46 protein-coding genes (1 of these 46 only partly in view) are annotated in these 57,671 nt (G+C 66.9%); 22 read left to right on the top strand and 24 right to left on the bottom strand.

Annotated elements, in window-relative coordinates; genetic code table 11:
- From HMPREF3014_RS09785 to opdQ, 3 genes are all read left to right on the top strand, one after another.
- Positions 1–138, top strand: partial view of a pyridoxamine 5'-phosphate oxidase family protein gene (locus tag HMPREF3014_RS09785; RefSeq protein WP_023087165.1) — the end only. 795 nt of this gene lie to the left of the window's left edge; the window shows 138 of its 933 coding nt (coding positions 796–933); its start codon lies beyond the left edge, outside the window; it ends in the stop codon at positions 136–138.
- On the top strand, positions 138–1,004 hold the full coding sequence (locus HMPREF3014_RS09780) for an MBL fold metallo-hydrolase (protein WP_023085398.1): 867 nt from the start codon (positions 138–140) through the stop codon (positions 1,002–1,004). Before HMPREF3014_RS09785 ends, HMPREF3014_RS09780 begins: the two co-directional genes overlap by 1 nt.
- A 168-nt stretch (positions 1,005–1,172) precedes the next feature.
- Positions 1,173–2,438 (top strand): porin OpdQ, encoded by a 1,266-nt coding sequence (gene opdQ, locus HMPREF3014_RS09775; protein WP_003091257.1) that lies wholly within the window; start codon positions 1,173–1,175, stop codon positions 2,436–2,438.
- A gap of 184 nt (positions 2,439–2,622) precedes the next feature.
- On the opposite strand, the gene HMPREF3014_RS09770 is transcribed toward opdQ, so the two are convergent.
- On the bottom strand, positions 2,623–3,831 hold the full coding sequence (locus tag HMPREF3014_RS09770) for an ammonium transporter (protein WP_003091258.1): 1,209 nt from the start codon (positions 3,829–3,831) through the stop codon (positions 2,623–2,625).
- Between the two features lie 468 nt (positions 3,832–4,299).
- Here HMPREF3014_RS09770 and HMPREF3014_RS09765 point away from each other — a divergent pair, with 468 nt between their 5' ends.
- The 4 genes from HMPREF3014_RS09765 (at position 4,300) to HMPREF3014_RS09750 (ending at position 6,798) form a co-directional block, all read left to right on the top strand.
- Positions 4,300–4,629 (top strand): ElaB/YgaM/YqjD family protein, encoded by a 330-nt coding sequence (locus HMPREF3014_RS09765; protein WP_003091262.1) that lies wholly within the window; start codon positions 4,300–4,302, stop codon positions 4,627–4,629.
- Positions 4,630–4,632: 3 nt separating this feature from the next.
- Positions 4,633–5,013 carry a phage holin family protein gene (locus tag HMPREF3014_RS09760; RefSeq protein WP_003091263.1) on the top strand — a complete coding sequence of 127 codons (381 nt, stop codon included), beginning with the start codon at positions 4,633–4,635 and terminating at the stop codon, positions 5,011–5,013.
- A gap of 13 nt (positions 5,014–5,026) precedes the next feature.
- Positions 5,027–5,350, top strand: coding sequence for a hypothetical protein (locus HMPREF3014_RS09755; protein WP_003103249.1), 324 nt, complete (start codon positions 5,027–5,029; stop codon positions 5,348–5,350).
- Between the two features lie 116 nt (positions 5,351–5,466).
- Entirely contained in the window at positions 5,467–6,798 is a 1,332-nt protein-coding gene (locus HMPREF3014_RS09750) for a deoxyguanosinetriphosphate triphosphohydrolase (protein ID WP_003091265.1), read from the top strand.
- Positions 6,799–6,808: 10 nt separating this feature from the next.
- On the opposite strand, the gene HMPREF3014_RS09745 is transcribed toward HMPREF3014_RS09750, so the two are convergent.
- The 3 genes from HMPREF3014_RS09745 to HMPREF3014_RS09735 form a co-directional block, all read right to left on the bottom strand.
- Positions 6,809–9,034, bottom strand: a complete 2,226-nt coding sequence (locus HMPREF3014_RS09745; RefSeq protein ID WP_003162445.1) for an ATP-binding protein — start codon at positions 9,032–9,034, stop codon at positions 6,809–6,811.
- Between the two features lie 13 nt (positions 9,035–9,047).
- The gene (locus tag HMPREF3014_RS09740; protein ID WP_003091268.1) at positions 9,048–9,671 is read right to left on the bottom strand and encodes a response regulator transcription factor; all 624 of its coding nucleotides are present in this window, start codon (positions 9,669–9,671) and stop codon (positions 9,048–9,050) included.
- A 425-nt stretch (positions 9,672–10,096) separates the two neighbouring features.
- Positions 10,097–10,441: a YggL 50S ribosome-binding family protein gene (locus tag HMPREF3014_RS09735; protein ID WP_003091271.1), complete on the bottom strand. Its 345-nt coding sequence runs from the start codon at positions 10,439–10,441 to the stop codon at positions 10,097–10,099.
- Positions 10,442–10,750: 309 nt separating this feature from the next.
- Between HMPREF3014_RS09735 and dacB the strand changes: the two genes are divergently transcribed.
- Complete coding sequence (gene dacB / locus HMPREF3014_RS09730; protein ID WP_003091272.1) at positions 10,751–12,181, top strand: D-alanyl-D-alanine carboxypeptidase/D-alanyl-D-alanine endopeptidase; 1,431 nt, start codon at positions 10,751–10,753, stop codon at positions 12,179–12,181.
- A 69-nt stretch (positions 12,182–12,250) separates the two neighbouring features.
- Here the strand turns inward: dacB and rlmKL are convergent, their stop codons facing one another.
- Positions 12,251–14,428, bottom strand: a complete 2,178-nt coding sequence (gene rlmKL / locus HMPREF3014_RS09725) for a bifunctional 23S rRNA (guanine(2069)-N(7))-methyltransferase RlmK/23S rRNA (guanine(2445)-N(2))-methyltransferase RlmL (protein ID WP_023087164.1) — start codon at positions 14,426–14,428, stop codon at positions 12,251–12,253.
- A 460-nt stretch (positions 14,429–14,888) separates the two neighbouring features.
- Between rlmKL and rmf the strand changes: the two genes are divergently transcribed.
- Positions 14,889–15,101, top strand: coding sequence for a ribosome modulation factor (gene rmf, locus HMPREF3014_RS09720; RefSeq protein ID WP_003103238.1), 213 nt, complete (start codon positions 14,889–14,891; stop codon positions 15,099–15,101).
- Positions 15,102–15,188: 87 nt separating this feature from the next.
- Here the strand turns inward: rmf and HMPREF3014_RS09715 are convergent, their stop codons facing one another.
- Both HMPREF3014_RS09715 and HMPREF3014_RS09710 read right to left on the bottom strand, forming a co-directional pair.
- Positions 15,189–16,217: a quinone-dependent dihydroorotate dehydrogenase gene (locus HMPREF3014_RS09715; RefSeq protein ID WP_034016956.1), complete on the bottom strand. Its 1,029-nt coding sequence runs from the start codon at positions 16,215–16,217 to the stop codon at positions 15,189–15,191.
- A 56-nt stretch (positions 16,218–16,273) separates the two neighbouring features.
- Positions 16,274–16,495, bottom strand: coding sequence for a DUF2835 domain-containing protein (locus HMPREF3014_RS09710; RefSeq protein WP_003103227.1), 222 nt, complete (start codon positions 16,493–16,495; stop codon positions 16,274–16,276).
- Between the two features lie 152 nt (positions 16,496–16,647).
- On the opposite strand from HMPREF3014_RS09710, the gene HMPREF3014_RS09705 reads away from it, so the two are divergent.
- The 3 genes from HMPREF3014_RS09705 (at position 16,648) to HMPREF3014_RS09695 (ending at position 20,674) form a co-directional block, all read left to right on the top strand.
- Positions 16,648–17,529: a DUF6685 family protein gene (locus HMPREF3014_RS09705; protein WP_003113960.1), complete on the top strand. Its 882-nt coding sequence runs from the start codon at positions 16,648–16,650 to the stop codon at positions 17,527–17,529.
- Positions 17,530–17,600: 71 nt separating this feature from the next.
- Positions 17,601–18,602 carry an alpha/beta fold hydrolase gene (locus HMPREF3014_RS09700; protein WP_003103224.1) on the top strand — a complete coding sequence of 334 codons (1,002 nt, stop codon included), beginning with the start codon at positions 17,601–17,603 and terminating at the stop codon, positions 18,600–18,602.
- A 167-nt stretch (positions 18,603–18,769) separates the two neighbouring features.
- Positions 18,770–20,674 carry a M14 family metallopeptidase gene (locus HMPREF3014_RS09695; protein ID WP_023087163.1) on the top strand — a complete coding sequence of 635 codons (1,905 nt, stop codon included), beginning with the start codon at positions 18,770–18,772 and terminating at the stop codon, positions 20,672–20,674.
- A gap of 116 nt (positions 20,675–20,790) precedes the next feature.
- Here the strand turns inward: HMPREF3014_RS09695 and HMPREF3014_RS09690 are convergent, their stop codons facing one another.
- Both HMPREF3014_RS09690 and HMPREF3014_RS09685 read right to left on the bottom strand, forming a co-directional pair.
- Positions 20,791–21,267, bottom strand: a complete 477-nt coding sequence (locus tag HMPREF3014_RS09690; protein WP_003115353.1) for a helix-turn-helix domain-containing protein — start codon at positions 21,265–21,267, stop codon at positions 20,791–20,793.
- 37 nt (positions 21,268–21,304) lie between these two features.
- Entirely contained in the window at positions 21,305–21,781 is a 477-nt protein-coding gene (locus HMPREF3014_RS09685) for a helix-turn-helix domain-containing protein (RefSeq protein WP_003143634.1), read from the bottom strand.
- A gap of 125 nt (positions 21,782–21,906) precedes the next feature.
- On the opposite strand from HMPREF3014_RS09685, the gene HMPREF3014_RS09680 reads away from it, so the two are divergent.
- Complete coding sequence (locus tag HMPREF3014_RS09680; protein ID WP_003091282.1) at positions 21,907–22,137, top strand: hypothetical protein; 231 nt, start codon at positions 21,907–21,909, stop codon at positions 22,135–22,137.
- Between the two features lie 40 nt (positions 22,138–22,177).
- On the opposite strand, the gene pelG is transcribed toward HMPREF3014_RS09680, so the two are convergent.
- From pelG to HMPREF3014_RS09620, 12 genes are all read right to left on the bottom strand, one after another.
- A complete protein-coding gene (gene pelG, locus HMPREF3014_RS09675; protein ID WP_003091283.1) occupies positions 22,178–23,548 on the bottom strand; it encodes an exopolysaccharide Pel transporter PelG in 1,371 nt (456 codons plus the stop codon).
- Position 23,549: 1 nt separating this feature from the next.
- Entirely contained in the window at positions 23,550–25,073 is a 1,524-nt protein-coding gene (gene pelF, locus HMPREF3014_RS09670; protein WP_023087162.1) for a GT4 family glycosyltransferase PelF, read from the bottom strand.
- Positions 25,070–26,059, bottom strand: a complete 990-nt coding sequence (locus tag HMPREF3014_RS09665; protein WP_003143628.1) for a tetratricopeptide repeat protein — start codon at positions 26,057–26,059, stop codon at positions 25,070–25,072. Before HMPREF3014_RS09665 ends, pelF begins: the two co-directional genes overlap by 4 nt.
- Complete coding sequence (locus tag HMPREF3014_RS09660; protein ID WP_003143627.1) at positions 26,037–27,404, bottom strand: pellicle/biofilm biosynthesis GGDEF protein PelD; 1,368 nt, start codon at positions 27,402–27,404, stop codon at positions 26,037–26,039. Before HMPREF3014_RS09660 ends, HMPREF3014_RS09665 begins: the two co-directional genes overlap by 23 nt.
- Before the next feature lie 5 nt (positions 27,405–27,409).
- The gene (locus tag HMPREF3014_RS09655; RefSeq protein ID WP_003091288.1) at positions 27,410–27,928 is read right to left on the bottom strand and encodes a pellicle/biofilm biosynthesis outer membrane protein PelC; all 519 of its coding nucleotides are present in this window, start codon (positions 27,926–27,928) and stop codon (positions 27,410–27,412) included.
- A 39-nt stretch (positions 27,929–27,967) separates the two neighbouring features.
- Positions 27,968–31,549 carry a tetratricopeptide repeat protein gene (locus HMPREF3014_RS09650; protein ID WP_023087161.1) on the bottom strand — a complete coding sequence of 1,194 codons (3,582 nt, stop codon included), beginning with the start codon at positions 31,547–31,549 and terminating at the stop codon, positions 27,968–27,970.
- Positions 31,527–34,373, bottom strand: a complete 2,847-nt coding sequence (locus tag HMPREF3014_RS09645; protein WP_023087160.1) for a bifunctional glycoside hydrolase/polysaccharide deacetylase family protein — start codon at positions 34,371–34,373, stop codon at positions 31,527–31,529. Before HMPREF3014_RS09645 ends, HMPREF3014_RS09650 begins: the two co-directional genes overlap by 23 nt.
- 481 nt (positions 34,374–34,854) lie before the next feature.
- Positions 34,855–35,841 (bottom strand): FUSC family protein, encoded by a 987-nt coding sequence (locus HMPREF3014_RS09640; protein ID WP_003103485.1) that lies wholly within the window; start codon positions 35,839–35,841, stop codon positions 34,855–34,857.
- A gap of 12 nt (positions 35,842–35,853) precedes the next feature.
- Positions 35,854–36,426, bottom strand: coding sequence for a cysteine hydrolase family protein (locus HMPREF3014_RS09635; protein ID WP_023087159.1), 573 nt, complete (start codon positions 36,424–36,426; stop codon positions 35,854–35,856).
- Between the two features lie 42 nt (positions 36,427–36,468).
- Positions 36,469–36,912, bottom strand: coding sequence for a MarR family winged helix-turn-helix transcriptional regulator (locus tag HMPREF3014_RS09630; RefSeq protein WP_003109601.1), 444 nt, complete (start codon positions 36,910–36,912; stop codon positions 36,469–36,471).
- A gap of 147 nt (positions 36,913–37,059) precedes the next feature.
- Positions 37,060–41,922: an NAD-glutamate dehydrogenase GdhB gene (gene gdhB, locus HMPREF3014_RS09625; protein WP_003103491.1), complete on the bottom strand. Its 4,863-nt coding sequence runs from the start codon at positions 41,920–41,922 to the stop codon at positions 37,060–37,062.
- A 272-nt stretch (positions 41,923–42,194) separates the two neighbouring features.
- A complete protein-coding gene (locus HMPREF3014_RS09620; RefSeq protein WP_023087158.1) occupies positions 42,195–42,965 on the bottom strand; it encodes a hypothetical protein in 771 nt (256 codons plus the stop codon).
- 339 nt (positions 42,966–43,304) lie between these two features.
- Here HMPREF3014_RS09620 and HMPREF3014_RS09615 point away from each other — a divergent pair, with 339 nt between their 5' ends.
- From HMPREF3014_RS09615 to cprS, 9 genes are all read left to right on the top strand, one after another.
- A complete protein-coding gene (locus HMPREF3014_RS09615) occupies positions 43,305–44,285 on the top strand; it encodes an AAA family ATPase (protein ID WP_003091294.1) in 981 nt (326 codons plus the stop codon).
- Positions 44,286–44,295: 10 nt separating this feature from the next.
- On the top strand, positions 44,296–45,234 hold the full coding sequence (locus tag HMPREF3014_RS09610) for a DUF58 domain-containing protein (protein WP_003091295.1): 939 nt from the start codon (positions 44,296–44,298) through the stop codon (positions 45,232–45,234).
- Positions 45,231–45,725 carry a DUF4381 domain-containing protein gene (locus HMPREF3014_RS09605; protein WP_003113947.1) on the top strand — a complete coding sequence of 165 codons (495 nt, stop codon included), beginning with the start codon at positions 45,231–45,233 and terminating at the stop codon, positions 45,723–45,725. Before HMPREF3014_RS09610 ends, HMPREF3014_RS09605 begins: the two co-directional genes overlap by 4 nt.
- Positions 45,718–46,740, top strand: coding sequence for a vWA domain-containing protein (locus HMPREF3014_RS09600; RefSeq protein ID WP_009876783.1), 1,023 nt, complete (start codon positions 45,718–45,720; stop codon positions 46,738–46,740). The genes HMPREF3014_RS09605 and HMPREF3014_RS09600 overlap by 8 nt, the downstream gene beginning before the upstream one ends.
- A complete protein-coding gene (locus HMPREF3014_RS09595) occupies positions 46,737–48,497 on the top strand; it encodes a VWA domain-containing protein (protein ID WP_003107432.1) in 1,761 nt (586 codons plus the stop codon). Before HMPREF3014_RS09600 ends, HMPREF3014_RS09595 begins: the two co-directional genes overlap by 4 nt.
- Positions 48,494–50,125 carry a BatD family protein gene (locus tag HMPREF3014_RS09590; protein WP_003113945.1) on the top strand — a complete coding sequence of 544 codons (1,632 nt, stop codon included), beginning with the start codon at positions 48,494–48,496 and terminating at the stop codon, positions 50,123–50,125. Before HMPREF3014_RS09595 ends, HMPREF3014_RS09590 begins: the two co-directional genes overlap by 4 nt.
- Before the next feature lie 53 nt (positions 50,126–50,178).
- A complete protein-coding gene (locus tag HMPREF3014_RS09585; RefSeq protein WP_034068092.1) occupies positions 50,179–51,264 on the top strand; it encodes an alpha/beta hydrolase fold domain-containing protein in 1,086 nt (361 codons plus the stop codon).
- A 61-nt stretch (positions 51,265–51,325) separates the two neighbouring features.
- Positions 51,326–51,997, top strand: a complete 672-nt coding sequence (cprR, locus tag HMPREF3014_RS09580; protein WP_003091311.1) for a cationic peptide response regulator transcription factor CprR — start codon at positions 51,326–51,328, stop codon at positions 51,995–51,997.
- Positions 51,994–53,289: a cationic peptide sensor histidine kinase CprS gene (gene cprS, locus HMPREF3014_RS09575; protein WP_003105000.1), complete on the top strand. Its 1,296-nt coding sequence runs from the start codon at positions 51,994–51,996 to the stop codon at positions 53,287–53,289. The genes cprR and cprS overlap by 4 nt, the downstream gene beginning before the upstream one ends.
- Before the next feature lie 70 nt (positions 53,290–53,359).
- Here cprS and HMPREF3014_RS09570 read toward each other — a convergent pair whose 3' ends face one another.
- The 3 genes from HMPREF3014_RS09570 to HMPREF3014_RS09560 form a co-directional block, all read right to left on the bottom strand.
- Complete coding sequence (locus tag HMPREF3014_RS09570) at positions 53,360–55,741, bottom strand: efflux RND transporter permease subunit (RefSeq protein ID WP_003104998.1); 2,382 nt, start codon at positions 55,739–55,741, stop codon at positions 53,360–53,362.
- A gap of 12 nt (positions 55,742–55,753) precedes the next feature.
- A complete protein-coding gene (locus HMPREF3014_RS09565; protein ID WP_003119767.1) occupies positions 55,754–56,851 on the bottom strand; it encodes a WD40/YVTN/BNR-like repeat-containing protein in 1,098 nt (365 codons plus the stop codon).
- A gap of 180 nt (positions 56,852–57,031) precedes the next feature.
- The coding region (locus HMPREF3014_RS09560) for a DUF1329 domain-containing protein (protein ID WP_139196461.1) at positions 57,032–57,671 on the bottom strand (640 nt) is incomplete at its 5' end.

Genomic DNA, 57,671 nt, shown 5'->3' with positions numbered 1-57,671 from the left:
CCATCCATCCCCTGGCCCGCCGGCGCCGAGCGCCTGCTGGCGTTGCGCCCCGCAGGCTGGCGCTGGCGGCGCGGCCGCCTGCCGCTGGCATTCGGCGAGCCCCAGCCATCCCCTTTTCTTCCTGCCGGTGAATCTTGATGCCTTTCCTGTATCGCCTTGCCTCGTTGTTGCTCGCCCTCCTCGTCCTGCCGGTGCAGGCGGCGGAAATGCGAGTCGCCCTGTTGCGCACCTCGGGAGTGGAAACCCTCGATGCGCTCACCGTCGACGGCGGCTCCTGGGTGCGCCGGGTGCCGCTCAGCCATACCGCGGTGCTGATCGAGCACCACGCCGCCACCCTGCTCTTCGACACTGGCCTGGGGCGCGACATCGACGCCCAGTTCCGCGCCGACATGCCTTGGTGGGCAGCGCCGCTGTTCGCTTACCAGAAAGTCGTCCCGGCGCGCGACCAACTGGACGCAGCCGGTATCCGCGTCGATCGCATCCTGCTGTCCCACGCACACTGGGATCACGCCTCGGGCCTGGTCGACTTCCCCGAAGTACCGGTCTGGGCACCCTACGAGGAGATCGCCTTCAGCCGCATCGCCACCCCGCCGGCCGCCTTCCCCAGCCAATTCCGCCATGGCGTGCGCTGGCGACCTTACAGCTTCGATCCGCGGCCGTTCATGGGCTTCGACGAAAGCCTCGACCTGTTTGGCGACGGCCGCCTGGTGCTGGTCCCCCTGCCCGGCCATACGCCCGGCTCGGTCGGTCTGTTCGTCACCCTCGACAGCGGGCGCCGGCTGTTCTTCAGCGGCGACACCAGTTGGCGACTCGAAGGCGTCGAAGGCCCACGGCAGAAATTCTTCGCCGGCCGCGCCCTGGTCGATCGCGATCCCGCGCGCACCCTCGCGCAACTGGCGAAGATCCGCCTACTGCTCCGCAGCGACCCGCGCCTGAGCGTGATTCCGGCGCACGATGCGCGGGTCCAGGCCGCCCTGGGCTACTTCCCGCACTGGCTGGAATAGCGGGAAAGCCCGTCCTAGACAGGGTTCGTGCCAATTCGCGGCCACCCTCGACTAATGTCTAACAGTGGCCGTCTTCCTGTAGTGCTTAAGTAACCGGGCTGTCACAGGCCGACGTGGCGTCACGCCGCCGCCATCGGCCTGCCCCAAGCGCTCGAGGAGACAATAACAATGAGCATGACCCCGATCGCCCGTGCCGTGGCTTTTGCCGCGCTGGGTTCCAGCATTACCGTCCCAACCCTGGCCCATGCCGAGTTCATCAAGGACAGCAAGGCCAGCATCGAACTCCGCAACTTCTACTTCAACCGTGATTTCCGCCAGGAAGGCGCCAGCCAGTCCAAGGCCGAGGAATGGGCCCAGGGCTTCCTCCTGCGCTACGAGTCCGGCTACACCGAGGGCACCATCGGTTTCGGCGTCGACGCCATCGGCCTGCTCGGGGTGAAGCTCGACTCCAGCCCCGACCGCAGCGGCACCGGCCTGCTCAAGCGCGACCGCGAGACCGGCCGCGCCCAGGACGACTATGGCGAGGCAGGGATCACCGCCAAGCTGCGGGCGTCGAAGAGCACCCTGAAGATCGGCACCCTGACCCCCAAGCTGCCGGTGATCATGCCCAACGACAGCCGCCTGCTGCCACAGACCTTCCAGGGCGGCGCGCTGAACTCCATGGAGATCGACGGCCTGACCCTCGACGCCGGGCGCCTGAAGAAGGTCAACCAGCGCGACTCCTCGGACAACGAGGACATGACCATCACCGGTGGCGGCAAGCGCAACATCGTGGTCCGTTCCGGGCTGACTTCGGACAAGTTCGACTTCGCCGGCGGCAGCTACAAGTGGACCGACAACCTCAGCACCAGCTACCACTACGGCAAGCTCGACAACTTCTACAAGCAGCATTACCTCGGCCTGGTGCACACCCTGCCGATCGCCGACAAGCAGTCGCTGAAATCCGACATCCGCTGGGCGCGCTCCACCGACGACGGTTCCAGCAACGTCGACAACAAGGCGCTCAACGCCATGTTCACCTACAGCCTCGGCTACCACGCCTTCGGCGTCGGCTACCAGAAGATGAGCGGCGACACCGGCTTCGCCTACATCAACGGCGCCGACCCCTACCTGGTGAACTTCATCCAGATCGGCGACTTCGCCAACAAGGACGAGAAATCCTGGCAGGCGCGCTACGACTACAACTTCGCCGGCGTCGGCATTCCCGGCCTGACCTTCATGACCCGCTACGTCAAGGGCGACAACATCGACCTGCTGACCACCTCGGGCGAAGGCAAGGAATGGGAACGCGACATGGACATCGCCTACGTGTTCCAGAGCGGCCCGTTGAAGAACCTCGGGGTGAAGTGGCGCAACGCGACCATGCGCACCAACTACACCAACGACTACGACGAAAATCGCCTGATCGTCAGCTACACGCTGCCGCTCTGGTAACGGCAGGCCCCGCGGATAGCCGCGCTACGGCCATCCGCCCCTCCCCAGAGCCCCGCGGCGGAACGAAGAGGCCACCCTTGGGTGGCCTCTTTCATGGCGGGATGCCTCGCTCGCAGCGTGCAGGACGGATAGCGCCTGGGGCGTTATCCGCCGATACCCCACCGGACCAAGGAAGTCCGCCCCCTCATTCGTGGCTGATCGCGCCGATCTTGTGGATCGACAGGTCCGCGCCGTAGTACTCCTCCTCCTGGCTCAAGCGGATGCCCAGCAGCGCCTTCATCAGCCCATAGACCAACAGGCCGCCGGCGAAAGCCACCGTCACCCCCAGCAGGCTGCCGAGCGCCTGGCTGGCCAGGCTCACCCCGCCGAGCCCACCCAATGCCTGCTGGCCAAAGATGCCGCAGGCAATCCCGCCCCAGACCCCGCAAAGACCGTGCAACGGCCAGACACCGAGGACGTCGTCGATCTTCCAGCGCACCTGGGTCGCGGTGAACGCCCAGACGAACAGGGCCCCCGCCACCAGGCCGGTAGCCAGCGCGCCGATCGGATGCATCAGGTCGGAACCGGCGCACACCGCCACCAACCCGGCCAGCGGACCGTTGTGCAGGAAACCCGGGTCGTTGCGGCCGATCAGCAGCGACGCCATGGTGCCGCCAACCATCGCCAGCAAGGAGTTGACCGCCACCAGCCCGCTGACCCCAGCGAGGGTCTGGGCGCTCATCACGTTGAAGCCGAACCAGCCGATGATCAGGATCCACGACCCCAGTGCCAGGAACGGGATGCTCGACGGCGCCATCGCCACCAGCTTGCCGTCGCGATAGCGGCCGTTGCGGCTGCCCAGCAATAGCACCGCCGCCAATGCCAGCCAGCCGCCCAGCGCATGCACCACCACGGAGCCGGCGAAATCGTGGAAGGGCGCGCCGAACTCCAGCTTCAGCCATTCCTGCAAGCCGAAATTGCCGTTCCACACCAAGCCTTCGAAAAACGGGTACACGAAGGCCACGATCAGCGCCGTGGCGCACAACTGCGGACCGAACCTGGCACGCTCGGCGATGCCGCCGGAGATGATCGCCGGGATTGCCGCGGCGAAGGTCAGCAGGAAGAAGAACTTCACCAGCGCATAGCCACTGTCCACGGTCAGCGCCGCCGCCGGATGGAAGAAAGTCACGCCGTAGGCAATCCAGTAGCCGACGAAGAAATAGGCCAGCGCCGAGATGGCGAAGTCGGACAGAATCTTCGACAGGGCGTTGACCTGGTTCTTCAGGCGCACGGTGCCCACCTCGAGGAAGGCGAAGCCGGCGTGCATCGCCAGCACCATCACCGCTCCGAGCAGGATGAACAGGGTATTGGAGCCGTGGATCAGGACTTGCACCGCACTATTCAGGTTATCCATGGATTGAGGCAGCCTTCGCGCGTAGAGAGAAAGCACCAGAAACGCCCACGCCCGCCCTTCAACGCACCATGACGAAGCAGTAGTCGTCGTGCGAACCGCCGCTTTTCTTCGGCAGACGTTTCGCAAGGTGCCTGAGGCAGCATGGAAAGCTCCCGGACTTTCCTTGATTTTCATTGGGTTGGACGTTCATCCCGAAGTACCCTCCGGGAGCGCCTGGCGCCCTCGCGAGGGGCATTCCGGCCGACGTGCGCACCAGGGAATTGCAAGCGCCATACCAGTTCGCGCCCCGTTGCGAGGCAGCCGGATGGGCGTCATCTCGCCGCAGCCGCGCCGACAGGCACGCTGTGGCAGTCTTTAATGAAAGGAACGCCGGGAGCGACCGGCAACGCGCGGAAATTACCCACCGGTTGAACCTTCCGCCCCGCGCTCGGCTCGAAAAAACACACCCCATGACCAGAGGAGCTCGTCATGCCCCGCAAGACCACTGCAAACGCTGCAAAGGATGAACTGTTGGCTGAATTCCAGGCACTGGTCGCCGATACCGAGAAACTCCTGCAAAGCACCGCCGACGTGGCGGGCGACCAGGCCGAAGAAATCCGCGGCAAGATCCACGACAGCCTCAAGCGCGCTCGCGATACCTTGCGCGACACCAAGGACTCGCTGAAGGACAACGTCCGCGAACGCAGCCAGGCCGCGGTGGACGCCACCGAGGTGTACGTCGGCGAACACCCCTGGCAGAGCATCGGCATCGCCGCCGGCGTCGGCTTCCTGCTTGGCCTGTTGGTCAGCCGGCGCTGAGCCATGAGCGAAGGAAAGGACCCGGCGGACGGCCGCCCCTCCCTGCGGCGCTTCGGCGCCGCCTTCCTCGGCCTGTTGCACGGTCACGTCGAGCTGTTCGGCATCGAGCTGCAGGAACAGAAGGCCAACACCCTGCGCCTGCTGCTGTTCGCCGGGCTGGCCCTGGTATTTGCCCTGCTCCTGCTGGTCGGCCTGTCGCTGCTGGTGCTGATCGTGTTCTGGGACACCAACCGGCTCGCAGCGGCGCTCGGGTTGTGCCTGTTCTACGTGATCGGCTCGCTGTTCTGCGGCTGGCGCCTGTACCAGTCGATCAACGACGAAAGCTCGCCGTTCAGCGCCACCCTGGAAGAACTGGCCAACGACCGCGAGCGACTGCTGCCATGACAAGGAAACGCGCATGAGCCAACTACCGGTGAACGCGACCGGCCTGTCGCGTCGCGAATTGCGCAAGGCGGTGATCCGCCTGCGCCTGGAAATGCAGCGCCAGCAATTGCGCCGCGAAAGCCAACTGCTGGTGCAACCCTTCCGCCAGGCCCAGGGGCTGGGCCACAACCTCAGCCAGCAACTGTTCGGCGGTGGCAATGCGGCGCTCTGGGGCGCCGGCGGAGCCGCACTGCTGGGCGTACTGCTTGGCAAGGGCGGACGCTGGCAGCGTCTGCTGCGCCTGGGCGTCGCCCTGGCCCCGCTGTTGCTCGGCCTGCGCAAGCAGAAAGGCCGTTGAAGGATGCGCCGACCGGCAACGGTCGGCGCCCTCCGTTTCCCCAACGCGACGATTGAGCTTGCCAAGGCAAACCGTTAGCGTGTCCGCATCGCCTCAGCGCATCCCTGGAATTCCCGATGGACTGGCAGACCCTGCTCACCCGCGAACGGCTCGGAAAGCCGGTACACAGCAACGATGAACTGGGCCGCAGCGCCTTCCACAAGGACCATGACCGGATCATCTTCTCCGGCGCGTTTCGCCGCCTCGGACGCAAGACCCAGGTCCATCCGGTCTCCAGCAACGATCACATCCACACCCGTCTGACCCACTCCCTGGAAGTCGCCTGCGTCGGCCGCTCGCTGGGCATGCGGGTCGGCGAGATCCTCCGCGAGGAACTACCCGAGTGGTGCGACCCCAGCGACCTCGGGGTCATCGTCCAGTCGGCCTGCCTGGCCCACGACATCGGCAACCCACCATTCGGGCACTCCGGCGAAGACGCCATCCGCAACTGGTTCCAGCAAGCCGCCGGACGTGGCTGGCTGGACGAGATGAGCGACGCCGAGCGTTCCGACTTTCTCCACTTCGAAGGCAACGCCCAGGGCTTCCGGGTCCTCACCCAACTGGAATACCACCAGTTCGACGGCGGCACGCGGTTGACCTACGCAACCCTGGGTACCTACCTGAAGTACCCCTGGACCTCGCGCCACGCCGAAGCGCTGGGCTACAAGAAGCACAAGTTCGGCTGCTACCAGAGCGAACTGCCGCTGCTCGAGCAGATCACCCATAAGCTCGGCATGCCGCAACTCGACGACGAGCGCTGGGCTCGCCATCCGCTGGTCTACCTGATGGAAGCGGCGGACGACATCTGCTACGGCCTGATCGACCTCGAAGACGGCCTGGAAATGGAGCTGCTCGAATACAGCGAGGTCGAGGCGCTGCTGCTCGGCCTGGTCGGCGACGACCTGCCCGACACCTATCGCCAACTCGGCCCCAGGGACTCACGCCGGCGTAAACTGGCGATCCTCCGCGGCAAGGCCATCGAGCACCTGACCAATGCCGCCGCCCGTGCCTTCGTCGACCAGCAGCAGGCCCTGCTCGCCGGGCAGCTTGCCGGCGACCTGGTGGAACACATGCATGGCCCGGCCAAGCTCTGCGTGCAACGGGCCAAGGCCATCGCGCGGGAAAAGATCTTCCAGGACAAGCGCAAGACCCTCCACGAGATCGGCGCCTACACCACTCTGGAGATCCTCCTCAACGCCTTCTGTGGCGCCGCGCTGGAGCAATATGGCGGGCATACGCCGTCGTTCAAGAACCGGCGCATCCTCGACCTGCTCGGACGCAACGCGCCCGACCCGCAGTGGCCGCTGTACCGCGCCTTCCTCCAGGTGATCGATTTCATCGCCGGCATGACCGACAGCTACGCCACGGAAATGGCCCGGGAAATGACCGGACGCTCGAGCCCCTCCTGAAAGGAAGGGCTCATACCGCAGCGGCCGCCAACTGCTCCTGGAGTTCCTCCTGCAACGCCTCCAGGGCCAGCCGGAGTCTTTCGCCAGGCGCCTGCAGGCACTCCCCGTCGCCACTTCGCCGGCAGGCGTCCTCCAGGGCCTCGCAGGCCTCCAGCAGGGTACGCGCCCCGATCATCCGTGCGGCGCCCTTGATGCGGTGGGCATGCTCGGCGAGCCGGGTCCTGTCGCCCTCGCGCAGGAGGATGGCAAGGCGCTGGAGGTCCTGACGGTTGCTGCCTAGCAGGGTCTCCAGCAGTTCGCGCAGCCGTTCCGGGCGGTCGCCGCCGAGGCTGCTGAGAGCGGCTGCATCATAGAGCCCCCGGGGCTGCGCGGCGTCGCGTCCGAAAGAGGTCGCGAGGTAGTTGCGCAGGGTCTCCAGGCCGAGCGGCTTGAACAGGCAATCATCCATGCCCGCGTCGCGGCAGCGCTGTACCTCGTCCGGCTCGGCGTCGGCGGTATAGCCAAGGATCAGGATCGGCGCGCGTCGCTCGCACCGTTCCTGGATGCGTATCCTGCGTGCCAGCTGATAGCCGTTCAGGCGCGGCATGTTGCAGTCGCTGATCAGCACCTCGAAGCGCTCGTCGGCCCAGAGCTCCAGCGCCACCTGGCCATCCTCCGCTTCCGCCACCCGGTGGCCGAGAAACTCCAGTTGCTGGCGCAGCAGTACCCGGTTGGGCGGATAGTCGTCGGCGATGAGGATATGCAGGCGGCGAGACGGCTCCATGGATGCTGCCAGCGGGTCCTGGCCGGATTCAGGCATTTTCGGCCCGCACTGGCGCAAGAGCAGGTCGAGCGACACCCGGGTGCCTTTGCCCGGCTCGCTGTGCATCTCGACATCGCCGCCCATGAGGTCCACCAACTTCCGACAGATCGCCAGCCCAAGGCCGGTCCCGCCCTGCACCGTGCGTCCCTTGGCCACCTGGATGAAAGGCTGGAACAGGCGCGCCTGGTCCGCCGGAGCGATACCGATACCGGAATCCTCCACGTCCACCCGGACGATCGCCCTCCCCTCGTCCAGGCTCCTTTCCTGGAGACGGATCGTCACCTGTCCCCGCTCGGTGAACTTGATCGCATTGCTCACCAGGTTGGAGAGCACCTGCTTGAAGCGCAGGGGATCGATCAGCACGTCCCGTCCCGGGGCATCGTCCAGCTCCACAACGAGCCTCAGGCCTTTCTGCCGGGCCAGGCCTTCGAACATGCGGCGCACCGACTCCACGACATGGCGCAGGCGAACCCGCTCGGGCGTGAGGGTCAGGTGACCGGACTCGATCTTGGCGACGTCGAGGATGTCGCCGATGAGCAGTTGCAGCGACCCCGCTGCCTCGTAGGCGACCTCCAGCGAGGCGCGTTCGCGCTGCTCCGGCGCCAGGCGCTGCAGGACCAGTTCGAGGATGCCGATGACCGCATTCATCGGCGTACGGATCTCGTGGCTCATGGTCGCCAGGAAGACGCTCTTCGCCCGATTCGCCTCGTCCGCCTGGCGCATCGCCTCGCGCAACTGGCGGGCCAGGCGCTCCCGTTCGGTGATGTCGATCCAGCCGTTCATCAGGCCGAGCACCCGGCCCTGGCGATCCCTGTAGGGCGTGACCCAATGGTGGATCTCCAGCAATTGCCCGCCGATGCGCACCGCCATGTCGGTGAAGCTCGCCGTTCCTCCCCGAGCCACCGCCAGGCACTGCTGGTGCATGAGCCGTGCCTTGCTGCCCTCGACCCAGTCGGAATCGGTCAACAGGGTGCCGCGGGCCTGCTCACGGGTCATCCGCAGGCTTTCCAGGTAATTGCGGTTGCAGGCCAGCAGGCGACCGTCGAGCGTGCGGATGCTCACCGGGTAGGGAATCCCGTCGACCAGCGCCTGCTTCAATGCCAGGCGGCCGCTCAGGTCGGCTTCGGTACGTTGCCAACGCCTGAGCCTGAGCTGCAGGACGGTATTCCAGCCCAGGCATCCGACGCAGACCAGGCAGGCCACCAGCAGGCCGAGCACCAGGCTGGAAGGGGATGGCGAGCGCAGCCCGTCGGCAGCCTGGCGTAGCGGCGCTTCGTCGACCACATCGGCGTCCCCCGGACGATCCGGAGCGGGAATCCGGAGCATGGAAGAATATTCGCCAGCCGTCGCCCTCGCCGGAACGGCATATCCCGCCATGCAGGCGAATATGAGAAGCAGGCCGAGCATGCACGCACTGCGTTTCTGGAACTTCATTCGGTTCCGGCCCTTAGATAAGCGTATTGCGTTTGGCGAACTCGATGAGATCCACCAGCGAGCCGGCGTTCAACTTCAACAACAAGCGCGCCTTGTAAGTGCTGACGGTCTTGTTGCTGATAAACATCTGCTCGGATATCTGCTTGTTCGAATAACCCTGGCTGAGGTATTGCAATACCGATACTTCGCGATCGGACAGGCGTCCGAGCAATTCCACATCGTCGGAATAGGCGCCCTGTTGCACAGGACGCATGGCCGAGCTGGGAAAGTAACTGTATCCCGAGGCGACCGCATTCACCGCCGTCACCAGTTCGGCCAGTCCGCCCTGCTTGCAGACGAACCCGGCGGCGCCCGCCTGCATGCTGCGCAGGGCGAAGAGCGAGGCGCTCTGGCCGGTCAGGACGAGGATCTTCAGGGGCAACGCCAGCACCATCAGGCGGCTGATGACCTCGAGGCCGTCCAGCCTGGGAATGCCGATATCGAGGATGACCAGGTCCGGCTTCAGCTCCCGCCCGAGGCTGATGGCATCCACGCCATTATCGGTATCGCCGACGATCTGGTGCCCTTCGGCTTCCAGCAACATCTTCATGGCCATGCGAATCACGGGATGATCGTCGACTATCAGGATACGGCTCATTGTCTGATTTCCTTGCCAATAAAAATTCAGAAAAAATTCTCCTGAGCAAGATATAGACGGGAGCCATATTGTCGAGATACTCGATGGCAACTCATATACTTTAAGGAATATTCTCACGGAAACTTAATTTATTTCTTACGGCGAATTCAAAACCTCGTATATTGCCAAGCAATTGGCCTGGTTATCTGCATGAAAAACACCCGCATATATACGCGCCTTCCCGGCTCGTTATCTGCCAGAGCGAGTTGAATAGTTCGTCAGGGGTTTCGGAGTATTGCTATCCGCATGTACGGCCACAAGCCGCCGACATGCCTTGGCAGGGCAAAGGGAAGCACGACGGGCGCCGGGCCAGATAGCGCCGGAGCAGGATCGAAAGGGAGGGAAGACGCGACCGCCATCCTCGGGCGGGATGGCGGCGCTATCGCTTAGAGCTTCGGCAGGACAGGCTGTTCCGGGTACCAGGCGTCGACCAACGCGCCGACCTCGACGCTGGCCAGTTCCGGTTGCTGCTTCAACCAGGCCTCGATCAGGGCCCGCTGCTCTTCATTGACCGAGCCACGGCGCGCCAGGCAGACGAAACCGAATTCGTCGCAGCCGCCATAGGTCAGTTCGTTGGCTTCGATCGCCTGATCGATGAAGCGCAACATGAAAGCGTTCACCGCATCGGCATCCACGCCTTCCTTGTAGTGGAAGTTCAATTCGAAACCCAGCTCCTGGAATTCATCGACGCACAATTTCTTGCGCAGGCGGCGGGAACGATTAGTAGCCATGGCGGCATCTCCTGGATTGACGCTCCATTGGCGGAGCCTCGCATTACAGACAGTAGCCGACACCGCTGGAGCCGCGGGCGAACCCCGGCAAGCTCCGCTCGGCGCGGCCGGATTGCCGGCGCACTCTACCAGTTCCGACCATTCGGCGATATGACGGCGAACTCCGCGAAACTCCAGCGCATCGTTATCCGCCTTGCGGCATAATGAGCAAGACGGCCTCTTCGCGTGATGTCCGTCTCTTTTTCAGGTTCGCTTCGTTTTTCATCTTCATTTCATTTTCTACCCTCCGTCTTCAAGGGTTCTTCATTAATGTTCAAGTCGCTGCGTACTCTTGCCTTCGCCACGCTCCTGCCTTTCGCCCTTCCCACTCTCGCCCAGGTCAACGCCACCCTGCCGGCCAACGTGCAGAAAGCCCTGCAGACTAACAAGCTGACCGGCAACGATCTGTCGCTGGTGCTGATTCCGCTCGACGGCCCGGGCAACCCCACCTACTACAACGCCGACGTATCGGTGAACCCGGCCTCGACCATGAAGCTGTTCACCACCTATGCCGCCCTGGAAATGCTCGGCCCGACCTACCAGTGGAAGACCGAGTTCTACACCGACGGCCAGCTCAAGAACGGAGTGCTCAACGGCAACCTCTACCTCAAGGGCGGCGGCGATCCGAAACTGAACATGGAGAAGCTCTGGCTGCTGATGCGCGACCTGCGCGCCAATGGCGTGACCAAGGTCACAGGTGACCTGGTACTCGACCGCAGCTACTTCAACATCCCGCAGTTGCCGGTATTCAACGACGACGGCGGCGACGACACCAAGCCGTTCCTGGTCGGTCCGGACTCGCTGCTGGTCAACCTGAAGAGCGTGCGCATGGTGGTGCGCACCGACGGCAACAAGGTCAACGTGCAGATGGACCCGCCGCTGGCCAACGTACGCATCGACAACCAGGTGAAGATGACCGCGCCGGCCACCTGCCCGGCCTGGCCGAAGCTGCGCTTCAGCCCGGTGACCCAGTTCGACGGCACCACCCTGCTGGCCACCGGACAGATTCCCCAGGGCTGTAGCGCGCAGACCTACATGTCGCTGCTCGACCACCCCGGCTACACCGCCGGCGCGGTGCGCGGCATCTGGCAGGAGCTGGGCGGCAGCATCCTCGGCAAGGACCGCCAGGGCAGCGTACCGCGCAACGCCACGCTGATCGCCAAGGCCTTCTCGCCAGACCTGGTCGAGATCATCCGCGACATCAACAAATACAGTAACAACACCATGGCCCGGCAGTTGTTCCTCTCCATCGGCGCGCAGTTCCGCAACAGCGCCGACGGCGACGACGCCCAGGCCGCGCAGCGGGTGGTGCGGCAGTGGCTGGCGCGCAAGGGCATCACCGCGCCGCGCCTGGTGATGGAGAACGGCTCGGGACTGTCGCGCCAGGAACGGGTCAGCGCCCGTGAGATGGCGGCGATGCTGCAAGCCGCCTGGCACAGCCCCTATGCAGCGGAGTACATCTCCTCGCTGCCGCTGGCCGGCCTCGACGGCACCATGCGCAAACGCCTGCGGCGCACCGCACTGGTCGGCGAGGCGCACGTGAAGACCGGCACCCTCAACACCGTGCGCGCCCTCGCCGGCTTCAGCCGCGACGCCAGCGGCCACAACTGGGTGGTGGTGGCGATCCTCAACAGCCCGCGGCCGTGGGGCGCTTCGGCGATCCTCGACCAGGTACTGCTGAGCCTGCACGCGCGGAAATAAGGCGCAGTACGAAAAAAAAGGCCGCCAGCGGTTGCCCGCCGGCGGCCTTTTGCATGAATGCCGCTCGCCTCAGCGAACGGTGATTCTCCAGGCCCGATGGATCTTCGGATTACGCGCGAAATCCGGATCGAGGGTTTCGCCAGTGATCTCTTCGACCGCATAGCGGGCCTGCACGCTCTCGTCCAGTTCGAACTTGCGGAAGTTGTTGGAGAAATACAGCACCCCGCCCGGCACCAGCCGCGCCATGGCCAGGTCGAGCAGTTCGACGTGGTCGCGCTGCACGTCGAATACGCCTTCCATGCGCTTGGAGTTGGAGAAGGTCGGCGGGTCGATGAAGATCAGTTCGTACTGGCCATCGTCTTCCCGCAACCACTCCATCACGTCGCCGTGCACCAGGCGCTGCTTGTCGGAAAAGCCGTTGAGCGACAGGTTGCGGCGCGCCCAGTCCAGGTAGGTCTTCGACAGGTCGACGCTGGTGGTGCTGCGCGCGCCGCCCCTGGCCGCATGCACGGTGGCCGTGGCGGTATAGCAGAACAGGTTGAGGAAGCGCTTGCCGGCCGCCTCCTTCTGGATGCGCAGGCGCATCGGCCGGTGATCGAGGAACAGCCCGGTATCCAGGTAATCGGTCAGGTTCACCAGCAGGCGCACATCGCCCTCGCCCACCTCGAGGAACTTGCCCTCGCTGCTCTGCCGTTCGTACTGCTTCTTGCCGGCCTGGCGCTCGCGGCGCTTGACCACCACCCGCTCCTGGGCAACGCCCAGGGTCTGCGGAATCGCCGCCAGGGCGTCGAACAGGCGCGCCTGGGCTTTTGCCGGATCGATCGACTTGGGCGCGGCGTACTCCTGGACGTGAACCCAATCGCCGTAGATATCCACCGCCAGGGCATACTCCGGCATGTCGGCGTCATACAGGCGATAGCACTCGATCTTGTCGCGGCGCGCCCATTTGCCCAGTTGCCGGAGGTTCTTCTGCAGGCGATTGGCGAACATCTGCCCGCCCTCGCTCAGCCGTGCCGGCTCGCTCGGCGCCCGCGCCAGGCCTTCGTCGTTGCGTTCGCCACGCTCGCCGGTGACGAACTGGCGCGGCTCGACCTGGATCATCAGCAGCTTGCAGGCCAGCGCGCCGTTCCAGAACGCGTATTGCTTATGGCTGCGGATACCCATGCGCTTGCCCAGTTCCGGCGCCCCGGTGAACACCCCGGCGCTCCAGCCGATGCAGCTCTGGCGCAGGCGCTCGCCGAGGTTCTGGTAGAGATACAGCAGGCTGGCTTCGTCGCCGAGGCGCTCGCCATAGGGCGGGTTGCAGATCACCAGGCCGGTCTGGCCCTTGTCCGGGCGCGGCTCGAAAGTCGCCAGTTCGCCCTGGTAGATCTTCACCCAGTCGGCCACTCCGGCACGCTCGATATTGTTGCGCGCCGGCTGGATCAGGCGCGGATCGGCCTCGTAGCCGCGAATCCACAACGGCGGCCTGGCCAGGCCGGCCGCCGCGCGCTGCTGGGCTTCCTCGTGGAGCTTGCGCCACAGCGCCGGCACGTGCCCCAGCCAATTGCTGAAGCCCCAGCGCTCGCGCCTGAGGTTCGGCGCGATATCGGCAGCCATCAGCGCCGCCTCGACCAGGAAGGTGCCGACGCCGCACATCGGGTCGGCCAGGGCACCGCCCTCGGCGGCGATCTTCGGCCAGCCGGCACGGATCAACACCGCCGCCGCCAGGTTCTCCTTCAGCGGCGCGGCGCCCTGCTGCAGACGATAGCCGCGCTGGTGCAGGCTATGCCCGGAGAGGTCCAGGGAGAGGGTCGCCTGGCCGCGGTCAAGGTGCAGGTGGACGCGCACGTCCGGATTGACCTTGTCCACCGACGGGCGTCGGCCGGAGCGCTCGCGCAGGTTGTCGACGATCGCATCCTTGACCTTCAGCGCCCCGAAATGAGTGTTGTCGATGCCCGAGCCCTTGCCGCTGAACTCCACCGCCAGCGTGCCGCCGGCGTCCAGGTGGTCTTCCCAGTTCACCGCGTGGACCGCCATGTACATGGACTCGGCGTTCTCCACCGGGAATCGCGCCAGCACCAGCAAGACCCGGTTGGCCAGGCGCGACCACAGGCAGAGGCGATAGGCCACCTCCAGGCTGCCCTGTCCGCGCACCGCCGACACCTGGGCGCGCGCCTCGTCCAGGCCGAGCCCCTGCGCCTCTTCGAGGAGCAGGCTTTCCAGGCCTTTCGGGCAGGTCAGAAACAATTCGTAAACATCAGCCATATCGCCTTCCCGGGCCGTAGCCCTTGTCAGTGGAAGCACCCTCATGGGCACTTCTTTGGCACCAGGTGCCGTGGTTCGATTGCCGGAACGCTCCCGGCGTTGCTCGCTGCGACCCCGAGTCGCAGTCTGGGCGACCCTTCGTCGGAATGCGAGGAAATCTCAATTGGTGGGGGTACAAATCGTTATAAGGCGCAACCCCGCGACCCTGCGGCGTTAGCGCCGGAAACCAGGCGTCATGAGCCTGCAACATATGGCCCTATCGACGAAAGCGTTAAGTCTTTATGACAAATCGGTCATTCACACGCCTGAACGCTTTGGTTAGAACTCCAGTTAATCCGCCACCGCAACGGTGTCGGGCGAGGGTCGTCACGCCGGCAACGACCCCTTTCGGCGAAAGCTTCGCCAGGCCTCCCCTGGGGGCCAACGGGACATAACAGTCAACAAGTGAGGGCAACACCCTATGAGAAGACTTAAGCGTGATCCGTTGGAAAGAGCCTTCTTGCGTGGTTATCAGAACGGCATAACCGGTAAATCTCGTGATCTTTGTCCGTTCACCCATCCTACGACGCGGCAGTCCTGGCTCAACGGCTGGCGCGAGGGCCGTGGCGACAACTGGGACGGCCTCACTGGCACGGCCGGCTTACAACGTCTCAATCAACTCCAGCACGTGTAAGCGACAACACGGATAGCACCGATTTCCCCAAGGCACGCCCCATCCGGGCGGCGGGCGCAAGCCCAAGGGCTCCGCAAGGAGCCCTTTTCAATTCCGCCGCGGCAAAGCGGCGATGGCATCCACCGCTTCGCGGATCAACGCCGGTCCCTTGTAGATGTAACCCGAATAGATCTGCACCAGGCTCGCCCCGGCGGCGATCTTCTCCGCCGCGTGCGCGCCCTCGGTGATACCGCCGGCGGCGATGATCGGCAGCCGTCCGCCCAGCTCGCCGGCCAGCACCTTCACCGTGTGCGTGCTCTTCTCCCGCACCGGCGCGCCGGACAGGCCACCCGCCTCGTCGCCATGCGGCAGGCCTTCCACGCCTTCGCGGCCGAGAGTGGTATTGGTCGCGATCACCGCGTCCATCCCCGCCTCGACCAGCGCCGCGGCGACCAGCGCGGTCTCTTCCTCGGTCATGTCCGGGGCGATCTTGATCGCCAGCGGTACCCGCCGGCCATGCCGCAGCGCCAGCGCTTCCTGGCGCTGGCGCAGTGCCTCCAGCAGTTGCTTGAGCGAATCGCCGAACTGCAGGCTGCGCAGGCCGGGCGTGTTCGGCGAGCTGACGTTGACGGTGACGTAGCTGGCGTCGGCGTAGACCTTGTCCAGGCAGATCAGGTAGTCGTCGACCGCGCGCTCCACCGGGGTATCGAAGTTCTTGCCGATGTTGATCCCCAGTACGCCGCGATACTTCGCCGCGCGCACCCGTGCCAGCAGGTGGTCGACGCCGTGGTTGTTGAAACCCATGCGATTGATGATCGCGTTGGCTTGCGGCAGGCGGAACAGGCGCGGCCTGGGATTGCCCGGCTGCGGTCGCGGAGTGACGGTGCCGATCTCGATGAAGCCGAAACCGAGCTGGCCGAACCCGTCGATGGCGTCGCCGTTCTTGTCCAGGCCCGCGGCCAGCCCCACCGGGTTGGGAAACTCCAGGCCCAGCACAGAGACCGGCAGACTGGCCGGCTTGGGCGTCAGCAGGCGGTTCAGGCCCAGGCGGCCGCCGGCCCCGATCAGGTCGATGGACAGTTCGTGGGAGGTTTCCGGGGACAGTTTGAACAGCAGCTGGCGGGCCAGGGTGTACATGGTCGGGTATCGGTCGGCAGAATGAAGGGTGCCGATTATAGCCGTCGAGCGCCCGCTCAGGCGAGGCGTTGCAGCGCCAGCAGGCGGCCATCCTCGCTGAAATCGAGGCGGAACGTGCCATGCACGCCATCGTGGCCGATGAACGGACGCAGGTGATGGGCCGGCAGGTTCACCCGGCGACCGTCGCGGCTGCGCAGCAGGACCCGATTGGCCCTGCCGCCGTAGATGGCCTGCAGGCGTTCGCCGGACAGGGCGATATCCATGATGAGACTGGGCATGGAGCCCCCCGCTTGAATGAACCACGACAGCTTGCCACAAACCACGCGGTTGAATGTCACGCCCGAACCTGTGCTTCAATGGACGGACCGTCGCCGTCCCCTCCCACCCCTTTCCGCGTCGGTCGCCGAGCCCGAGGAGCCCTCCGTCGATCATGAGTTCCAACTCGCGTAGCAACAGCACCTTCACCGGTCGCCTTTCCGCACTCGCCAACCGCCTGCGCCTGGGTGCCGCGCGAAGCGATGGGCGGGAGCTGCGCGAACGGGCGGCCGCCCTCGAGCTGCCGTTCCAGCCATTGCGACGGCCGGAGCCGAGCGTCTGGTGGCAGGCCGGACCGCCCCTGCACACCCTGGTCGACCTGCCGCGCGGCGCGCTGTCCGGCCCGGTCCAGGAAGACAAGGCGGAAGCCCACGCGGTCCTCAAGCGCCTGGTGCGGGTCAGCCACTCCACCCTGGAGTCGGTCGACCTGAAGACCATCGAAGGCGTATGCAGCCGGGAGATCCTCGTCCAGGCACCTTGCCCACGCCTGGAAGACCTGGCCACGGCCGAGGTCTGCCGGGGCGTACGGATCATCAGCTACAAGGATTTCGTCAAGGCCCTGAGCCTGGCCCTGCCGCGTTTCACCAACGGCGACAGCATCCGCCTGCGCCAGGCCGCCTGGCACGGCGAGCGCCTGTTCTGGGCGGGCGAACGCCAGGCCTGCGCCTTCGCCGCGGCGATCGTCTACGCCCGCCGCCGCGAACTGGAACTGAAGCTGCCGGCACACCTGGAACGCTACGAACTGGAGCCCGGCGCGCTGGACGAACTGGAACAGCGCTACCACATGCTGCGGATTCCGACCGAGGCCTGGTCCGAGCCGACCTTCATGAGCCTGCTGCTGGATACCGGCCTGCCCTATGCGCGACTCGCCCTGTTCACCCCGGAAACCCCGGAGTGCCTGTTGCTGCCCCGCAACGACGAACGCGCCGATGCCCTCGGCGAAGGTCTGCGGGCGGCTGGCGCGGCAGACGTGGTGAAGTATCTGAAGCAACTGTAGGCAACCGGCCAGGACTGGCCAGCTCGCGCCCTGACGTGCATCCTCCAGCAGACCCACACAGGAGCGATCGCATGTCCCTACCCCGCCTCAGCCTCTGTCTCGCCCTCGCCTGCGGGCCGGCGCTGGCCAGCCAGGCGCCGGTCTACGGCGAACGCCTGGAAGGCTTCGACTACGCCTATCCGGTGCATTATCTGGACTTCACCTCCCAGGGCCAGCCGCTGAGCATGGCCTACCTCGACGTCGCGCCGAAGAAAGCCAACGGCCGCACCATCCTGCTCATGCACGGCAAGAATTTCTGTGCCGGGACCTGGGAGCGCACCATCGACGTGCTCGCCGACGCCGGCTACCGGGTGATCGCCGTCGACCAGGTCGGTTTCTGCAAGTCGAGCAAGCCGGCCCATTACCAGTACAGCTTCCAGCAACTGGCAGCCAACACCCACGCCCTGCTGGAACGGCTCGGCGTCGCCCGGGCCAGCGTGATCGGCCACTCCATGGGCGGCATGCTCGCTACCCGCTACGCCCTGCTCTATCCGCGGCAGGTCGAACGACTGGTGCTGGTCAACCCCATCGGTCTGGAGGACTGGAAGGCCCTGGGCGTGCCCTGGCGCAGCGTCGACGACTGGTACAGGCGCGACTTGCAGACCAGCGCCGAAGGCATTCGCCAATACCAGCAAGCCACCTACTACGCCGGCGAATGGCGCCCCGAGTTCGATCGCTGGGTACAGATGCAGGCCGGCATGTATCGCGGCAAGGGGCGCGAGTCGGTGGCCTGGAACTCGGCGCTGACCTACGACATGATCTTCACCCAGCCGGTGGTCTACGAACTGGACCGGTTGCAGATGCCGACCCTGCTGCTGATCGGCGAGAAAGACAACACCGCCATCGGCAAGGACGCCGCGCCGGCGGAACTGAAAGCCAGGCTGGGCAACTACGCGCAACTGGGCAAGGACGCCGCCCGACGGATTCCCCAGGCGACCCTGGTGGAATTCCCCGACCTTGGCCATACCCCGCAGATACAGGCTCCGGAACGCTTCCACCAGGCACTGCTGGAGGGTCTGCAAACCCAGCCCTGAACCATCCACCGGCGGCGCTCTCGCCATCGGCTTCGCCGCGCCTTGCCCGGCGTCAACACCGATGCCTGCCGCCGGCGTTTCACTGCACTGGCTGCGCGACGACGCGTGGCTCGCGTCGCGCAGGCCCGCCCACGCCGCGGCCGTTCCCATCCACATGGAGGTTCATCGTGTTCCCTTGCCTACCCCGTTCGCTACTCGCCGGCGTCCTGCTGGCGAGCGCCCTGCCCGCTCACGCGGAGCTGCCCCACGCGCCCGCCTACATCGATGACAGCGCCTACCCGGCCGCGGCCCGCCAGCGCATCCTGCCACCGATGTTCGAGCAGAGGCTGGGCAGCCTGCGCTACCTCGCCAAGCCCGGCGACCCCTTGATCACCCAGGCCGAGAGCAGCGACTTCCAGCGTACCAGCGACTACCGCGAGACCCGCGCCTACCTGGAGAAACTGGTAGCCGCCTCCTCCGGCCGCATCGCCCTGCGCGAGTTGCCCGAGCGCAGCGCCGAGGGTCACCCGATGCTGCTGGTGACCGCCTCCACCGAGGCCGACAAGTCCGCCGCCGGCCTGAAGCGCTCCGCCAAGCCGACCTTGCTGGTGGAAGCCGAGATCCATCCCGGCGAGGCCAACGGCAAGGACGCCATGTTCATGCTGCTGCGCGACATGAGCGCTGCCGACCGCCCGCTCGCCGGGCTGCTGGAGAAGATCAACCTGCTGTTCATCCCGGTGGTCAACGTCGACGGCGACCTGCGCCGCAGCGCCTACGGGCGGATCAACCAGAACGGCCCGCAGGAGACCGGCTGGCGGGTGAACGGCCGCAATCTCAATCTCAACCGCGACTTCACCAAGCTCGACAGCGCGGAGATCCGCAACGTCGCCTGGGTGTTCAACCACTACGAGCTGAGCTTCTTCGCCGACACCCACTCCACCGACGGCGCCATGTATCCCTACGACAGCTCCTACTGCCACAATGGCAACGGCTGGTCACCGGCGAGCAGCGCCTGGATGGACCAGGTCATGCGCAAGCCGGTGTACCAGGCGCTGGAAAGCCTCGGGCACATGGTCCATGAATGCATCAGCCTGAACGACAACCAGGATCCGACCCAGGGCTACTACCCCTACCGCACCGACCTGGCGCGCTTCTCCAACCAGTACGGCGACATCCGCAACGTGCCGTCGATCCTCATCGAGCAACACGCCCTGCATCCGTACAAGACCCAGGTGCTGGGCAACTACGTGATGCTCAAGGCGATGTTCGAGGTGATCGGCGAGCAGGCCGCCAGCCTGCGCCAGGCCATCGCCAGCGACCGCGAGCGCCTGCTGCGGCAGAAGGAGGTGATCCTCACCTGGAAGCCGGGCGAGGCCGCCGAGACGCCGTTCGTGGTCGGCGACTACCGCTACGAGCAATCGCCGGTCACTGGGGCCCGCACCATCGTCTGGAGCAACCGGCCGAAGACGCTGAAACTACCGGTGACCGACAACGGCGTACCCGACCTGGTGGTGCCGCGTCCCCAGCGTTTCATCGTCCCGGCGCAGTGGCACGAGGTGATCGCCCGGATCAAGGCCCATGGCATCCGCTATAGCACCCTCGAGCGTCCGACCGAAATCGCCGTGACCCTGTACCGCATGGACGACATCAAGCTCGCCGATGGCTTCGAACCGGATCGCGTGCAAGGCAACCGGATTCCGGGCTACGAAGGTCGCCTGCTGGTCAGCGGCACGCCGAAGCCGTTCCAACGCTTGCAGACCTTCCCGGCCGGCTCGCTGTCGATCGACACCGCCCAGCCGCTGGGCGTCCTGGCCATCGACCTGCTGCAACCGCAGAGTCCGGATTCCTTCTGGTCCTGGGGCTTCTTCAATTCCACCCTGGTGGCCGCCGAGGAGCCGGAGGAATACGTGATGGAGCCGATGGCGCGCAAGATGCTGGCGGAAGACCCGGCGCTGAAGTCCGCCTTCGACAAACGCCTGCGCGAGGACAAGGCCTTCGCCGCCGATCCGCAGGCGCGCCTGCAATGGTTCTACCAGCGCACGCCGTTCTACGACGTGAACGCCTTCGTCTATCCGGTAGGAGTGGTGTTCTGAGGCCCTCCTGGGGCTGACGGCGGATAACGCTGCGCGTTATCCGCCCTACCGCTGGGCTTCGGGAGCCCCGTTGCCTCTCCCGCTTGCGGGAGAGGGCTGGGGAGAGGGAGCCGGTCTCAGGTACCGTCGGTGGGTGTGGGCAGGTTGCTTCTCGGCTTGCGCTTGCGCCTGGGTTTCGGTGGTTTTTCGGGTGGCGGCGACAACTCCCGCTTGCGCACCTTCTTGAGGATTTCCCGATGCTTCTCGCGCCAGGCCGGCACGTCGAGACCGTGGAGTTCGAGCAGCTCGGGGTTACGCTCCACCAGATAGACCGCCGCTTCCTGGGCGGCCTCGGCGATCTTCCAGGCGATCGACTGCGGTTCGATGCTGCCTTCATAGGCGATCCAGTCGCTGAACTCCGGGAAGGTCCCGCAGACCTTCTCGAAATCCTCGTCGTGCATGCGCTGCCGGCCACTCTCGATGTTCTCAAGGCGTTTGGGATCCATGCCGACCACCTCGGAAAACTGCGGTCGGTTCAACCCCGTCAGCCCGCGCAACCCGAACAGGCGCTCGCCGGCGCGAAACAGGCAGCGCTTCCTCACTACATAGACCATGTACAGATACTTCCCTTCGTTTCTGGCGCGATGCGCCTCAGTCGCCCTTGCCGCTCGCGGGCGTTTTCCTCTTCCGCTGGCGCCTGGGTTCCGGCGGCTCTTCCAGGGGCGCCGGCTCCGCCTCCGGCGCCTGTTCCGCCGCCAGCAGCGCCTCGCGTATCTCGCGGTGGCGTTCGCGCCAGGCCTGCATGTCGATGCCGTGCTGCTCAAGCAGCACCGGGTTGCGCTCCACCAGGTAGACCGCGGCCGCCTGCGCCGAGTCGGCGACCTTCCAGGCGATCGACTGCGGCTCTATGCTGCCTTCATAGGCGATCCAGTCGCTGAACTCCGGGAAGGTTCCGCAGACCTTCTCGAAGTCCTCGTCGTGCATGCGCTGCAGCTCGTTCTCGATGTTCTCCAGGCGCTTGGCCGTCATCCCCACCAACTCGGCGAACTGCGGACGGCTCAAGCCCATCAGCTCGCGCAGGGCGCGCAAGCGCTTGCCAGCAGTGAACAAACGTCGATTCTTTACCATGTGTAGTCCGCGTCTGATGGTTCCCTATGCATATTGATTCACTAACTGTTAGTAGATCAATATGAATCCAAGCCCTCTAGACCGAGGGTTCCCCTCCAACATCGGACCATGGTGCAGGACGCCTGATGAAAGTGGAAGAACTCCCCCAAGAGGGTTTCGCCGAGTGCCCCCGCTATATAACCCTGATGCGTTTCGCCTTCCTGACCGGCCTCAGCGACCGGCCGGACCTGCTCTACGCCTGGATAGAGAGCGGCGACCTGCCGATGCGAACCTTCGGTACGCAACGCCTGGTGGATATGCAGAAGCTGCAAAAACGCATCGAGGAAGCAAAAAAAGGGGCCGATTCAACCGGGTGAATCGGCCCTTTCTGAAAGACCCTGCCGCCGGCGAAACCCCTCAGCGATTGAGCATGAAGGTCTCGTACTCCAGGTCGTCCAGCGCGGTGGTCAGGCGGTACAGCCCGACCAGCACGCAGACCAGCAGCGACAGGGTGAAGCCGTAGCCGAAGAAGCTCGGCCCGAGCAGCAGGCTGACGAAGGTCAGGGCGCCGTTGACGATCACGAACAGCACGCAGAGTTCGAGGACGATGCGGCGCTTGTCCAGGTAGAAGAAGACGTTGAGCAAGGCCATGAACACTACCTGGATGCTCACCCCGATCAGGTCGATGTAGAACAGCGGCAGGTAGTAGCGGGAAATTCCCAGCCAGCCGAGCAGTTGCGGCGCCAGCAGGAACAGCAGGACCACCGCCAGCCCCTGCACCTTGCAGATTTCCAGCAGGCCCTGGCGGATGGCGAGGATCATCTGCTCCTTGAGCAGGCCGATGTGCTGCAGAGTCTCGCCGCCGCGGATCGCCTCGTAGACCCGCTCGTACCACTCGGCGAAGTCGGTCTCGATGCGCACCAGGAACACCGCCATGCCGGGAATGATCGACAGGTAGGCGAGGAAGATCGGCAGGTCGTAGAGGATCGAGGCGCGCAGCGGGCCGATCACCAGGTCCGAGGTGGAGGGGTTGAACCAGAAGATGAACTTGTCGATCCAGATCCCCAGGTTGTAGCAGAGGCCGGTCAGCAGCAGGCTGACGAAGACCTGCCGGCGGTCGAGGAAGTCGAAGGCCACCATGCGCCTGGCCGGGTACTCGCGGAGGATGTCGTAGAGGAAGACGAACAGCAGGCTGGCGTGGCCGATCAGCAATGCCAGCAGCAGGCCGTCCATCTGCATGAAACGCAGCAGGTAGGCACAGGCGACCATCAGCGCGTAGCCGATGAACATCACCAGCAGGATGCGTTTGTAGGCCTTCATTCCCGACAGGAAGATGATCACCAGCCACAGGTTGCAGAGCACCACGAAGTTGGCCATCACCAGCAGGCGGTAAGCGAACGGCTCATCGAACAGGGTCGCCAGCAATATCGCCGAGAGCAGGCCCGCCGCCAACGTCACCAGCAACAGCACGCCCACCAGGTTGGGCAGGATCGCCTCGTGCTTGCGCTCGAACAGGCGATCGGAAATGAAGCGGGTGAAGAACAGTTGCAGTCCCCCGGTGAAGATCAGCGACAGCGCCATCAGGTAGGTCACCGTGATCAGGAACTGCCGGACCAGCACGTCCGGCACCACCACGCCGAGGCTCAGCACGCCGATCAGCATCACGCTGACGATCGACAGCACCCAGGGACCGGAGCTGATCAGCCCGGCGTAGAGGTAGGCGCGCAGGGTCGCCGTATAGGAATCGCGGGAAAGGATCTTCCGCAGTTCGAAGCCGATGCCGGCCATGTCATGCAATCTCCGTGGCTTCGCGGTACAGCCCGCGGTAACGTCCGAGCATCAGCGCCTCGGTGTAGTAGCGTTCGACCCGTTGCAGGCCGACCGCCTGGGCCGCCTGCCAGCGCTGCGGATTGCGCAGCAGGGCGAGGATCGCCCGCGAAGTGGCCTGCGGGTCGGCGATCGCCACCACCTCCCCGGCGCGACCCAGGGCGCGATCTTCGGCGTCGGCGCCTTCGATCAGTTCGCGGCAGGAGCCGACGTCGCTGCTCACCACCGGGGCGCCGGCAGCCCAGGCTTCGAGGATCACCAGCGGCTGCGCTTCGCTGATCGAGGTGAGGACCATCAGGCCGAGTTGCGGCAGGACCTCGCCGATCCGACGGAAACCGAGGAACTTCACCTTGTCCTGCAGGCCGAGGCTGGCCACCAGGCTGCGGCATTCGCTGGCATAGTCCGGATCTTCCTCCTCCGGACCGACGATCCAGCCCTCCGCCTCCGGCATCGCGCTGACCACCCCGCGCATGGCGCGGATGAAGGTCTTCACGTCCTTGATCGGCACTACCCGGCCGACCAGCCCGACCACCGGCGGAATCCCCGGCGGCCGCCGTTCGAGGGCGCCGGCCCAGGCATCGAGGTCGATGCCGTTGGGGATCACCCGGGTGCGCCGTGGCTCGGCGCCATCGAGTACCTGGCGCTGGCGGTTGCCTTCGTAGAGGGCGACGATCGGATTGGCGGCGCGATAGGTGAGCAGGCCGACACGCTCGAAGAAGCGGATCCACAAGCGACGGATGTAGCTGACCTCGGCATCCAGTCCGGTACTCAGCTGCTCGTCGGGGTTCTCCGCGATCCAGTTGGCCTGGGCCAGGTCGATCTTGCGCTCCTTGGTGTAGATGCCGTGCTCGCTGAGCAGGTAGCGGCAGCCCCAGCGACGTTGCAGGATGCAGCCCAGCAGGCCGGCGTAGCCGGTGGAGATCGAGTGCAGCATGCGCGCCCGCGGCATCCGCCGGGCCGTCTCGGCGAGCATGAACACCGGCGCCTGCATCGAGCGCAGGGTCCAGAAGTAATTGACGAAGGACGGATCGGTGCAATAGCGCTCGTAGCCTGCGGTGATCGCCTCCCAACTGGCCTTGCTGTGGAGAAAGTCCTCGCGGCCGATGCGGCCCTCGGCGAGCAGGTCGAGCAGCGCGTCGCCCTCCTCCACGTCCGGCGTCTCCGGGTAGTGGAAGAAACGGTGCAGATCGCGCAACGCCTTTTCGGTCTCGCTACTGCCCTGTCGCGTCTGCGGGTTCGGCGAACTCCAGGCGGTTTCCAGGAAGTGTTCCTCGATGTGCAGCACATTGTCCGGGATCGGGTAGTGGCGCTTGCCGTAGGCATCCTTCTGGCCGCCGATGAAGAACACCGAGAAGGTCAGGTCGGGGAGACCGAGGATCAACTGGTTGACCCAGCTGGAGACGCCGCCGCGGACATAGGGCCAAGTGCCCTCCAGCAGCAGGCAGACATCGGCGACGGGCGCCGTCGGAGCGGTGTGTTCGGTCATGTCCAGTATCTCGCCAGGGCCGCGAAGGGCGGCCGTTGCAGCATGTCGTCGGGCATTCCGGCGAGAAGCCGGGGGATGTCCCGGTAGCGCCGCTGGAAGAACGCCACCTCGGCGCGGAACGGCGCCAGCTGGGCGCTATCGATTCCCGCCTCCTCGGCGGCCTGGAGGGCGCGTCCGGCATCTTCCAGGCGGCCTTGTTCGAGGGCGATGCGCCCGGCCAGCAGATGCAGGTCGGCCGAGGGTGTGCCGCGCAGCGCCTGGTCGGTATGCTCGCGCGCCTGCTCGAGGATGTGCTCCAGCACGCTGCCCTGGGCCAACCCCAGGTAGGCCAGTTCCCAGTACCAGCGCGCCAGGGTTCCGTGCAGCGCGCCGCGTCGCGCCGGCGTGGCGCCGGCGAGGCGGCCTAAGGCGGCCTCGATGCGCTGGTTGATCCGGCTTTCCTTCTGGTCGAGCATCGAGTAGGCCAGCAGGCGGACGTCGTCGGCAGGGTCGCGCAGGGCCAGCTTGAGGATCGGGATCGCTTCCTTGCCGGGCATCCGCCGGGTGGCGAAGATCGCCGTGAGCCGCTGGTTCGGGTCCGGCGCATGGCGCAGGACGTCCTGCAGGCCGCCGTCGCTGAACATCATGTCGAGGCGCTTTTCCTTCGGCCGGAACGGCAGCTCGGGGACGCCCATCGCCTGCCAGGCCTGCTCGCCACGCTGGCGCGGCAGGTATAGCGCCGGGAATACCGCCGCGGCGACGCCGACCGCCCCGATCAGCGGCACGAAGAAGGCCAGGCTGAAGAGGAACAGCGGGCTCCACGGCAGCGGGAACTTGTAGCGCCGCGGCAGCAGCAGCCATACGCCGACGCACAGCAGCGCGCTGCCCAGGCCGTGGGCGAACAGGTAGAGCGCCAGCGCCTGGCCGAACGGCAGGTCGGCGAAGACACTCGCCCAACTGCTCAGCTCGAACAGGAAGGCGCCGCTAAACAGCCACTTGCTGATCATTCAGGCCGCACTCGTTGAAAAGGAAATGTCCCAGCGCCTGCCGATCGTTGCCGGCGTCCAGTTCGTACTGGCGGATGCGCACGCCCAGCGACTCCAGCTCGCGGGCCTGGCCGAAGCGTTCGGCGAAGAGAATCCTCAGGCGCTGCAGATACCCCTGGGAGCCTTCGGCGGAAGTCAGCGGCAACAACACCAGCAGGACCCGCCGGCCCTCGTCGTTGCGCAGTCGCAACTGCACGTCGAGGCCACGCTGGCTGCCTTCAAGCAGACGCTGGACCTCTTCGCCGTAGCGCGCATCGGTCAACTCGAAGGCATACAGGCAGGCCGGCAATCCATGGTCGCGGGCGTCCAGCAGGGAGCGCTTGAGGTACTGGGAGAAGCGCTGGGCGTCGATGTCGGCCAGTTGCAGTGCGCGACGGTCGCTCTGCAGCAAGTCGGCGATGTGCCCGGCGAGGATCGCCAGCAGGCTGAAGGTACGTTCGTTGAAGACGAAGAACGGCATCTGCTCCACCGCCAGCAGGGCGAGGATCCGCCCATCGGTGTCGACCAGCGGCACGCACACCTGCAGCGCGCTGTGCGCACGCTGCTCGCCACGCTCCAGCAGTTCCTGGCGCACGCTGACCAGTTCGCCGCGCTCCAGGCAGGTGCGCACCAGCAGATCGTCGGCGTCCAGCGCCGGCATCTCGCCGAGCGTCGCCAAGGGTTGCGGCTCCGGGGTGCGGTCGTGGCGCACCCGGTAGAGTCCGGCGATGCGCAGCGAACCGTACTGGGCCAGCAGCGCCAGCACGGTTTCCGCCAGCGCATCGAGCGGTGCCTCATCGCCCGGCAGCTCGCGCAGCAGTTGTCGCAGACCGAGCAGCGAACTGCGCAGGCTCTGGTCGTTGCCGGCGACCCGCTGTTCCAGGCGATCGTGGGAGATGCGCAGGATGTGATGGGCGCGGGTGAATTCGTCGAGGCGCAACTGACGGTACTCGTTCGCCAGCTCCAGGCGCTCCAGGCGGCGTTCCCAGATGTCGCGGAACTCGCCCACCAACATGGCGCAGAGCAGCACGCCGACGATGAAGGCCGCCGGTACCTGGGCATAGGCCTCGACGCCCTGGACGCGAAACGCGAACAGCGCCGCCACCAGCAGCGCCGCGCTGGCCAACCCGCGGACGAAGCCGTAGCGCATGCCCAGCAACAGGGGCGCGAGGATCACCCAGGGAAAGGTGGCGTTGACCTGCAGCGGGTCGTCCGGGCTGAACCACCAGCCCAGGCCCAGCGCGAGCGCGCTGATGACCAGCGTCTCGACCCAGGAGACGCTGCCGCTGGCGCGCGGTGCGAGGGCGAAATCCTTGTGCGCGGACATCGCCGTCACTCGAGCCGCAGGTCGCCGACCAGCTCGCGCAGGACTTTCTGCGCGGCGCCCGCCAGGCTTTCCCGGGACCAGCCGGCGCGCGCCCCGCTGGTGCTCCAGAGCACCCGCCCGGAGGCCGGCTCCAGCACCTGCAGGCTGACGCCCACCGCCGGCTCGCCGTCCAGGCCGTTCTTGTACTGCCACTCCTCGACGCTGCCGGTGACCACGTAGGCCAGCTTCTGCTGGCGTGCCCAGTCCAGCGCGCGCTGCTGGCGCTCGCGGTCGTCGACCAGTTGCAGGTCGCCTTGCGGCTGCGCCGGGTACAGGCGCGGCCGCACGCCCTCCTCGGCCAGCACGCTGAGCAGGATCTGCTCGGCACGCTCGCCGGCCTGCGGCGCCTGGGAGTAATTGAGCAGCGGCACCAGGCCCCACTGCGCGCCGCGCGCCAGCGGCGTAGCGCTTTCGCTGGTGAAGCTGGAGCAGCCCGCCATGAACAGGGCGACGGCCGCGAGAGCCAGGCAGCGGATGGATTGCATGTTGTGTTCCTCCTGTTGAATTCCGTATCCGGGCCGCGTTCAGCGGCCGAAGCGCGTGCTGTAGGTCACCCCGAGCGTGCCGCCGGCATCGCCGCCGCCGCCCTGGGGAGCCGACTGGTAGCCGAAGGTGAACGCCAGTTCGTCGTCGCCCAGCAGCTCCATGCCGATGCCGAGATCGATGCCGTAGTTGAACTCCTTCTCTGTCCACTGCCAGCCGGCCAGGGTGTCGACGATCCAGGTGTATTGCGGACGGCTGCGGTTCAGCGCGCCAGGGAAGCCACGGCGCCAGGTGCTGCCGAGGTAAACCTGGCCATAGCGGTCCTGCAGCAGGTCCTGGCTGCGCGCGCCATCGAGCGCCAGCGCACCGCCATGGGCCGCCAGCAGGTCGTCCGGCACGCGGTTCTCCAGGCGATTGCGCTGGTAGTCGATGCCGCCGCGCAGTTGCCAGGCCGGGCCGTCGAAGAACAGTGTGTGGGCCCATTCCAGGGACAGCGCCTCGCCGTTGCCGAGGTCGTCGCCCTGGCGGGTAGAGAAGCGGTTGTGCGCCAGCGACCAGCTCAACTGGTCGCGCCCGCTGAGGGTGTGGCGGCCGCCGAGCCGTAGGCTGTCGCGCATGCCGAGGGCTCGCATCAGGCCGGTCTCGTCGGTCTCGCGGTGCCAGTCGAGGCCCGCTTCCAGTTCGTCGCGCGAGCTCAGCCGCCAATTGCGCAGCACCCCCAGACCGTGGCGGTCCTCGTCGTCGCGCCAGCTGCCATCGAGCGTCGCCGCGGCGAAGCCATCGGCCAGTTCGCGCCGCAACGTCAGCCTGGCGTTGCGTTCGCTACCGAGGAGCGAGCTATCCAGCGCATCGCCGTGATAGCGGCCACTGCCCAGTTCGAGATCGGCGTACCAGTCGTCGCCGAGGTGGCGCGCCGCGCGCAGCGTCGGCCCCTTGAAGTCGAGACCGCCGAAGTCGCGCTTGTTCCAACCCAGTTGCAGGCCCTGGGGAGTGCGTTCGAGGATTTCCGCCGCCTGCCGCCGCAGCTGCTCGCGGTTGTCGCGCGAGTGGCCGTCGCCCAGTGCGCCCAGGGCCTCGCCCAGCGCTTCGCCGCCATGGCCGAGACGCACCAGCGCCTCGACCCGCTGCGCCGGATCCAGCTCGCCGCGCTCCAGCAGGCGTTGCAGGGCGGCGCGATTCTGGCTGCGCAGGGCGGCCTGGATCTCTTCGTTGCGCCCGATCTTCAGGCCCCGGCCGCGCGCCCAGGCCAGCCAGTCATCCTTCAGCGGCTCCTGGTTGGTGGCGGCGAGCTGGTCGAGGAACTGCTCGAACCACAGCTGCAGCATCGCCGGCTCGCCATTCCAGGCCCGCCGCGCCTCGCCCTGGGCGAGCAGCGGCCCCTGGGCCACGGCGAGCAGGCGCAGGTAGGCGGCGAAGCTGTCCGGGGTGGCCCTGACCGCCTCGCGGTCGAGCCGCCGGAGCAGTAGTCGGCGCAGGCGCAGTGCCTTGTCCTTGTAGCCGCTGGCATCCAGTGCGTCGGCGTAGGCGGCCTGCACCAGCCAGTCGTTGGGATTGGACTTGAGGTACAGGCGGAACCAGGCCAGCGCCTGGTCGTTACGCTCGAGCAGCAGGCTGGCGCTGGCGAACGGCAGCCACAGCGTGCTGTCCCGCAGCGCCAGGCCATGCCACTGCGCCAACAGGGGCGCCAGGCTGTCGCGACGGCCACGGTCGATGTAGAACCAGAGCAGGCGTTCGCGCACCAGGTTCTCGCCGGGGAAACGCACCAGGGCTTCCCGGTACAGACGCTCGGCGACGTCGCCATGGCCTTCCTGTTCCGCCAGCCGCGCCCTGGCCACCCAGTAATAGGGGCTGCCCTGCGCTTCCGGCAGGCCTTCGGCCTCGGCCAGCAGGCTCTTCAGGGCCGGCCAGTCGTGGAGGTTCTCCGCCAGTTGCAGGGCGCTGGCCAGGCGCCGCGGATCGCGGCTGCGCTGCCAACTGCCGATAAGCACCTGCAAGGCCTGCTTCGGATTGCTGTCCCGGTACAGGGCGATCAACTGGTCCTCGTCGCTGCTGTTCAGGCGGATGTCCAGGGCCAGCATGCGCTCGTAGGCGGCGCGGGCATCGTCGTCCTGCTCCAGGGCCCAGGCCAGCGCCGCGCGCAGGCGCCAGAACTCCGGCTCGCGGATCGCGCGGGTATCCACGCCGGCGAGGACCTTCCAGGCCTGGCGCGGATCGAACAGGTTCCAGTGGGTTTCCGCCCACTGCATGCGTTCCTTGACACTCAGCGGGAAATGCCGGGCCATCCGCGCCCAGACCCCGGTCTCTTCCTGCAACTGCTGGGTGTGTTCGAGAATCTGTTGCAAGCGCTGCCAGGCCAGGCGCTGTTTCGGATAACGCTGCACGTAGCCGCGCAGCCATGCCTCGCCCTCTTCCGGCGTGCCGCGGGTTTCATGGCTGTAGACCAGCGCATCGAGTTCCTCGTCGGTCATCTGTCGCTGCGCACCGATGGGCGCCAGCAGCTCGATGGCGCTGTCGAAATCGAACATCTGCAGCGACAGGCGCCAGGCATGCTCGCGCAGGGCCGGGTCATCGGCGCCGGCCAGCAGTTGCTTCCACAGGCCCAGGGCCTGCGGGCCGTTGCCGGTCCATTCGCCAAGGCGCGCGAGATCGGCCAGCAGCGTCCTGTCCTCCGGGCGCAGGGCCAGCAGCTCCCGGCCGACCTCCCAGGCCCGCTCGACCCGCCCGGCGGCCATGTTCAGGCGCAGGTCGGCGGCCAGCGCCTCATGGTCCTCGGGGCGCAATTCGCGCCAGCGCCGGATGAAGCGTTCGGCCAGGTCGTAGCGCTGGCTGCCTTCGGCGGCGCGTACGCCCTCGGCGAGCCAGGCCAGGGTCGATTCATCCTCCGGCAAGGCGTCCAGCCGCTCGTCCAGCAACAACGCCGCCTGTTCGCCGCGCTCGCCAGCGAGCAGGCTGGCGAAGGCCTGGCGCAGATAGGCCAGGCACTTCGCCGGCTCGGTTTGCGCTTCGGCCAGTTGCCGCTGGATGTCCGCCGCCGGCAGCGGCTCGCCGGAAGCCAGGTACCAGCGCGCCGCCTCGTCCAGCCAGCGCTGCCGGCCCTGCGGGTCGCGGCCGGCCAGTTCGGCAAAGGTCCGCGCCGCCAGGTCCGGCGCGTCCAGGGCCAGGGCATGACGGGCAAGTCGTTCGAGCATGGCGTCGTTCAACGAAACGTGCTCGATCTTGCGCAGGCGCTCCAGCAATCGGCGCGTCTGCTCCTCATCCATGCCCTCGGGCCTGGCCAGGGCGCCAAGGATGTCCAGTTCCACCTCGTAGAACGGCGTTGCCAGGCGGTCCTTGCCGCGCAGACGGGCGAGGTGATGACGCGCCTGCTCGAAGTCGCCGAGCTTGACCAGCAGGTCGATCAGGGTCAGGCGCAGCGCGTCGTTCTCCGGGTGCGCCTGCAACAGCAGTTCGGCGTAGTTCACCGAGACCGCGTCGGGCTCGCCATCGCCGCTGGGCATGAATACTTCTTCGCTGTTGAAGGTCAGCCACAGCACCAGCGCCACCCCGAGAGCGACCGGCAGCAGGGCCCAGGGATTCAGCAGGCGCGCCTGGGGATGCTTGTCAGCGGCAGACGAGTTGGCCATCGCGCACCTGCTCCATCGGCAACTCGAACGTCCACAGGCCGTTGCCGGCCTTTCCCGGGAAGGCCTTGCCGGCCGCGCTCAGCCGGCAATCGCCCGCCGCGCGCACCACCAGGCGTAATGGCAGGTGCCCGGCGAAGGCGAACTCGACGCGGCCATCGTCGCGGTAGCGCCAGTGCTTCAGCGGCAGGTTGGCCTCCTCCAGCGCCGGCCGCGGATCGCGGCTGTCGCGCAGGACCAGGCGCGCATTCGCCGCACTCAGGTGCACATAGCGCCCCTGGGGCAGGTCGCGCACGCCCGCGACTCCCGTGGAGCGGCCGAGGTCCGGCCAACCCAGCGCCGGGTCCAGGCGCACCGTGCGCAAGGCGGCGAAGCCACGCAGTTGCCAACTGCCATCGGCACGCTTGGCCAGGCTGGCGCGATGCAGGCCTTCCAGGCGCGGGATGTAGTCGCTCATCCACAGCGACAACGGATGCTCCGCCTGCATCGCCGCGTAGATCTGGTGCATGGTGCGGATCGAGGCCTGCTTGGTCCCCGAATAGAAGTGGTAGTACAGGTGCAGGCCGCGCAGGCGGCGCGGGCTGTCGGTCAGGGCGAAGGTATCGATGACGCCGCGGAAGCCGTAGTACGGCCCCTGCCAGAGATTGGTGTAGACGTTCTCGTTGATGATCGGCGCGTAGTACTGCACGCCGCCGCGGGTGGGCCGGATAAGCGGGTAGAGTCCGGTCAGCGAGGGAAAGGCCCGGGTCAGCGCGGTATTGCCGCCGTTGACGTTCATCAGCCCGGCGTCGTAGGCGAGCTTGATGGTGGCGGCGTCGGGCAGCGCGTCGCCGGACCAGAAGATCATCTTGACCGGCTTCCGCGGGGTGGTCAGGCGCTGCTCGATGTAGTCGCGGGCGCCGATCACCTCGCGTACGAAGTCGACCTTGTCGTAGCCCGGGATAGCCATCTTGTAGCCATACTGGGCCTCGAAGTTCTCGCCCTGCTCGGCCAGTTGCGGCTGCCAGAAGAACGGATGGCTGAAGGTATGGCTGGCGACCTCCACCTTGTCGTCGGCGAAGATGCGCCGGGCGATCGGCTCCAGTTCCCTGGCCAGGTGCGGGTACATGCCCTTCGGCCCGACCTCGCCTTCGATCACCGAGACCGAGGTGAGGAACGGATAGGGCTTGATGAAGTCCTCCAGCACCTGCTGGCCGGCATAGGGACTGCCGGGCACCTCGGCACGGGAGACGAAGCCGTCGCCATCGATGTGCACGGTGGCGATGCGCCGGCCATTCTCGGTGGTCGCGTCGGGACTCGGCAGCGGCACAAGACGCAAGGCCTTGCGCAGGAAGGCGAACGGATCGAGGATCCAGCGCCGGTGCTCGCTACCCTCCTCCAGCACATAGGGCGCCAGGGCGAAGCCCCCCCAGTCGGCGGTCGCCACCGGCACGTACTCCTTGCCGTCGCCCTTGAGCTTGAGCGCCGGGGTCACCCGCGCCGGATCGAGTACGGTGAGCGCCGGCAGGTCGCGGATCCGGATCACCAGCGGCGCTTCGAAGGAACCAAGCAGCGCCTGGTCGTGGGTCTCGGTGCTCGGCTTGACCTTGAGCTTCTGCGACAGCCGGCGAATACCCAGGCGCTGCAACAGGCCGTCGTTCTCTGTGGGCAGGCCGGCGAGGAACGCCACCGGCACCTTTTCGTCGAGACGTGCAGCGATCCAGTTGTCGAAGGCGTCGCTGGCCAGCGGCGGTCCACTGGTCATCCAGGTCACCACCCCGGCGTAGAGACCGCTCAGCGGACGTTCGGGCAGCGGCTGGTCGGTGGGCAGGTAGTCGACCCGATAACCGAGGTATTCGAGCAGGCCGCCGAGGTAGACGTGACCGGGGCTCAGGGTCAGGTCGCCCTCGCGCGGATCGTAGAGCAGCGCGATGCGCCGCGGTTGCACCTCGACGTCGCTCACCCCCAGGTAGTCCAGCGCCGGGGTGCTGACGAACGGCACGTAGCCTTCGCTACGCAGGCGCGCAGCGAGCGTGCGCGCCTCGTCACGCCGCTCCGGCGGCAGGTAGTCGATGGCGACGATGGGCATGCCCTGGGCGCGCAGGGCATCCAGGTGGCCCTTCAGCCAATCGCGATCGTCCTGGGGCACCTCGCGGTATTGCCCGGCAGCGGCGTCCCAACCGGCATGGATCGACTCCACGGCCACCGCCGACGCGACGCCGGGCAACTCCGGCAGCACTTCGAAACCGCGATTGAAAAACAGCTTGAGGCCCGGCTCCTGGCGATGCAGCTGGGCGAGGAAACTGGCCAGCGCCCGGCGCTGGCCCTCGCGGCGCTCCTCGGCCTGTAGCTGGAAGCTGTCCAGGGTATCGAGGAACAGGCCGGCGTAGCCCTGTTTGCGCAGCTCCGCGGCGCGCTTGAGCAGGTGCGCCCGCCAGCTCGGCGCGGCGAGGTCCATTACCTGGCTGCTCCAGGCTTGGTTGCGGACCGCGCTCTTGCCCCGGGCCAGGCCGCTGTCGGCGATGGCGGCGGCGTCGCCGTCGAACTCGCCGACCGACAGATAGGCGAAGGGCGTGCTGCCCTGCTCTTTCAGATACCCGACATCGGCCGGCTTGAGGTGCGCCGCTTCGAGCACCACCCAGTCGAACTGGGAAAGCTCGGCCAGCGGCGGCCGCTCGGCGTACCAGAACGCCACGCTGGACGGCCCGCCGGCAGCCCCTGCGGCAGTGCCGGCACAAAGCGCCAGCGCCAGGCCGGCAAGCCAGGCGAGCGGGCGCTCGATGGGTCGAAGGGTGTTACGGCGGGACGGCAGACGCAGCACGGCGATTCCTTTCTTGCTGAACCGCATGCCCAGCCTACGCGGCAGGGTCGATACCGACCGAAGCGGCAGGTCGGAAGCATGGATGCGGTTTCCGGTGGCAACGTCGAATCCCTGACAGTGCGGGCACAGCCAAAGCAGCCGCAGGCGATTAACGTCAATCTAATGACTAAATATGCTAATTGCTAAATTTTTAAGCGGAAACTGTCAATTTTTAGGCACATACATGACGCCATGGTGTCCTTTTGCCTGCCCGTGACGCTTTGCAGGTCAACTCCGCGCTTTCCGAGACACCGGTGTGGCAAAGTGGAAAGCCCAGGTTTCACGCACTTCATCAGGAAAGTCGACGGCCCTCCGGAAGCCCCCGGAAGTCACTTCGTCTAGACCCATCGGTTCGGTAGACGCCGTTCGCTAATAACTAAATATTTATTAAATCCGTGAAACAGGTTGTCTTTTCCGGCCAACGAAAGGCGCCGGGCATTTGGCGCACGCGCGTGCGGTCGCACCGCCTTCAGTTGCGTGCGAGGAACCGCACCAGCCACACCGAGGCGACGCCTATCGCCCCACCCGCCAGTACTTCGGCGACCCGCAGCGAGGCGACCAGGGGCGACTGCTGAATCGCCCAGGAGGCGCAGGCGATGCACGCGCAACGCGCGGCAAAGCCTGTCGCGTAGTGACGGAATCCGACGAGGGTGAGGACCGAGGCAAGAGTCGCCAAGGTGTGGACCAATAGAACATGCGGTAGAGCGGCCCCTACCGCGAGGCCGAGCGGTACGCCGAGCAGCGCGCCAAGCCCGCGATCGCGCAGCTTCAGGTGCGCGCTGGCGGCATTGCCGGTAACCACGCTGGCGGACGACCAGATCGCCCACTGGCCGTATTCGATGTGCCGCCACGCCACCAAGGTCGCGCTGCAGGCTACGGCGAGTGTGACCGCCAACACAGCCTGGAGCAGCTCGTCATGCGCGGCCGCGTGGCCCGTCAAGTGCGCCCCACGCCAGCGCAGCAGGGTGCCGTAACGGCGTGCGAGCGCTGCGTGGCGCAAGGTATCGACACCGGCGAGCGCCACCGATGGTAGCGTCGCGACGACGAGATACGGCACCAGGGACAGCGCAGCGCGGTGCGTCGCGGCAACCTCGCAGGCCAGATAGAGCACAGGAATAAAGACGAAATTGCCCAGCGTGCGCAAGCGCGTATCCAGGCCGGATAGCGCGACAGCAGCAGCGGCGAGCGCTGCGCAAGCGATGGCAAACGCCGCTCCCCAGGCGAGCGCGAACGACAGGCCGAGAAAGCCGAGGATGATCGCCACCCCCTGGCCGAGCGCCGCGAGCGGTGCGCTACCGACCCGCTCGACGACGACCGCCACGGAGATCGTCGCGATATTCGCCAGCAGCCAGTTGGCATCGCCGCTGGCGCTGTAGAGCACGAACAGCGGCAGCGACACGGCGAGCGCGCGCCCCATGGCGCGGCCGTCGAACAGGCGTGTCAGCGAGGCGCACACACGACGCGCCGCCTAGAGCGCTGCCAACTGGTCGAGCGTGACGATCCGCGCGATGCCGCCCAGGACCTCGATGGAGCGCCGGTGCTCCTCGTCGCTGGCCGCCGCGCAGGCCTCCTCCAACACCAGCACTTGGTAGTCGCGATCGTGCGCATCGCGCGCGGCGGCCTGCACAGCCCAGGTCGTACTGACACCGGCGAGCACCAGGCGCTCGATCCGCCTCGCCCGCAACACGGCCTCCAGGCGCGTGGCATAGAAGGCGCTGATGCGCGGCTTGAGCACTTCCATCTGCACGGCATCCCGCTTCAGGTCAGGATGAAATGCGCAACCGCGCCCGCAGAGGTCGAGAGCGCCGAGTGCCTGCGCGGCAGCGAAGATCGGCGAATGTTCCGGCAGGTCCGGATAGCCGGGCTCGAAGCCCACCCTCACCGCGATCCGCAGCCAGCCAAGCTGCTCGGCGACGGCGAGCGCGCGGTTGAAACGCGCGACCACGCCACGCAAGGCGGCCTGTTCTGCACAGCGGGCAATCCTACCGTCGGGATGCATGATATCGACGATGTAGTCGAGACCGATCAGTGCTGTGTTCATCGGGAACTCCTCTTCCATCTGCCGGAACCCAAAGCCCTGGATTCAGGGCTCCTCGAATTGCGCCAGGCGTGTCAGCAACGGACCGGCCGCCGCCAGCAGGGCGCGCTCGCTCTCGTCGAGACAGGCGTGCATGGCACGCACCAGCCATTCTTCGCGCTTGGCGCGGTTGCCGTAGAGATTTCGCCGGCCCTCCGAGCTCAGCGACACGCGGGTTCTGCGCCCATCTTGCGGATCGGCGTGACGGACGATCAGCCCTCCGCGTTCCAGTTCGCGCAGCAGCGCGGCCAGATTCGACGAGCGCATCCGCTCGGCGGCGGCCAGCTCGGAAGGTGTGACGTCGCCGCCAAGGCGGTCGATCGCGCCAAGCACGACCAGTTGCGAGAATTGCACCGGATCGGCCTGCGCCTCGCGACGCAGGCGGCGGGTCAGGGTGGTGACCTGGCTGCGCAGATGCGCTGCCAGTTGGAGATCCTGGTTGGTGGGCATATTTATCTACATAATCATAGCTATATTTTCATAGCAAAATAACACATCCAACGCCGCCCGCCATGGGACCCGACCGACGGCACGACAGCTGAAATGAAAGAGCCCCGCACTAGGGCGGGGCTCTTGCTTGCCGTCAGTCCGGTCGCATCAGGGGATGCAGACACCGTGCTGGCTGCTCTGCGCCAGGTCCATCAGCTCGCGGTTGGCCACGGCGTACATGGCGTAGTCGGTACCCGACGCGGCACGCAGTTCGACCAGCATCGCCCGCCAGCGCTCGACCAGCGGCAGGTGCTGTTCCAGCCACAGGCCGACGCGAGCCTCGACCTCCTTCGGTCCGTCCTGCATCTGCAACACCGAGACGGTGATCGCCCGCTGCTGCCAGTCGAGGTCGTCGCGGAACGCCTCGCGGGCCAGCGCCTGCCAGTTGTTCTCCACCGGCAGGTTGGTGATCTGTTGCAGGTACCAGGTCAGGTCCAGCGCGCTGCCCACGGCAAAATAGGCCTTGGCCACTTCCGCGGTGTCCTGGCCGGTCACGTCGGACGCCTCGATGATCGGCAGCAGCGTGTACAAGTGGCTGGTACCGGCCACCATGCGTGCCAGCAGTTCCGGCACGCCGGCGTCGACGTAGGTCTGGTAGCGCGCCTGCCACAGCTCGCGGGTCGGCCCTTCGAGCAGCTCGTTGAGCTTCAGGCCGAGGGCGGCGATGCGCGGGCCGAAGTGGGCCACGTCGCGCGCCGCGTCCAGCTCGTTGCGGCGGCTGCGGAGGAACCAGCGGGTGGCGCGGCGACCGAGACGCATCAGTTCGTCCATCAGGGTCAGCTGGATATCAGCGGGCACCTGGTAGTCGAGGTTCTCGATCTGGCGGAACCAGTGCGGCAGGTGGAACACGTCGCGGACGATCACGTAGGCCCCGGCGACGTTGGCCGCGCTCATGCCGGTGGACTCCTTCAGGCGCTGCACGAAGGTGATGCCCATGTGGTTGACCAGGTCGTTGGCGATCTGCGTGCTGACGATCTCGCGCTTCAGGCGATGGCGGCGCATGGCGTCGCCGAACTTCTCCGCCAGCAATGCCGGGAAGGCGGTCTCCATGTCGCGGGTCAGGTAGTCGTCGTCCGGCACCAGCGATTTCAGCAGCGATTCCTTGAGGTCGATCTTGCTGTAGGAGATCAGCACCGACAGCTCGGCGCGGGTCAGCCCCTGGCCGGCACTGATGCGTTCCGCCAGCTCCTCGTCGGAAGGCAGGAACTCCAGGGCGCGATCGAGCTTGCCACGCGCCTCGAGGTCGCCCATCAGCCGCTTGTACTCGGCGATCCGCTCGCGGGCGCGACGTTGCGCCAGGGACAGCGCCTGGGTCTGCTTGTAGTTGTTGCCCAGCACCAGGGCGCCGACCGCGTCGGTCATCTTCACCAGCAGCGCGTTGCGCTGCTTCTCGGTCATGTCGCCGGCCTGCACCACTTCGTTGAGCAGGATCTTGATGTTGACCTCATGGTCGGAGCAGTCCACGCCACCGGCGTTGTCGATGAAGTCGGTGTTGTTAGCACCGCCGTGCAGGCCGAACTCGACCCGCGCCAGTTGGGTCATGCCCAGGTTGCCGCCCTCGCCCACCACCTTCGCGCGCAGCTCGCGGCCGTCGACGCGCAGACCATCGTTGGCCTTGTCGCCGACATCGGCGTGGGTTTCCTTGCTCGACTTCACGTAGGTACCGATCCCGCCGTTCCAGAGCAGGTCGACCGGCGCCTTGAGCAGCGCATGGATCAGCTCGGTGGGCGCCAGCCTGTCGGCCTGGATGTCGAAGCGCGCCTTCATTTCCGGGGTGATGGCGATGCTCTTGGCGCTGCGCAGGAAGATCCCGCCGCCGGCGGAGATCAGCTTGGCGTCGTAGTCGGCCCAGCTCGAACGCGGCAGGTTGAACAGGCGCTGGCGCTCGACGAAGCTGCTGGCGGCGTCCGGGTTCGGGTCGATGAAGATATGCATGTGGTTGAAGGCGGCCACCAGTTGCAGCTTGTCCGACATCAGCAGGCCGTTGCCGAACACGTCGCCGGCCATGTCGCCGATGCCGATGACGCTGATGTTGTCCTTCTGCACGTCGATGCCGCGCTCGCGGAAGTGCCGTTGCACGCTGACCCAGGCGCCCTTGGCGGTAATCCCCATGCCCTTGTGGTCGTAGCCGGCGGAGCCGCCCGAGGCGAAGGCGTCGCCGAGCCAGAAGCCGTACTCGGCGGCGATGCCGTTGGCGATGTCGGAGAAGGTCGCCGTGCCCTTGTCCGCGGCGACCACCAGGTAGGGATCGTCCTCGTCGTGGCGGACCACGTTGGCCGGCGGCACCACTTCGCCTTCCTTGAGGTTGTCGGTGATATCGAGCAGGCCGGAAATGAAGATCCGGTAGCAGGCGATCGCCTCGGCCTGGATCTCGTCGCGGCTACCGCCAAGCGGCAGGCGGCGCGGGACGAAGCCGCCCTTGGCGCCGACCGGCACGATCACCGCGTTCTTCACCTGCTGGGCCTTGACCAGGCCGAGCACCTCGGTGCGGAAGTCTTCCTCGCGGTCCGACCAGCGCAAGCCGCCGCGAGCCACCTTGCCGCCGCGCAGGTGCACGCCCTCGACGCGCGGCGAGTAGACGAAGATCTCGTACTTGGGCACCGGCCTGGGCAGCTCCGGAATGGCCTTCGGGTTGAACTTGAAGCTGAAGTAGCTCTTGTTCTGGCCGTTGCCGTCGGGCTGGTAGAAGTTGGTCCGCAGGGTCGCCTTGATCAGGTCGAGGTAGCGCCGCAGGATGCGGTCCTCGTTGAGCACCTGGACTTCGTCGAGGGCACCGAGGATCGCCTGCTCCAGCTTCTGTTGCTTGTCTTCCAGGTCTTCCGCGGTGAGTTTGCGCGCCAGGTAGAAGCGGGTCTTGAACAGCCGCACCAGCTCGCGGGCGATGTCGGTGTGGGCATTCAGCGCACTGGCGATGTAGCCGAGGTCGAAGCCCAGGCGGATCTGCTTCAGGTAACGCGCGTAGGCACGCAGCAGGGCGACGTCGCGCCACGGCAGGTTGGCGGTCAGCACCAGGCGGTTGAAGGCGTCGTTCTCGGCATCGCCGCTGACGATGTGGACGAAGGCGTCCTGGAGGATCTCGTTGAGCTGCTGGATGTCCACGTCCAGCCCTTCGGCGTAGGTGAAGGCGAAGTCGTGGATCCAGTATTCACGGCCGTTCTGGTGGCGCAGGCGGTAGGGGAATTCGCCGAGCACGCGCAGGCCGAGGTTCTCCAGGATCGGCAGGACGTCGGACAGGGCCAGCGGGGTGTCGGCGTGGTACAGCTTGCAGTGCAGTTGCTGCTCGCCCTGCGCCAGCGGCTGGTAGAAACTCATCACCAGCGGGCGCTGCTCGGAGAGGCTGAGCAGGTGCTGCAGGTCGACCACCGCGAAGTGCGGGGCGAAGCGCTCGCGATAGCCGGCCGGGAAGCCTTTCGGGAAGTCGGCCAGGACGTTGGTGCCCTTGGCCTCGCCGAGGTTTTCCACCACCAGGCTGCTGTAGTCGTCCTGCCAGGAACGGCAGGCCTGGATCACTTCTTCCTCCAGGCGCGCCGGGTCGATGTCGATGCGCGACTTCGGGTCGACGCGGAGGATGAACTGCACGCGGGCCAGCACCGACTCGGAGAAGAAGGTCCAGAACTCGCAGTCGCTCGCCTGCAGGCGCTCCATCAGGACCTGCTGGATCTTCAGGCGCGTCTCGGTGGAATACACGTCGCGCGGCACGTAGGCCAGGCAGTAGCAGAAGCGACCGTAGGGGTCCTTGCGCAGGAACACGCGGATCTTGTTGCGCTCCTGGATGCGGACGATCGCCAGGGCGGTGCTGAACAGCTCGTCCACCGGGGTCTGGAACAGGTCGTCGCGCGGCAGTACTTCCAGCACCTGGGCCAGTTCCTTGCCGAGGTGGGCCTTGGTGTCGAAACCGGAGCGCCGCATCACTTCGGCGACCTTGCCGCGGATGAAGGGGATGTCGTTGACGCTCTCGTTGTACACCGAGGAGGTGAACAGGCCCATGAAGCGGCACTCGCGGATCACCCGGCCCTTGCCGTCCAGCTCGCGGATCGACACGTAGTCCGGGTAGGCCGGGCGGTGCACACGGCTCGGATGGGCAGCCTTGGCGAAGGACAGCAGGACCGGTTCGCGCAGGTAGGCGACGGCATAGTCCTCGATGTGCAGGTCATCCTTGCTCAGGCCGGCACGCAGCAGACGGGTCAGGCCGAGGAAGGATTTCTCATCGTAGACCATGCGCCCGCCGTCGGCCTCGTCGGCGACGCTGAATTCCTCGTAGCCGAGGAAGGTGAAGTGGTTGTCCAGCAGCCATTCGAGATAGCTGCGTACTTCCTTCAGTTCCTCCGCCGGCACCTTCAGCTTGGCCTTGCCAAGCCAGGTCAGCAGTTCGCGGGCCTTGGCCTTCATCGGTTCGAAGTCGGCGACGGTCACGCGTACTTCACCGAGCACTTCCAGGATGGCCTTCTCCAGCGCCCGCAGTTCGCCGGCGTGGGCGCAACGGTCGATCTCCAGGTACATCAGCGATTCCTGGCTGACGTCCTTGCCCTGGCTACCCTTGGGCAGGATTTCCTTCAGCTCGCCCTTGGCCGAGCGGCGCACGCTGAGGACGTTGGTCTGCAGGGTATGGATGCTGTAGCCGCGGCGGTTCAGTTCCATGCGCACCGAGTCGACCAGGAACGGCAGGTCCGGGTGCAGCACTTCTACCGCGGTGTGGGTGGATTGCCAGCCGTGCTTCTCGTAGTCGGGGTTGTATACGCGGACTTCGGGCTGGTCGCGGTCGAAGCGCTCCAGCAGGCGCCAGGCGGAAAGGGTGCAACCGACCAGGTCGGAAAGCCGACGCTGGGTCAGTTCATCGAGGGAGATCAGGCTGAAGAACTGTTCGGCGAACAGCGTGACTTGTGGTAACGCCTTGTCGCCGAGGTGCTGCGCCAGTGCCGTCTGCAGTTGATGCTGGAAATCGGCTTTGCTGGCCGCGGTGAAGAACGCCATGGTTGTACTCCGCTTGGCTTGTTATTTCATGGAGGCGAGCGGTTCGCGGGAAAGGTCGCGAGCAACGCACCTTCGGACCGACCCTCGCTGCGTCCATGAAGTTCAGCAGAAGCTGAGCATTAATCCAGGCAGGCAGGCGCACAGCAAAGGCTGACCGGGAACCGCCCTTTTCGGCGAGCGACCCGCCGGTCATATCCGACAGAGCTTAACGAGCCGGCAAGGCAAAACACTTACCGTGCTGCGACATATTCGTTCACCCCGGGAGCATCGGCTCACTGCACCGGCAGGAAATGCATGAACAGCAGTCCCTGGGCGTAGTTCACGCTGATCCGCCGGTAGCGTTCGCCGAGCACCTCGGCGAGCAGGTCCAGGCGCGCGACGATCTTGGCGAACTCGCGGGCGTAGCTGAGGTTGCTGGCGTCGTCGGTGAGGGCGTTGGAAAGCAGCAACGGGGCACCCTTGTCGTCCTTGCGGGTAGCCAGCATCCAGGTGGCGACCTCGACGTTGCGCGCGGCGTTGTAGACGTACTGCGCGTCGATCCCCTGGTAGACGTAGAACTCGGTGCGCCCGCCATGGGCGGTGATCAGCATGCTGGCCAGGGAGTATATGAAGGCACCGACGCGGTCGCCCTTGAACGCCGGATCGAGGGAGTAGGACAGTGCGGCGATGTCGCGGCGGCCGCCCAGGTCGCTGAGTTCGCGGTTCTGCTCGATGGCCCGGCGGATCGCCAGCTCGGCGTCGGCCTGGCTCGGCAGGCCGGTCTTCTTCCATTCGGCGGGATTGCGCTTGTACAGCTTCCAGAGCAACTGGTAGAGGCTTTGCAGGTTGTCGCGCATGGCCAGGGTGGCCATGCGATCGGCATCGGTCTGGAGGAATTCGCCGGCGCGCATCGAACCCTGGCTGGTGTCCTCGCCGGCGGCGTTGCGCGGCGCGTTCGAACATCCGCTGGCGAGCGCGCCGAGCAGCAACAGCAGCCCACCGACCCAGCGCCGCCACCCACGCCGGGCGCGGCCCCCCCCCTTGCGCCGGGCAAGCCCCGGCAATGTCGCTCCTGACAAACGCTCTGTCCATTCGCTGTTCGCATCGCGGAAACCGACCCGCCTGAGCCGGCGAAGTTCCCCGGGCGCGTCGATCCGCCGCGCTTCGCGAGGCAGGTCACGGCGAGAGGCGGAGGCTTTTCACCGGCATACCCGCGCGGGTTCACGAATAGGCGCGGCACGAGCGTCGGAGAGTACGCTAGGCAGTCGCCGTGCGCTAACATGTGCGGGATCGGGGGGCGTCATCCGCCGCAGAGCGGAGCCTTTTCCCCGCCCGCGCGCGCCGGCCTCGCCGTGCGCCACCGAGCGACACCCCAGCAGGCCTTGGAACCGGTAGTCCAGACAATGAGCAACGAGCCAGAAAGCACGCAGCACAAGAGCGCCCTGCAGGGACTGAAGGGCTACCTGTCGAGCCAGATCCTCGGCCAGGAAAAACTCGTCGACCGCCTGCTGATCGCGCTGCTAGCCGACGGCCACCTGCTGGTGGAAGGCGCGCCGGGACTGGCCAAGACCAAGGCCATCAAGGACCTCGCCGAAGGCCTCGAAGCCGAGTTCCACCGTATCCAGTTCACTCCCGACCTGCTCCCCGCCGACATCACCGGCACCGAGATCTACCGTCCGGAGACCGGCACCTTCGTGTTCCAGCAAGGCCCGATCTTCCATCACCTGGTGCTGGCCGACGAGATCAACCGCGCCCCGGCCAAGGTGCAGTCGGCGCTGCTCGAAGCCATGGCCGAGCGCCAGGTTTCGGTCGGCCGCAGCACCTACGACCTGCCACAGCTGTTCCTGGTGATGGCGACACAGAACCCGATCGAGCAGGAAGGTACCTACCCGTTGCCGGAAGCCCAGCTCGACCGCTTCCTCATGCACGTCAAGATCGGCTACCCGGAGGCCTCGGTGGAACGCCGCATCCTCCAGCAGGCGCGTGGCGAGGCACTGAACGGCGAGGCCCGGCCGGAGCGCCGGGTGACCCAGGAAACCATCTTCGCCGCGCGCCAGGAAATCCTCGGCCTGTACATGGCCGACGCGGTGGAGGAATACCTGGTGCAACTGATCATGGCCACCCGCACCCCGGCCAAGCACGACGCGGAACTCGCCGAATGGATCTCCTACGGCGCCAGCCCGCGCGGCTCCATCGCCCTCGACCGCTGCGCGCGCGCCCACGCCTGGCTGGGCGGACGCGACTTCGTCAGCCCCGAGGACATCCAGGCGGTGCTGTTCGACGTGCTGCGCCATCGCCTGATCCTGACCTTCGAGGCGGAAGCCGCCGGCATCGACCAGGACCGGGTCGTGCAGCGCATCCTCGACGTGGTCGCCGTGGCCTGAGGCCGCCGCCATGCTGAGCGCCGCCCCGGGCGTCGAACTGGGCCTCGACGAGCTTCTGGAAATGCGCCACCGGCTCCACGAAGCGCGCCTGTTCTCCTCGCAGAACCGCCGCAGCCCGTTGGTCGGCCTGCATCACTCGCGCCTGCGCGGACGCGGCGTGGACTTCGACCAGGTGCGCATCTACCAGCCCGGCGACGACGTACGGACCATCGACTGGCGCGTCACCGCGCGCACCCGCGAGCCGCACACCAAGCTGTTCCACGAGGAACGCGAGCGACCGGTGTTCGTCCTGGTCGAACAGAGCCAGCGCCTGTTCTTCGGCTCCGGCCTGTGCTTCAAGGCAGTGCTGGCGGCACGCGCGGCGGCCTTCATCGGCTGGTCGGCGCTGGCCCACAACGACCGTATCGGCGGCCTGGTATTCAGCGACCGCGACTGCCACGAAATCAAGCCGCGACGCAGCAAGCACAGCCTGCTGCAACTGTTCAACCAGCTATTGCGGGCCAATCGCGAGCTGCGCGAGACGCCGGCCGAGCGGCCTGGCGAACTGTTCGGCCTGGCCCTGCGCCGCGCCCGCGAAGTGCTGCGCCCGGGCAGCCTGATCCTGGTGCTGTGCGACGAGCGCACACTCAATGACGTCGCCGAGCAGCAACTCAGCCTGATCGCACGCCATACCGACCTGGTGCTGCTGCCGCTGTCCGACCCGCTCGACCATGCCCTCCCCGCCGCCGGACTGCTGCGCTTCCGCGAAGGCGCCGCCGACCTCGAGCTGGACACCCACGCCGACGAGCTGCGCCAGGCCTATCGCGAACTGGCCGAGGCGCGCCGCGCGCGCTGGCAGCGGCTGGCCCAGCGACTGGGCGTGCCGCTGCTGCCGCTGTCGACCCAGGAAGACCTGGTGGAGCAGTTGCGGGACCTGCTGGAACAACACCAGCCGGGGTATCGCGCATGAATCCGCTCGACCGGCTGGAACCGCTGATCGCCCCCCTGCCCGTCGGCTGGTGGCCGCCGGCGCCCGGCTGGTGGCTGCTGGCCGCCCTGCTGCCGTTGCTCGGCTGGGGGCTCTGGCGACTGCGCCGGCACCTGCCGCGGCGCACCATCGCCACCCGCGGCGAAGCGCCGCTGGATCCGCTGCGCGAAGCGGCCCTGGCCGAACTGGCCGCGCTTGCCAAGCCCTACGGCAGGGCTTCCGCCGGGCCCTGGCTGCAGGCCATCAACGGCCTGCTCAAGCGGGTCTGCAGGGCGCGCTGGCCAGATAGCGGCAGCCACGCCCTCAGCGGCCGCGCCTGGCTGGCGTTCCTCGACAACCGTTGCCCGGCCGCCGGCCTGACCCGCTGGATGATCCTGGTGGAAGGCGGCTACCGCGCCGACTGCACCCTCGACGACAAGGCCGTGGACGGCCTCGACGCCGCCGTCGCCACCTGGATTCGCAAGCATGTTTGAGTTCGCCTGGCCCTGGGTCTTCGCCCTCGCCCCGTTGCCCTGGCTGCTGCGTCTGGTGCTGCCGGCCGCCGACAGCGGCGAGGCGGCGCTCAAGGTGAGCTTCCTCGACGAACTCGAAAGCCTCGCCGGGCGTCGTGCCCGCGCACGCCTGCCGGCCTGGCGGCAGCAGATGCGCTTCGCCCTGCTCTGGTTCCTCCTGCTGCTCGCCGCGGCCCGCCCGCAGTGGGTCGGCGACCCCCTGCCGCTACCCGCCAGCGGCCGCGACCTGCTGCTCGCGGTGGATGTCTCCGGTTCCATGGACTACCGCGACATGCGCTGGCAGGACGACGAGATCAGCCGCCTGGAACTGATCAAGAAACTCTTCGGCGACTTCATCGAAGACCGTCGTGGCGACCGCGTCGGCCTGATCCTGTTCGGCAGCCAGGCCTACCTGCAGGCGCCGCTGACCTTCGACCGGCACACCGTGCGGGTCTGGCTGGACGAGGCGCAGATCGGCATCGCCGGCAAGAACACCGCGATCGGCGACGCCATCGGCCTGGCGGTCAAGCGCCTGCGCCAGCGGCCTGCGGAAAGCCGGGTGCTGGTGCTGATCACCGACGGCGCCAACACCGGCGGACAGATAGCCCCGCAGATCGCCGCGCAACTGGCCGCCGAGCAACAGGTGAAGATCTACACCATCGGCATCGGCGCCGACCCGCAGCAAGGCGGCGTGCCCGGCCTGTTCGGCTTCAACCCGGGGCTCGATCTCGACGAGCCGACCCTGCGCGGTATCGCCGAGAGCACTGGCGGCGAATACTTCCGCGCGCGATCCAGCGCCGAGCTGGAAAGCATTTCCGCGACCCTCGACCGCCTCGAACCGGTCACCCAGCAGACTACCCGGGCGCGCCCGGCCCTGGCGCTGTACAGTTGGCCGCTGGCCGCCGCCCTCGGCCTGAGTGTGCTGCTGGTGGCGCTGGAACTCTGGCCACGGGAAAACCGGACCTGGCCGCGCCGCCGTTCCGGGAGGCAACCATGAACCTGTTGCTGGACGCCTGGCCGCACTGGCTGCGCCCCTACTGGCTGCTGCTGGCGCCGCTGCTTGGCTGGTTGCTGTGGAAGCTGCTGCATCGCCAGCGTCGTGCCGGACGCTGGCAGTTGCTGTTGCCGACGGCCTTCCAGCCCTGGCTGCTGGTCGGCGGCGCCGGGCGGCAGAACCGCATGCCCTGGATCTGCCTCGGCATCGCCTGGCTGCTGGCCCTGCTGGCCTTGCTCGGGCCCAGTTGGCAGCAACTGGAACAGCCCTCGATGAAGCGTAGCGACCCGCTGGTGGCGATCCTCCAGCTGACTCCCGGGATGCTTGCCGGCGACCTGTCGCCGACCCGCCTGGAGCAGGCCCGGCGCAAGCTGCTCGACCTGCTTCGCACGCGCAACGACGCGCAGACCGCGATCGTCGTCTACGCCGGCAGCGCGCATACCCTGGTGCCGCTGTCGGACGACCAGCTCACCGCGCGCAACCTGCTCGACGCCCTGAAACCTTCGATCATGCCCGAGCCCGGCCAGCGCGCCGACCTCGCCGTGCGCCAGGCCCTCGACCTGCTGGAACAGGGCGCCCAGGGCCGCGGCCGCCTGCTGCTGCTGACCAGCGAGCTGAGCGAACCCGAGCGCCAGGGCATCCGCAGCGCCCTCGAGCACCGGGCGGCGCGCCTCGCCGTGCTCGGTGTCGGCACGCCGAAGGGCGCTCCGGTGCAGCAGGAGGATGGCAGCTTCCTCAAGGACGACCAGGGCGGCATCCTCCTGCCCAGGCTCGACGAAAGCGGGCTGCGCCGCTTCGCCGCGGAGATCGGCGCCGGCTACCAGCGCCTGCGGCCGAACGACCGCGACCTCGACAGCCTCGGCCTGCTGGCCCGCGGCGGCACGCTGGAGGAAGATCGCGAGAACGCCCTGCTGCGCCTGCAGCGCTGGGCCGACCAGGGTTACTGGCTGCTCCTGCCGCTGCTCCTGCTGGCCGCCTGTGCCGGACGGCGCGGCTGGCTGTTCTGCCTGCCGCTGTTGATGCTGAGCCTGCCGCAACCGGCCATGGCCTTCCAGTTCGAAGACCTCTGGCTGCGTCCGGACCAGCAAGGCCAGCGCCTGTTGCAACGGGGCCAGGCGGACGAGGCGGCGAAGCGCTTCGAGGACTTCCGCTGGAAAGGCCTGTCGCTCTACCAGGCCCGCGACTACGCCGCCGCGGCCCAGGCCTTCGCCCAGGGCGACCAGGCCGACGATCACTACAACCGTGGCAACGCCCTGGCCCGCCAGGGCGAACTGGAAGCCGCCGTCGACGCCTACGAACAAGCCCTGGAGCGCCAGCCGCAACTGGTCGCCGCGCAACGCAACAAGGCCCTGGTCGAGGAACTGCTGCGCCAGCGCCAGGAACAGGCGGCGCAGCAGCAGGCCGGCGAGAACAAGGAACAGCGCCAGGAAGCGAGCCAGCAGAGCCCGCCATCCGGAAGCAGCCAGCGGCCGCCGCGCGACGCGGCGACCGTCGATGCGCAGAAGGCCCAGGCCGCGGCGCCCTCGACCAGCCTGCCGGAAGACGAAGGCGAGAAGACCGCCGGAGCACCCGGCCAAGCGCAGCCACAGCCCGACGCCGAGGATGAGCGGACGGGCGACGAGGAAGCCGACGACGGACTCGACGACGAACGTCGCCAGGCCCTCGAGCAATGGCTGCGACAGATTCCCGACGATCCCGCCGAATTGCTGCGGCGCAAGTTCTGGTACCAACAGCAGCAACGCCAGGAAGCCACGCCATGATCCGCCTGTTCTGCAGCCTGCTTCTCGCGCTCCTCTGCGTCTCCGCCCATGCCAGCTTCAGCGCCAGCGTCGACCGCGCCCGCCTGACCGAAGGGGAAAGCGTCGAACTGACGCTGGAATCGGACGACCCGACCCTCTTCGGCAAACCCGACCTGAGCCCGCTGGACGCCCTCTTCGAGGTCCTCGGCACGCGCCAGGTCAACCGTCTCGCCACGCAGAACGGCCGGGCCCAGGCCACCACCCGCTGGATCGTCACCCTCCTGCCGAAGCAGAGCGGCTACGTGGCGATCCCGCCGATCAGCCTCGGCGCCAGCAGCACCCAGCCGATCAGGCTGCACGTACTGGAGGCGCGCGACCGCGCCAAGAGCAGCAAGCTGGCGCCGGTCTTCATCGATGCCAGCGTCGACCAGGAGACGGTCTACGTGCAGGCCCAGGCGATCCTCACCCTGCGCATCTACCACTCGGTGTCGCTATACGACGACAGCAGCCTGACCCCGCTGGCGATGAACGACGCGAAGGTCGAACAGCTCGGCGAGGCGCGCACCTACGAGAAGGAGATCAACGGCATCCGCCACGGCGTGATCGAGGTGCGCTACGCGATCTTCCCGCAGAAAAGCGGCACCCTGGAGATTCCTGCGCAAGCCTTCAGCGCTACCCTGGTCGACCGTGGCAGCGACGACTACAACCCCTTCGGCCCGCGCCCCGGTCGGCAGATGCGGGTGACTTCGCCGAGCATCCCGCTGCAGGTCCGGCCCAAGCCTGCCGACTATCCGGCCGACGCGCCCTGGATGCCGGCCCGCGCGCTGAGCATCAGCGAAAGCTGGAGCCCGCAGCCGGAACAGGCGCAGGTCGGCGAATCGCTGACGCGCAACGTGCTGCTGAAGGTCGAGGGGCTTTCCGGCACCCAGCTTCCGCCGTTGCCGCTGCCCGACGTGCAAGGCCTGCGGCGCTACCCGGACCAACCGCAGCTGGCCGACCAGAGCACCGACCAGGGCCTCATCGGCAGTCGCGAGGAGCGCGAGGCGCTGGTGCCCGAGCAGGCCGGGCGCATCGAGTTGCCGGCGCTCGAAGTGGTCTGGTGGAACACCCGCGAAGACCGCCTGGAGCGCACCAGCCTGCCACCGCGCACCCTGGAAGTGGCCGCCGCGCCGCAGGCCGAGGCGGAGCCGCCGGCGGCGGCGCTGCCGCTCGGCGAACGCCTGGAGCCGACGCTCTGGCCCTGGCAACTGGCTACCGCCGTGCTGGCCCTGACCACCCTGCTCGGCTTCGGCCTCTGGTGGCGCGCCCGCCAACTGCCGGCGGTGATCCGCGCCGCGGCCAACGGCCCGAGCAGCCGCAGCCTGCTCGACGAGCTGCGCCGCGCCTGCCTGGCCAACGATCCCCAGGCGACCCGCCAGGCCCTGGACGCCTGGGCCCGTCAGCAACCCGATACCCTGGCCGACATGGCGGCCCGCTTCGTACCGCTGTCCGACGCCCTGGATGGCCTCAACGGCGCGCTGTACAGCGAGAGCGGCCATTCCTGGCAGGGCGAGGACCTGTGGCGGGCGATCCGCGCCCTGCCCACCACGGAACAAGCGCCGGCGGGAGCGGTCGACAATGGCGGCCTGCCACCGCTCTATCCGCGCTGAACGGCGCTATGGTTAGGACTGGCACGACATTCCGATTCCGCAAGAGGGCCCGCATGCGCTTCCGTACCCTGCACCTCGTCCTGTGCGGCCTGCTCCTGGGCCACGCCGCGACGGCCGCCGAACCGCCGACCGCGCCCACGCCGCCCACGCCGCCGACGCAGCCGGCCGAAGGGCCGGGCGGCGCGGCCTATCGCCATGCCAGCGTGCATCAGTGGCACTTCGGCGAAGGCGCTCGCGAATACTGGGTGTTCACCCCCGAGCAACCGGTCCCCGGCAACGCTCCGCTGGTGATCTTCCTGCACGGCTGGAGCGTGATGCAGCCGGACCTCTACCGCGCCTGGATCGACCATATCGTCCGCCGCGGCATGGTGGTGGTCTACCCGCGCTACCAGCCGGACCTGAAGACGCCCAACGCAGACTTCCTCGACAATGCCGCCGGCGCCCTCGGCGACGCCCTCAGGCGCCTGCAGGCCGGCGAGCTGGGGGTGCGCCCGCGTCTGAACCAGGTCGCCTACCTCGGCCACTCCGCCGGCGGACTGCTCGCCGCCAACCTGGCGGCCGCCAGCGAACGCCTGAAGCTGCCGGCGGCGAAGGCGCTGATGGTGGTCGAGCCCGGCAAGAGCCAGGGCAAGCGCTGGGACGGCGTGGCCCAGGAACGCCTGTCGGGGCTGGCCAAGGGCACCCTGCTGCTGGCGGTCTGCGGCGACGAGGACAGCCACGTGGCCTGCACCGACGCCAAGCGCATCTACCGCCAGAGCCGGCACATTCCGCCCAGCGACAAGAACCTGCTGCTGCGCAGCGATCGCCACGGCGCTCCGCCGCTGCTGGCCAACCACGCGGCACCCACCGCGCCGGTATTCGGCCCGCAGTATCCGAAGGAAGAAGACAGCGACTGGTTGCTCGACCGCGTCGAGAAGCGCCTCGAAGTCCAGCAGGCCGAAGGCCGCTATACCGGCCACGACCCGCTGGTGATCGACGCCCTCGACTGGTACGGCACCTGGAAGCTGTTCGATGGCCTCACCGACGCGGCGTTCTACAACCGCAACCGCCAGTACGCCCTGGGCGCTACGCCGGAGCAGACCGGCATGGGCCAGTGGAGCGACGGCACCCCGGTGAAGCCGATCAAGGTGCTCAAGTAGGCGCGGGCAACGCCCGCGGCGAACCAGGCACAGCGTCCCATCCGTCATGCGAACAGATACCATGCATATCCACGTACTCGTCGTCGAAGACAACTTCGATCTCGCCGGCACCGTCATCGACTACCTCGAGGCCGCCGGGGTGGTCTGCGATCACGCCCGCGACGGCCAGGCCGGCCTCAACCTGGCGCGCGCCAACCGCTACGACGTGATCCTGCTGGACATCATGCTGCCGCGCATCAACGGCCGGCAGGTCTGTCGCCAGCTACGCGAAGCCGGCCTGCAGACCCCGGTACTCATGCTCACCGCCCTGGATACCCTGCAGGACAAGCTCGACGGCTTCGACGCCGGCGCCGACGACTACCTGCTCAAGCCCTTCGAACTGCCGGAGCTGCTGGTCCGCCTGCAAGCCCTCAGCCGGCGCCGCAGCGGCCAGGCCCAGCGCCTGCAGGTCGACGACCTGGTGATGGACCTCGACAGCCGCCAGGCCAGCCGCGGCGGCACGCCCCTGGCGCTGTCCCCCACCGCCTGGAAGATCCTCGAGTGCCTGATGCGCGCCAGCCCCGCGCTGGTCACCCGCGAGCAGCTGGGGCGCAGCGTCTGGGGCGACGAACCGCCGGAAAGCAACACCCTCAACGTGCACATGCACCACCTGCGCAGCACCGTCGACAAGGGGTTCGCCACCCCTCTGATCCATACCCTGCACAGCGTCGGCTTCCAGCTGGAGCGCAAATGAAACGCGGCCTGAGCCTGATCCCCATCGTCGGCGGCGGCGTCACCCTGATCCTCGCCGGGGTGTTGCTGGTCTACACGCGCATGCTCGGCGACTACGGCGAGACCGGCGCCCTCTACCTGCTCAGCATGATGATGGAAGAGGAAGGGCTGTACTTCGCCCAGCGCTACCAGGAAGACCCGGCTACGCCGGCGCCGGACAGCTACTACTTCAAGGGCAGCGTCGGCACCGCGGGGCTGCCGCCGAAACTCAGGGAGATGCTCGACACCCCGCCCTACAAGAGCATCGGCGCCATGCAACTGCTCGGCAACTGGGACGACGATGACGAAGAGGAGGATGACGACGCGCCCAGCGACGATGCCTACGTGGTGGTCCGCCAGCCACTGGCCGACGGCAAGACGCTCTACCTCTACGACAACGACGCCGCCGGCAGCATCGACACGCCGCTGTCCGACGCCATCATCGACGCCCGCGTCAGGCAGACCTGGATCGTCACCCTATCGGTCACCCTGCCTTCGCTGGCCGCCGTCGGCCTGCTGGTCTGGTTCATCGTCGCGCCGTTGCGCAAGCTGACGCGCTGGTCGATGACCCTCGACGACCTCGCCCCGGACAGCCAGCGGCCGCGCTTCAACTACCGCGAACTCAACGTGCTGGCGGATACCCTGTGGAACAGCGTGACCCGGATCAAGGACTTCAGCCAGCGCGAGGAGCGCTTCCTGCGCTACGCCAGCCATGAGCTGCGCACCCCGCTGGCGGTGATCGGCATGAACCTGGAGTTGCTCGACCAACCCGGCCGCGCGCCCTCCCCGCATGCCTTGCAACGCATCCGCCGCTCGGCGCTGGGCATGCAGCAGATGACCGAGACCCTGCTCTGGCTCAGCCGCGAGAGCGGCGAACTGCGCGACGACGGACACATCGAGGTCGGCCGCCTGCTGGAGGAACTGCTCGAGGAACAACAGGCGCTGAGCCAGCGCCGCGGCCTGACCTTCCACCTCGACGTGGAGCCACACAGCCTGCCGCAGACCCGCGCACGGATCATCATCGGCAACCTGCTGCGCAACGCCCTGCAGTACAGCGACGAGGGCGTGGTGGAAATCGTCGTGCGCGACCGCAGCCTGCTGATCAGCAACCCCATCGGTGCGGCCCAGGGCACGGAGGAGTCGATGGCGTTCGGTTATGGCCTGGGCCTCGACCTGGTCCAGCGCCTGTGCCAGAAGAGCGGCTGGCGCCTGCATTACAGCAGCGACGAGCAGCGCTTCCGCTGCGAGCTGCTGTTCCCCGCCACGCCGGACTGAAGCGCGACGGCCTTCCTCCGCACAAAAAAACCGCGGCCTGGGCCGCGGTCTTGGCGGGGCTCGGCGCGACTCAGTGAGCGAACACCGAGGCCTTCCTGGCCTGCAGCTTGGCCGGGTTGATCAGGAAACGCGCCAGGGCCGGCAGCAGCCAGAGGGCGCCGAACATGTTCCAGAGCAGCATGAAGGTCAGCATCAGGCCCATGTCGGCCTGGAACTTGATCGCCGAGAAGATCCAGGTGGCCACGCCGATCGCCAGGCACAGGCCGGTGAACAGCACCGCCTTACCGGTGGAGCGGAGGGTCTCGTAGTAGGCCTCCTGCAACGGCAGGCCCATGCGCAGGAAAGACTCCAGGCGGGTGTAGATGTAGATCCCGTAGTCCACCCCGATGCCGACGCCGAGGGCGATCACCGGCAGGGTCGCGACCTTCACGCCGATGCCCAGCGCCGCCATCAGCGCGTTGCCGAGAACCGAGGTGAGGATCAGCGGCAGGACGATGCAGAGGGTCGCGGCGAAGGAACGGAAGGTGATCATGCACATGGCCGCCACGCAGATGTACACCAGAACCAGGATGATCAGTTCGGACTGCTTGATCACCTCGTTGGTGGCGGCCTCGATCCCGGCGTTGCCGGCGGCCAGCTGGAACTGCAGGTCGTCCTTGTCGTTCTCCGCGGCGAAGGCCTGCACCGCCGCAACCGCGCGGTCGAGGGTCTCGGCCTTGTGGTCGTTGAGGAAGACCAGCAGCGGCGCCAGCGAGCAGTCGGTGTTGTAGAGACCGTCGGCACGGGCGATGGAGTTGTTCAGCACGTCCTGGTTGCGCGACAGGGTCTCCCATTTCAGGTTGCCTTCGTTCATCCCCTTGATCACCTGCTTGGACACGGTGACCATCGAGATCGCCGACTGCACGCCCTCGGTGTTCTCCAGCTTCCAGGCCAGCTCGTCCATGGCCGCCAGGGCCTGGTGGGTGGAGCAGCCTTCCGGGGAGGTCTTGACCATCACCACCAGCACGTCCGAACTGGTCGAGTAGTTGCGGATGATGAAGTCGTTGTCGAGGTTGTAGCGCGAGTCGGGACGCAGTTCCGGCGCACCCTGGTCGAGGTCGCCGATCTTCAGGTGCTTGCCATACCAGAGGCCGCCGCCGAGCATCAGCAGGGCGATGGCGATGGACACCGGGGCCACCTTCGGGCTGGCGAAGTTCGACAGCAGGCGCCAGAACGGGTGCTCGCGCACCGCGTCATCCTTGCTGCGCTGCACCGCCTTCTTGCTGATGCCGATGTAGGAGATCGCCACGGGCAGCAGGATCAGGTTGGTGAAGACGATCACCGCCACGCCGATCGAGGCGCCGATGGCCAGCTCGCGGATCACCCCGATGTCGATCACCAGCAGGGTGATGAAGCCGACGGCGTCGGCGAGGATCGCTATCATCCCCGGCAGGAACAGTTGGCGGAAGGTCAGCCGCGCCGCCATCAGCGCATTGTCGGCGCCGCTGGACTGCAAGGCGATGCCATTGATCTTCTGCACGCCGTGGGAAATACCGATGGCGAAGATCAGGAACGGCACCAGCATCGAATAGGGATCGAGGCCGAAACCGACCAGGTTGAGCAGGCCGAGCTGCCAGAGCACCGCGACCAGGGTGGTGATCAGCACGGCGATGGTGCTGCGGATGCACTTGGTGAACCAGTACAGCAGGACCAGGGTGATCAGCAGGCAGATACCGAAGAAGCCGACCACCATCACCAGCCCGTCAATCAGGTCGCCGACCTTCTTCGCGAAGCCGACGATGTGCACCTTCACGTTGGGGTTCTGCAACTGGTACTTGTCGCGGATCTTCTCTTCCAGCTCATGGGAGAACTGGCGGTAGTCGAGCTTGATCAGTTCGCTCTGGTTCTTCGGGTTCGGGTACATCTCCAGCAGCGGTACGTCGACGATGCTCGACTTGAAGTTGTTCGCCACCAGGCGGCCGATCTGCCCGGACTTGAGCACGTTGTTGCGCAGTTCCTCCAGCGCCCGCGGCGAACCGTCGTAGGTCTGCGGGATCACCTCGCCGCCGGCGAAGCCTTCCTCGGTCACTTCGGTCCAGCGCACGCTGGGGCTCCACAACGACTTCAGGCCGGAACGGTCGACGCCGGGGATGTAGAACACCTCGTCATGGATCTGCCGGAGCGTCTCCATGTACTCCTTGGTGAAGATGTCGCCGTTCACCGCCTCCACCGAGATGCGCACGGTGTTGCCGAGGTTGGCCAGGTCGTTGCGGTGCTCGAGCATTTTCTGGATGAACGGGTGCTCCAGCGGGATCATCTTCTCGAAGCTGGTGGACGGCCGCACCTGGGTGGCCTGGTAGAACAGGAAGACGCTGACCAGCAGGCAGAGGAAGATCACCACCGGCCGGTTGTTGAAGATCAGGCGTTCGAGCAGGCTCGCCTTGTTTTGCTGATGCTGGTTCATGGCACTCATGCGACCCCCGCCTTATTGTTGTTGTTCGAGCGCGGCACCGTTCGCCGCAGCGAGGTGCACGCCGCCCTGGCCGACCAGGATCAGGTGGCCGTCGCCGGTGGCGCTGACGCCGGCCAGGGACAGCCGGTCGGGACGGTTGAACACGCTGAAGCTGCGCCCGCCGTCGGTGCTTTCGAGGACACTGCCGCCGTGGCCGACCACGACGATACGCCCGTCCGCCAGCAGCGCGCCGTCGGAGAGACCGAATTCCAGGTCGCCGGACGCCGCCTTCAGCGGTATCTCTTCCCAGCTGTCGCCGAAATCGGCGGAGCGGAACAGGTGGCCGCGCAGGCCGTAGACCAGCACGCCGCCCGCATCGGCGGTACCGATGGCGCCGAACAGCGAGCCCTCGTAGGGGCCTTCGAGTTTTTCCCAGGTGGCGCCCCAGTCCTTCGAGCGGAACAGGCTGCCGGCTTCGCCGACCACCAGCAGGCCGTTGTCCTTGACCGCGGCGATGGCGTTGAGGTGGAACTGGTCCTCGTTGTCCAGGCGCTCGCTGACGTCTTCCCAGTGCTGGCCGCCGTCGCGGGTCTCCAGCAGCGCGCCATAGGCACCGACGGCCAGGCCGTGCTGTTCGTCGGCGAACCAGATGTCCAGCAACGGCGCTTCGCGGCCGAGGTCCTCGAACTGCCTGGTCCAGGTGCTGCCGGCGTCGTCGCTGACGAGGATCTGCGCATCGTGCCCGACCGCCCAGCCCTTGCGCTCGTTGACGAAGAACACCGAGGTGAGCAACTGGCGGGTCGGCACCTTGGCCTGGGTCCAGGTCTTGCCGTCGTCGTCGGAGAGCAGGATATGCCCACGGTCGCCGACCGCGACCAGCCGCTTGCCGGCATGGGCGACGCTGAGCAGCAGGCTGCTGGCGGCCTTCGGCGATTCCACGGCGAATTGCGGCGGCGCGGCGGTTGGCGTCGACTCGGCCAGGACCGGGGTGGCGGCGAAGGTCAGAAGAGAAAGTGCCCCGAGAAACGACAGGGCCCTGCTGGCCAGGGGCGATCTGGAAGGAATGGCCGGATGCCGCGAAGCGTCCGCGGTTTGGCCGGGCGAAGTGCGCCACGTCATGGGCTCACGCATGGATACCGTCCCCGTTGTTGTTATTAGTGGTTCGTGGTGAGCGTTATATAGCCAGCGTTTGGCGACGGAGACAATTGAAGCCACGTTATCTTTTGTTAAGCGTGTAAGCCGTCTGTAACGGGGGGATCGGCGCCGCCCTCCTCCCCGGAGGGAAGCGGTCGGCGCCGGCGAGCGGAGCGATCAGCGGGTGCCGCGGCGGCGCAGGGCCGAGGGCTTGAAGTAGGAGTCGTCCGGTATCGCCTGGGTGAAGTCGATGGTACCCGGCTCCTCGTTGTCCAGGTTCTGCACGTGGTAGCGACGCGCCTGCAGGTCGTGGAACACATCCAGCGCGCTCCAGGTGTACGGCAGGTCGTAGAAGTTCTTCAGGTAGGCCATCGACACCCGCCACAGTTCGCCGCGACCGTCGTACTGGTCGACCACCGCCGCGCTCCAGCTGTCCTCGTCGAGGTACAGGGTGCGCTTGGAGTAGATATGCCGCGCGCCCGGCTTCAGGGTACCTTCCACCACCCACACGCGGTGCAGCTCGTAGCGGGTGTATTGCGGATCGAGGTGGCCCGGCTTGAGCAGTTCCTCGTACTTCACCTCGGGGCTGCTGACCTTGTAGTTGTTGTAGGGAATGTAGATTTCCTTCTTGCCCAGCAGCTTCCAGTCATAGCGGTCCGGCGCGCCGTTGAACATGTCGGTGTCGTCGGCGGTGCGCAGGCCGTCGGCGGCGGCGATCGGCGTGTCGTAGGCAAGGTTCGGCGCACGCCGCACACGGCGCTGGCCGGCGTTGTAGCCCCAGGCCTGGCGCGGCTCCTTGACCTGGTCGAGGGTCTCG

Source organism: Pseudomonas sp. HMSC065H01, from assembly GCF_001815235.1.
Lineage (GTDB): Bacteria > Pseudomonadota > Gammaproteobacteria > Pseudomonadales > Pseudomonadaceae > Pseudomonas > Pseudomonas aeruginosa.
This window is presented reverse-complemented; position numbering and strand designations above follow the sequence as displayed.

Coding starts and splice junctions, on each gene's coding strand:
- HMPREF3014_RS09780 (WP_023085398.1), top strand. CDS start 138: ATGCCTTTCCTGTATCGCCTTGCCTCGTTGTTGCTCGCCCTCCTCGTC.
- opdQ (WP_003091257.1), top strand. CDS start 1,173: ATGAGCATGACCCCGATCGCCCGTGCCGTGGCTTTTGCCGCGCTGGGT.
- HMPREF3014_RS09770 (WP_003091258.1), bottom strand. CDS start 3,831: ATGGATAACCTGAATAGTGCGGTGCAAGTCCTGATCCACGGCTCCAAT.
- HMPREF3014_RS09765 (WP_003091262.1), top strand. CDS start 4,300: ATGCCCCGCAAGACCACTGCAAACGCTGCAAAGGATGAACTGTTGGCT.
- HMPREF3014_RS09760 (WP_003091263.1), top strand. CDS start 4,633: ATGAGCGAAGGAAAGGACCCGGCGGACGGCCGCCCCTCCCTGCGGCGC.
- HMPREF3014_RS09755 (WP_003103249.1), top strand. CDS start 5,027: ATGAGCCAACTACCGGTGAACGCGACCGGCCTGTCGCGTCGCGAATTG.
- HMPREF3014_RS09750 (WP_003091265.1), top strand. CDS start 5,467: ATGGACTGGCAGACCCTGCTCACCCGCGAACGGCTCGGAAAGCCGGTA.
- HMPREF3014_RS09745 (WP_003162445.1), bottom strand. CDS start 9,034: ATGAAGTTCCAGAAACGCAGTGCGTGCATGCTCGGCCTGCTTCTCATA.
- HMPREF3014_RS09740 (WP_003091268.1), bottom strand. CDS start 9,671: ATGAGCCGTATCCTGATAGTCGACGATCATCCCGTGATTCGCATGGCC.
- HMPREF3014_RS09735 (WP_003091271.1), bottom strand. CDS start 10,441: ATGGCTACTAATCGTTCCCGCCGCCTGCGCAAGAAATTGTGCGTCGAT.
- dacB (WP_003091272.1), top strand. CDS start 10,751: ATGTTCAAGTCGCTGCGTACTCTTGCCTTCGCCACGCTCCTGCCTTTC.
- rlmKL (WP_023087164.1), bottom strand. CDS start 14,428: ATGGCTGATGTTTACGAATTGTTTCTGACCTGCCCGAAAGGCCTGGAA.
- rmf (WP_003103238.1), top strand. CDS start 14,889: ATGAGAAGACTTAAGCGTGATCCGTTGGAAAGAGCCTTCTTGCGTGGT.
- HMPREF3014_RS09715 (WP_034016956.1), bottom strand. CDS start 16,217: ATGTACACCCTGGCCCGCCAGCTGCTGTTCAAACTGTCCCCGGAAACC.
- HMPREF3014_RS09710 (WP_003103227.1), bottom strand. CDS start 16,495: ATGCCCAGTCTCATCATGGATATCGCCCTGTCCGGCGAACGCCTGCAG.
- HMPREF3014_RS09705 (WP_003113960.1), top strand. CDS start 16,648: ATGAGTTCCAACTCGCGTAGCAACAGCACCTTCACCGGTCGCCTTTCC.
- HMPREF3014_RS09700 (WP_003103224.1), top strand. CDS start 17,601: ATGTCCCTACCCCGCCTCAGCCTCTGTCTCGCCCTCGCCTGCGGGCCG.
- HMPREF3014_RS09690 (WP_003115353.1), bottom strand. CDS start 21,267: ATGGTCTATGTAGTGAGGAAGCGCTGCCTGTTTCGCGCCGGCGAGCGC.
- HMPREF3014_RS09685 (WP_003143634.1), bottom strand. CDS start 21,781: ATGGTAAAGAATCGACGTTTGTTCACTGCTGGCAAGCGCTTGCGCGCC.
- HMPREF3014_RS09680 (WP_003091282.1), top strand. CDS start 21,907: ATGAAAGTGGAAGAACTCCCCCAAGAGGGTTTCGCCGAGTGCCCCCGC.
- pelG (WP_003091283.1), bottom strand. CDS start 23,548: ATGGCCGGCATCGGCTTCGAACTGCGGAAGATCCTTTCCCGCGATTCC.
- pelF (WP_023087162.1), bottom strand. CDS start 25,073: ATGACCGAACACACCGCTCCGACGGCGCCCGTCGCCGATGTCTGCCTG.
- HMPREF3014_RS09665 (WP_003143628.1), bottom strand. CDS start 26,059: ATGATCAGCAAGTGGCTGTTTAGCGGCGCCTTCCTGTTCGAGCTGAGC.
- HMPREF3014_RS09660 (WP_003143627.1), bottom strand. CDS start 27,404: ATGTCCGCGCACAAGGATTTCGCCCTCGCACCGCGCGCCAGCGGCAGC.
- HMPREF3014_RS09655 (WP_003091288.1), bottom strand. CDS start 27,928: ATGCAATCCATCCGCTGCCTGGCTCTCGCGGCCGTCGCCCTGTTCATG.
- HMPREF3014_RS09650 (WP_023087161.1), bottom strand. CDS start 31,549: ATGGCCAACTCGTCTGCCGCTGACAAGCATCCCCAGGCGCGCCTGCTG.
- HMPREF3014_RS09645 (WP_023087160.1), bottom strand. CDS start 34,373: ATGCGGTTCAGCAAGAAAGGAATCGCCGTGCTGCGTCTGCCGTCCCGC.
- HMPREF3014_RS09635 (WP_023087159.1), bottom strand. CDS start 36,426: ATGAACACAGCACTGATCGGTCTCGACTACATCGTCGATATCATGCAT.
- HMPREF3014_RS09630 (WP_003109601.1), bottom strand. CDS start 36,912: ATGCCCACCAACCAGGATCTCCAACTGGCAGCGCATCTGCGCAGCCAG.
- gdhB (WP_003103491.1), bottom strand. CDS start 41,922: ATGGCGTTCTTCACCGCGGCCAGCAAAGCCGATTTCCAGCATCAACTG.
- HMPREF3014_RS09615 (WP_003091294.1), top strand. CDS start 43,305: ATGAGCAACGAGCCAGAAAGCACGCAGCACAAGAGCGCCCTGCAGGGA.
- HMPREF3014_RS09610 (WP_003091295.1), top strand. CDS start 44,296: ATGCTGAGCGCCGCCCCGGGCGTCGAACTGGGCCTCGACGAGCTTCTG.
- HMPREF3014_RS09605 (WP_003113947.1), top strand. CDS start 45,231: ATGAATCCGCTCGACCGGCTGGAACCGCTGATCGCCCCCCTGCCCGTC.
- HMPREF3014_RS09600 (WP_009876783.1), top strand. CDS start 45,718: ATGTTTGAGTTCGCCTGGCCCTGGGTCTTCGCCCTCGCCCCGTTGCCC.
- HMPREF3014_RS09595 (WP_003107432.1), top strand. CDS start 46,737: ATGAACCTGTTGCTGGACGCCTGGCCGCACTGGCTGCGCCCCTACTGG.
- HMPREF3014_RS09590 (WP_003113945.1), top strand. CDS start 48,494: ATGATCCGCCTGTTCTGCAGCCTGCTTCTCGCGCTCCTCTGCGTCTCC.
- HMPREF3014_RS09585 (WP_034068092.1), top strand. CDS start 50,179: ATGCGCTTCCGTACCCTGCACCTCGTCCTGTGCGGCCTGCTCCTGGGC.
- cprR (WP_003091311.1), top strand. CDS start 51,326: ATGCATATCCACGTACTCGTCGTCGAAGACAACTTCGATCTCGCCGGC.
- cprS (WP_003105000.1), top strand. CDS start 51,994: ATGAAACGCGGCCTGAGCCTGATCCCCATCGTCGGCGGCGGCGTCACC.
- HMPREF3014_RS09570 (WP_003104998.1), bottom strand. CDS start 55,741: ATGAGTGCCATGAACCAGCATCAGCAAAACAAGGCGAGCCTGCTCGAA.
- HMPREF3014_RS09565 (WP_003119767.1), bottom strand. CDS start 56,851: ATGCGTGAGCCCATGACGTGGCGCACTTCGCCCGGCCAAACCGCGGAC.